This window comes from Paraburkholderia sp. WS6 (genome assembly GCF_030464835.1).
In the GTDB taxonomy this organism is placed as follows: domain Bacteria; phylum Pseudomonadota; class Gammaproteobacteria; order Burkholderiales; family Burkholderiaceae; genus Paraburkholderia; species Paraburkholderia madseniana.
Window position 1 is genome coordinate 1 of sequence record NZ_JALQCK010000038.1, and the last position, 57074, is coordinate 57074.

Here is a 57074-nt window from a genome sequence, read left to right on the forward strand (position 1 = left end):
CTTGTGACAAGGGCGTCATACTTCCGGCGGCGCTGCGCGCGCCGAAGAGTAGTTCTTAAATCCACTCGCTGTTTGGGCGGCGCCTGAAAGATCTACGTCCGATTTCGTTGCGCGCTCAAGCACTTACTCCGGATGTCCAGGTGTTATCAACATGCCTTTCAACAAAATCTGTGGATAAGGCGTCCCTCCGCAATACGCCCGCCGTCGCGAGGCGCGTAGTCGATCACCCCCTGCATCAGCCTGCACCCCAAGCAACAATCCGATCTGCATCAAGCACTTAAGCGTGAAGCCCCGTAGTTATCAACAGCCCTGTCAACATAAACTGGGGATAAGTCCGCAGCCATAACTACGGAATCCCAGGTTTAGTTCGATGCACCCACGTTCGCCGTGGAAACCCCTGGCACCGCCGAGGTCGCCGTGGACGTAGACGCAGACGCCGCTGTCGATTTAGTCTGCCCCGGCTCCAATGGCGGATTCCCCATCGCCTGGAACAGGGCCGCGGTGTCCGTCAGCCGCGCGCTGGTATAGCGGATCTCATCGAGCTGCGCGTTGCGAAACTGCTGCTCGCTCGAGCGCGTCGAGGCGATCGGTAACGCGCCCAGTCGGTAGCGTCCCGACGTTTCGTCGAAAATTCCTTGCGCCGAACGCGCTGCAATGTTCGCGGCGTCGAGCGCTTGCGCGTCGTGCTGCAGCGCTGCGAGCGTGTCGGCGACGTTCTGGAATGCGGTCAGTACGGTCTGCTTGTATTGCGAAACCGTGGCGTCATACGTGTCGACGGCCGCGCGGCGCTGCGCGAACAGGGCGCCGCCGTGAAACAGCGGTTGTGACAAGGAGGCGCCTATACTCCATATCGCTCCCGCGCCGGATAGCGCCACCGGCCAGCTAAAGCCGCCTTGTCCCATCGAGGCACTCAGCGAGAGACTCGGGAACATCTGCGCCGTCGCCACGCCGACATCGGCCGCCGCGGCCTTCAGGGCGGCGTCCGCGGCCTGAATGTCGGGGCGGGTGCGCAGCAGCTCGGACGGCACCACGACAGGCACCTGTTCAGGCACGTGCAGTTGCGCAAGATCGAGGTCGTCCGGGGCCGCGTCCGGTGTGCGGCCAAGTAGTACGGCCAACGCATGACGCGTCGTCAGCCATTGCTGCCTCAAGCCCGGCAAACTCGCCGACAGACTCGCGGCACTTTGTTGCGCGCTCAACTGGTCGGCGTGTGAGACCGCGCCCAGTACGTAGCGCCGCTGCGTGTCGCGGGCCTGATCGTTGGCAAGCGTCACGAGCCGTTCGGTTGTGTCGATCTGCGCGCGCAATGCGGCGCTCGTGATCGCCGCCGTCACGATGTTGGCGGCCAGCGCGCGGCGCGCGGCGTCGAACTGATAAGCCTGTACGTTGACGCGGGCGGCGAGCGCGGCATCGGCGAGACGCGCGGCGCCGAACAGGTCGAACGTGTAGTGCGCCTGCAATTGACCGACGAAGATGTTGTACAGGAACGTATTCGGACCGGCCTCGGGGATCGCCAGCGCACGATTGCGGGTCACCTGGCCGCCCGCGTCGATGGTCGGCAGCATCGAACTGCCGATCTGCGCGCGCAGTTGCTCGCGCGCGGCAGCCAGGCTCTTGTCGGTGGCGGCGAGCGTTGGGCTGTTGCGCAAGCCTTCGTCGACCAGCGCGTTCAGCGCCTCCGATTGATACAGCTTCCACCATTCGGGCACGGGCTTCGCGCCGACCACGAATTGCTGGGTGATGCCTTGTGCGGGTACGGTTTGTGTGGGTTGCGCTTCGGCGCCGTAGTGAGCCGGTTGCGGCATGGCGGGCGGCTCGCCGTTCGGGCCGAACGAGCAGGCGGCCAGCGTCAGCGCAGCACCGCCGAGAAGCGTGAGGCGCACGTGTCGAGGGAATGCAAGGATAGCCATGATCTCAGTTCCCCGAATGCGTCGTGGCGGACGGCGCCGGCGGCTCGCGCTCGTCGGTGCGTACTCTGAACGACATGGCGTACAGGGCCGGCAGATAGAACAGCGTGAGGATGGTCGCGCTCGTAATGCCGCCCATCAACGCGGTCGCCATCGGGCCGAAGAAGTTCGAGCGCAACAGCGGAATCAGCGCGAGGACGGCCGCGGCCGCGGTCAGCGTGATCGGCCGGAAACGCCGCACCGTCGCGCCGACGATCGCGTCGAAACGTTTGTGTCCCGCTGCAATGTCCTGCTCGATCTGATCGACGAGAATCACCGAGTTGCGCATGATGATGCCGAACATGGCGATCACCCCAAGCATTGCGACGAAGCCGAACGGCTGGCCGAACAGCAGCAGCGTCAACACCACGCCGATCAGGCCGAGCGGCGCGGTCAGCACCACCATCAGCACGCGCGCGAAACTCTGCAACTGGACCATCAGGAGCACCAGTACGGCGATGATCATGATCGGCATCTGGGCGTTGATCGACGTCTGCCCCTTGCCGCTTTCTTCGACCGACCCGCCGATCTCGATCCGGTAGCCGACCGGCAGCGTGCTGCGAATCTGGCTGAGGGATTTATCGACGGCATGCGTGACGTCGATCCCTTGCGCGCCAGGCGCGACGTCGGACTGCACGGTGATGGTAGGTTGCCGGTCGCGTTCCCAGATCACACCGTATTCGAGGTCGTTGCGCAGATGACCGAGCGTGCCGAGCGGCACCGGGCCATTCGGCGTCGGCATCGCCAGCGTGACGAGCTTCGCGGGGTCGACGCGTTCCGCTTTGGGGGCGCGCAGATCGACGCTGATCAGCTTGTCGCGCTCGCGATACTGCGTGACGGTGTAGCCGGAGAGTGTCATCGCGAGGAAGCTCGAGATGTCTTCGGAGGTCACGCCGAGTTCGCGGGCCTTCTTCTGATCGACTTCGAAGCGCACCGAGCGCTCGGCGGGTTCGTCCCAGTCGAACTGGACGTTGCTGGTACGGCGGTCGGCGCGCATGGTCGCGGCGACGCGCTCGGCGATCGAGCGCACGGTGGCGATATCGTCGCCGCTCACGCGGAACTGCACAGGGTAGCCGACCGGCGGACCATTCTCGAGGCGCGACAGGCGTGTGCGGATCGCCGGAAAGTTGTTGCGCAATTCCGATTCGAGCCATTGCGCGAGCTTCTCGCGATCTTTCACGGATTTCGCGGTGATCACGAACTGCGCGAAATTCGGCTGCGGCAATTGCTGATCGAGCGGCAAATAGAAACGCGGCGCACCGGTGCCGACAAAGTTCACCGTATGATCGATTTCCGGACGGCCCACCAGCGCCTTTTCGAGCCGCTCTGCCTGGCGCAATGTCGCTTCGAACGACGCGCCTTCGGGCAGGCGCACGTCCACCAGCAACTCGGGCCGGTCGGAGCTCGGGAAGAACTGTTGCGGCACCAGCGTGAAGCCTGCCATGGCCAGAATGAACAGCACGACGGTGATCGCCAGCACGACGAAACGCCGTTCGATGCACCAGCTGATCCAGCCACGCAGGCGCTTGTAAAACCGCGTGTCGTAGATGTCGTGCTCGTGATCTTCCGCTTCGTGTGCCTGGCGTTTGCGCTCCGGTAGCATGTGATAGCCGAGCAACGGAATCAGCACAACGGCGGCCAGCCACGACGCAATCAGCGCGATTGCCGACACCTCGAAAATCGAACGCGTGTATTCACCGGTGCTCGACTTGGCGAGCGCGATCGGCAGGAAGCCGGAGACGGTCACGAGCGTCCCGGTCAGCATCGGGAAAGCGGTGCTCGTGTATGCATAGGCAGCGGCGCGCGTGCGGGTCCAGCCTTGCTCCAGCTTCACCGACATCATCTCGACTGCGATGATCGCGTCGTCGACCAATAGCCCCAAAGCGAGCACCAGCGTGCCCAACGACACCTTGTGCAGTCCGATGTCAAACAGATACATGCACAGCGCCGTGACGGCGAGCACGACAGGTATCGAGATCACGACCACCATGCCGGTGCGCACACCCAACGACAGCAGGCTGACCACCAGCACGATCGCAATCGCCTCGGCGACGGCTTCGAGAAAATCGTCGACCGAACGCGCCACCGCGTTCGGCATGCTCGACACTTCGACCAGGTGCAAACCGGCGGGCAGGTAGGCCCGCAGCGTGACCATCTGCTGATCGAGCGCCTTGCCCAGACGGATCACATCGCCGCCCGCCTGCATCGTCACGCCGATGCCGAGCACTGCCTTGCCGCCGGAGCGCATTTGCGTGGCGACTGGATCGTCGTAACCGCGCTTGATGGTGGCGATGTCGCCGAGACGGAACGAGCGGTTGTTGATGCGGATCAGCGTGTCGGCAAGCGCGTTGACGTCCTTGAACTGGCCGGTGGGGCGCACGAATACGCGGTCGTCCGTGGTGGTCAGCGTGCCTGCCGGCGAGACGCTGTTCTGCGAATTGATCGCCTGGCCGAGTTGCTGCGGCGAGATGCCAAGACGCGTGAGTTGCGTGTTGGCGATCTCGATGTAGATGTGCTGGTCCGGATCGCCGAAATAATCGACCTTGCCGACGCCCGGCACACGCAGCAGCACCGTGCGCAACTGGTCCGCGTAATCGTGCAGTTGTGCGGCGGAAAAGCCGTCGCCTTCGAGCGTCCAGATGTTGGTGTAGACGTCGCCGAATTCGTCGTTGAAGAACGGGCCTTGAATGCCTGGCGGCAAGGTCGTGGCGATATCGCCGACTTTCTTGCGCACCTGATACCAGGTTTCGGGCACGTCCTTGACCGGCGCCGAGTCTTTCATCGAGAAGAACATCAACGATTCGCCGGGGCGCGAGTAGCTGCGCATGAAATCGATGGCGGGCGTTTCCTGCAATTTCCGGCCGATGCGGTCGGTGACCTGTTCCTGCACCTGGCGTGCGGTCGCGCCGGGCCAGAAGGTGCGGATCACCATCACGCGAAACGTGAAGGGCGGGTCTTCGGATTGGGCGAGGCGAGTGTAGGCGAGTACGCCGAATGCGGTAGCGAGCGCGATCAGGAAAACGACCAGCGCCTGATGGCGCAGCGCCCATGCGGACAGGTTGAAGCGTCCTTCTTCAGGCGTGGTGCTCATGAAGCGAAGTCCTCGGGATGCAGCGGCGGGATCACGTGGACTTTTTCGCCAGCGGTCATGGTATGCACGCCTTGCAGTACGACGCGCTCACCATCCTTGAGCCCCTGGCCGATCACAATCGTGCGCTCGTCATAGCGCGTGACCGTCACGCGGCGCAGTTCCAGCGCGTTGTCCGCGGCGCGCACGACCCACACGGCCGGCTGCGCGCCGTCGTGGAACAGGGCGGTGGCGGGCACAGTAAAGGAACCGTTCTGGCTCGCCGAGGCGTTGGCAGCTGAGTTGCCAGTTGCGTCGGCAGATGAGTCCGAGGGCGACGGCGCGGCGAGCGCGATGTCGGCGGTCATGCCGAGGCGTACGTCCGGACCGGGATTGTCGAGCGTGAGCTTGGCGCGGTAAGTGCGGCTTTGCGGATCTGCGGCGGGCGACAGTTCGCGCACGCGCGCCTTGAAGCTGCGGCCCGGCAGCGCGGCCAGGGTGACCTGCGCGGTCTGCCCGACCGAGAGCGCGGCAAGCGCACTTTCCGGCACGTCGCAGACGACGTCGATATCGCCGCTCCACGCGAGGTTATAGACGGCTTGCCCCGCGGACACATTCTGGCCGGTGTCGGCCTGTTCAGCAGTGATCACGCCGGCGTGATCGGCACTGAGCGTGGTGTACTGCAACTGGTCTTTCGACAGCGCCGCCTGCTGCGCGGCCTGGTCGCGCTGCGCGGCGGCTGACGCGTAGGCGTTGGTGGTCTGTTCGAGCTGAGCGGGCGCGATCAGGTTTTCTTTCGCCTGTGCCTGGTCGCGATCGAGTTGCTGCTTCGCATACACGAGACTGTGTTGCGCGGCTTCGAGTTGAGCTTGCGCGCTGGCGGCATTCTTTTGCGCATCCGCCGGATCGAGCCGGGCGACGATCTGCCCGTTCTTCACGACGTCGCCCAAACGTACGCGCCGCTCGATGATTTTGCCGCCGACGCGAAACGACAGCGGGGTGGAATAGCGCGCCTGCACTTCGCCGGGCAACGATGCCGCGGCCGCCCCGCTGCCGTCCGCATGCACGGCGACGGCGACTACCGGACGCGGCGCGGGCGCAGCCGCTTCCTTCTTCGAGCACGCGGCGAGCGTGACGATACCGGCGAGCGCGAGGGCAAATGCGGCGCGGCGCAAGCGCGCGGAACGGGCATACCGATGGGACTGCTGGCGCATCGCAGACGATGCGGGAGGACCGGGACGCTTCACAATTACCCCAACTGGAGACAGCGAACGAACACGGCAAGCCGCAGCGGCTCGCCAGCGAAGACACGTGGGCCAAAACATGCGATTGACATACGGGTCTGACTTCGAATGGATGGGTGCATTCTAATACACACCTGTATTTGAATGTTGTTGTGAATTGGAATTCTTTTCGGTGCTAGACTTGCGCCCATGAAACGGCAACGACTTACACGCGAGCAGAGCAAAGACCAGACGCGCCAGCGTCTGCTCGACGCTGGGCAAGCGATTTTTATGAAGAAAGGCTTTGTCGCGGCGAGTGTCGAAGACATCGCCGGGGCGGCGGGTTACACACGCGGTGCGTTCTATTCGAACTTCCGCAGCAAGAACGAGTTGTTTCTTGAACTACTGCGGCGCGACCACGAGGCCATGCAAGCGGGCTTGCAGACGATTTTCGAAAATGCGGCCACGCGAGAGGAGATGGAAGAGCGCGTGCTGCGCTACTACAGCAGCCTGCATCGCGAGAACAAGTGCTTCCTGCTGTGGGTGGAGGCGAAGCTACTCGCGGTACGTGACGGCCGCTTCCGGATACGCTTTAACGCGTTCATGCACGAGAAGCTTGAACAGATGAGCGAGTACATTCGCGAATTTTCGACGCGGGTCGGCACGCCGCTGCCGCTGCCGGCGGAGACGTTGGCGATGGGTTTGATGGGCTTGTGCGACGGCGTGCAGTTTTTCTACACGGTCGACCCGCAGAACGTGTCGTCGGAGATGGCTGAAACGGTGCTGGCGGGATTTTTCGCGCGCGTGGTGTTCGGGCGCGACGCGTAATCGGCGTGGATGCGCGATCAAATAGTGTGGCGAATGCCGGGGCGGATCAACTCGCCGGCAGCTGCGCGCAGGCGTTGGCAACCGGCGTGGCGCAGACGAACGAATACTGCCCGCTGTAGCGCAGGACTTCTTCACCGACGTGCAGGACAACCTTGATTTCCGGGCACCGCTCGTAAGCGATGAAGGCCGAACAGGCCGCGGCGGACCAGCAAACCAGTGAAAACGCGATTTTTTCGAAAAGCTGAAAACGATGTGGCATAGCGATGTGTTCCTTTCGGGCGCCATGTTACCAGCATCTAAGGGTTTATACCTACCAAATATCCGCAATAAACCTCGCAATAGCGTCGCGAGCGCCTCAGAAACCTGACCGGATTGTCATGTTCAGGTCAGGGTTGGGACATGATCGTGTCGATACAATCGAATCGTTGGGCAAATCCGCGCGCGCCTTGTCGCGCGGGTCGACACAGGCGGCAGCGTTGCGCCGGCCCGGCTTTATCGAGGCAGGAGTCGTCCCATGAATCAATTGCAGTCGATGCGCGTATTCGTCAAGGTGGCCGACCTTGGCAGTTTCGTCCGCGCGGCCGGCGCGCTGGATCTTTCCACTGCCGTCGTCACGCGCCACGTCGCGGATCTGGAAGCGCGCCTTGGTACCCGGTTGCTCAATCGCACGACGCGCCGTCTCTCGCTGACCGAATCCGGCACGACTTATCTGGAACGCGTGCGCCATATTCTCGACGACCTGGAAGGCGTCGAGCAGATGGTGGTGGCGCGTAATCACGAACCGGTCGGGACGCTGCGCATCGTCGCGCCAGTGGTGTTCGGGCTGCATAGCCTCGCGCCGGTGGTGCAGTCTTACGCCGAGCGTTATCCGGAAGTCATGCCTGACGTCACGCTGGCGGATCGTCATGTCGATCTGGTGGAAGAGGGTTTTGACGTCGGCATTATGGTCGCGCGGCACATGCGCAGCGCGAGCATTGTCACGCGGCGATTGACCACCGGCTATATGACGGTTTGCGCGACGCCCGCCTATCTGCAGCAGCACGGTACGCCGACCCGTCCCGAGGATCTGTTGAAGCATCCGTGTCTGAGCCGGCCTGCGGAGCAGGGCGGCGACGAAAAGGTGTTTACCGGACCGCAGGGTGAGGTCCGTGTGAGACCCACTAACGCGATCGCGGCGAACAACACCGAGATGCTGAGGCAGTTCGCTTTGCTGGGCATGGGCGTGGCGATTTTGCCGAGCTACCTGATTGGCCGCGATCTGGCGTCCGGGCGGCTTGTGCCGTTGCTCGGCGATTACCGCCTGCCGCAAATCGAAATCACGATCGCGTATCCAAGCCGCCTTCATTTGCCGGCGAAAGTACGCACCTTTATCGATCACCTTGTCGCGCATTTCCAGCGCACCGACGAGCACGCGCGCGATCCCCGTGCCAGGATGCCGCGGCGTGCCGTGGCCGGCTCGCCGGTTTATGCCGACGATCTGCCGGTGTCCGCTTTGCAGGGCGACGCGGCGCGGCCGACGCTCCCGGTTTCGCGCGCGCGGATCGTAGCATCGTCGTCGCTTTGACGAGCGCGCGGTAAACCTAGATCCACACGTCGTTCGCGGCGGTGCGTTCGTTGCTTTCTTCGCCGGTGTTCTTCACGCCGCGCGGTTCGATCAGCAGCAGCTTGACCTCGCGTTCGGCATACGGTTTGTGTTCCGTGCCTTTGGGCACCACGAACATTTCTCCGGCCGAGAGCAGCACGGAGCCATCGCGCATGTCGATGCGCAACTGTCCGTCGAGCACGATAAACGTTTCGTCCGTGTCGGCGTGTTCGTGCCAGATGAAGTCGCCTTCGATGCGGACCAGCTTGAACTGGTAGTCGTTCATTTCCGCGACCACGCGTGCTTGCCACTGGTCGCTGAAGAGCTCCAGCTTCTCAGCGAAATTGATGGCGCGGTAGGGCCGTTGAATCGTTTGATGGGTGGACATCGCGGTGCTCCCTCCTGAGGGGTAGGTGTGTGTGTCAGGCAGGAGCGTAGGGCGGGAGGCGCTAGCGGGTCTTGTACGTTTGTGCGCGGGGGCGGCGGGCGATGGACGGTGGGATATCCGTCGAGCTACCGTTAACGCGCGCCGCGGGTCGAAGGCCCCAGCATCTTGAGCCAATGCGCCGGCGCAACGCCCCACGCGCGCTTGAAGTGCCGCGTCATATGGCTCTGATCGGTAAAGCCGGCCGCCGCCGACGCGTCGGCGAGCGACACGCCCTGAATCGCGAGGCGGCGCACGAGATCGAGCCGGCGCATGGTCAGATAGCGATGCGGACTCGTGCCGAACAGCGCACGAAAATCCCGCGACAAACTCCAACGGTCGCGGCCGGCGGCTGCCGCCAGTTCGTCGAGTGTCACTGCGCTATCGAGCGAACCAAGCATATACTCGCGCGCCCGTTCGGCCGCGAGGTAATCCACCGGGCGGCGCGTCGCCGCGCCCCCTGCCACGGCGTCGAGCGCGATGGCCAGTTCGTAGAGCGCATCGTCCTGTTCGAGCGAATCGATCGCACAATCCATCGTGCGCAGCAGGCTCTCGGTCGCAGCAAACAGACGCGGGTCGTTCGAGAGTCCGCCTTCAATGAACGGCAACGGCTTGCCGCCGAGCGCCTGTTGAAACAGCGCCGGGTCGACATAGATCATCCGGTAGTGAAAGCCGTCGCGGGTGCCGGCCTGGCCGTCGTGCGGCTCATCGGGATGCAGCACCATCGTGCCGCCCGGCAAGCTGTTACGCGTGCTGCCGCGATAGCGGAAGCTCTGCACGCCAGCAAGCGTGCGGCCGATCGCATAGGTATCGTGCCGGTGCATCGCATAGCCGGCATGATGAAAGAAGGCTTCGATTCGCTCGATGCCGCTCGTGCCGCCCGAATGCGGCGAGCGATGGATCCAGTCGGCAGCGGGCTTCGGATCGGACGAAAGTGAACTCAGCGTCAAGACCTGCTTTCCGCTCATGCCCCCAGACCCGGCCCATAGTTGCCGCCGACGAGGCGCGTGACCGACGCCACGTCGGCATAGTCCTGCTCCGGCAAACCGTCGAGCATCGACACGACTTCGTTGCTCGCGCCGGCTTCGCGCGCGGCGTCGACTAGCGCGTCCTTGTAGGTCGGGAAACGGACTTCGCGCAGAACGTCGGCGATCTGCAGATCAATCGATTCGCCGGGAATAGCCGATGCGGTCATGCAAGCGCTCCAAAGGGGATGCGTTTTTCAGGTTTTCAGGTCTGCAGGTGCTCGTTCTGGCCCGTGAAGCTTCGCTCCAGATGCCGCGACTTGGGCAGCGCGATGTGTTGCCATTGTTGCGGACGAGTGTCGTCCGTGGCAGCGACGTCCGGCGCCGCGGGAGCGACCGGTGCGGCGTTGGCGCGTTCGGCAAGACTATTGGCGGCCGTGCTGTCCGGCGCGGTATGAACTGGCGCGGCAAAACACGAGGCTGACAGCGTCACCATGGTCAACAGTGTCGAGGTTTTCATCGCCCGACCTCCTAAGCTCATGCGGCGCTGACAGTTGAGCAAGCGTTACGCTGTCCCCGCGTCGTAAGGACGGCGCAACCTACACGCGGCGTTGATACAGGCGGGCGGCGTGCATCTACCATCTTAGATGGCAAACGGCTACGACGCGCGCGCAAATGAGACAAAACCTAATTGTAGATTTCACATGATGGCAGGAAAAAGGCAGAGCAGTCGCGAACGGTCGTGCTGCGTCTATGTTGCGAGGAAGCGGCTGATGCCCGAATCGCGTGCGAACCTCAATCTGCCTGGTAACAGCCTGGGCGAACAACGGTTCAGCGACCGCTAAGAGCGAGCTTCTAACGCAGCACGTCGAACCGCGTCCACGGCCACGACGGCCGGTCGCGCATATAGCCGTTGAGCCAGTTCCACTGCGGGTGGCGCTTCATGAACGCCTGGGCGTCGAACGGCCGGCCGCACGGGTGGCCCCAGCGCGCGGTGAACGCCATCTTGCGCGCCATCTCGCTGTCGACCACCTTGCCGTCGTTGGCGCCCCACGGATTGAACGGCCCTTGATCGGAACCGCCGAAGCGCGCGTCGTCCAGTTCAAGATGCCCGCAGATGGTGCGCGAGCAGGGATTGTCGTTGCGGTCGAGATAGACGTCGTGATGGTCGGCGATCATCTCTTTGGCGAGTTCGACGTCGATCTTGCCGTGATGCATTTCTTCGAGCTGCATGAAGCGCAAGCGGCGCGCGCCGTTCTTGCGCACGTCCGTATAGTCTTCGCCTTCGCCGATGCATTCCTGGTTGCGGATCTTCAGATCGGTCGCGGTGTTGTAACCGCTATAGAAGCCGTCTTTCGTACTCTCGAAGCCGGAATAGTGCAGCCCCAGTTCGTAGCGCGCGATCTCGCCGGTCTTGGTGTCGCCGAGCAGCCAACTGTTCGCATAGCCGCCGTTGTTGGCGACCGCGAACATCTCGCACCATTCGCCGATGTTGTTGGCGTACTGCGACGCGCGCCGCGAGCGATAGAACTCCGGCGCACCCGCTGCGTTGTAGCCGATAAAGTTGGAGATGGTGGTTTCGGTGACCATCAGGCCGGCTTCGGTGACCCAGAAATCGGTGAGGCTGGAGATGCAGCCCGGCAGGCCCTGCATCAGGATGCGGTTGCCGCGATCGGGCACGATGTCGAACACGACGTTGAACGCGTCGCCCGCGGCGTAGCGGTCCCACGAGTTATGTGCCATGACGATGCGGCCGTCGCGGGTGGCGTTGCCGGTGGCGATGAACGCGCTGCAGTGATGGCCGCGGCGTCCGCGCCAGGGTTTCAGGCCGAGTTGCGGTTTCTGGGCCGCCGCGTGGCTCGGCCACCAGCTTTGCAGCAGATCCATGTAGCCGTTCCAGGCTAGCACTTCGGCGAACGGCAGCTTCGCGCCGTCGGCGATGCCCTGGATTTCGTCGGCGAATTCGGTGTCGAGTTTGTTGGCGAACTGGGACACGGCGGCGTCGACAAAGGTGTCGAAGTCTTCACCGGTATCCCATTTCGCCAGGTAGCGGGCGGTGCGGATCGCGTTCTGGATTTCGGTGGCGAGCAACTGGCCATGCTGCTCGCCGCGATCGTACGGCTCGCCTTCGATATGCAGAAAAATCCAGCCAGCCTGATCACGGCGGACGGCATCGAGGGACGGTTCGCTCATCTTCGCTCCGATCGAAGGGCGGGCGTCTCGGTGCGCCCGTCTTGGCGTAACGCGCGCTGCTCGCAAGCGCTGCAGCGGTTTCCTCATTGTAGAGAATCTGCCGCGCTTTGCACGGGCTGAGAAGGCGGCGTGGGTGAGGCGCCGCGCATTGCCGCGCGGGTTCGGCCAATGACTCGGCAATCGACCGAGCGACTTCGCACCCGATAGCCCGATAGCCCGATAGCCCGATAGCCGGAGTGCCGGAGTGCCCGAAAGCCCGAATGCCCGAAAGCCCGAATGCCCGAATGCCCGAATGCCCGACCCCCGGCCTCAGCGCGTCGGATTCATTCGGAAGTACGCATCGAGCAGCGAAGTCTTGTACACCACCCCGGCCAGCTTAGGGTCCGCGGTGCTTTCGACGACCGGCAAGCGCTCCCCCTGGAACGCCATAAAGTGCTGCAACGCAACGCCGAGCGGCATATCCGGCGTGAGCACATCGAAATGCGGCTGCAGGTAATCCGCGGCGGTTTTTGCGGAGGTGTCGCGCTTGTCGAGCAGATCGGAGGTGATGTCCTTGAGCGCGACCACGCCGAGAAACGCACCGGACTCGTTGGCAACGTACAGATACTTCACCGGATATTCGAGGAACACGCGCGTCATATCCTGCACGGTCGCGTTCGGGGGCACGACGGTTTCGGCGGGACGGATCAGTTCGCGCATCTGCGTCGCGCGTAGACGCGTGCGTTCCTGTTCCTCCTGATTGCGGCGTAGCGTGATTTCGTACATCGACGTCTTGCCGATCGCGCGCGACACGAAATACGCGACCACGCATGAAAGCATCAGCGGCAGCACGACCTGATAGCTGAGCGTCATTTCGAAGATCATCAGGATCGCCATCAGCGGCGCCTGTGTGGCGCCGGCCAGAAACGCGCCCATGCCGACCATTGCGTAAGCGAACGGCGCCGAGGTGCCGTGAGGCCACAACGCATGCATGCCGAGGCCGAACAGCGAGCCAACCACCGCGCCGACGAAGAGCGTCGGCGTGAACACCCCGCCGATCGCGCCTGAACCCACAGTCGCCGACGTCGCGACGATCTTGAACACCAGCACGAGGACGAGCGCGCTCCACGTCCACGGCGAATGCAGAATGGAATTAACGACGCTGTAGCCGTTGCCCCACACCTCGGGCGTCCACACCGACAGAATGCCGACGATCAGACCGCCCAGCGCGAGCCGGATGGGCAACGGCACGGGCAGTTTGCGAAAGTTTGCCTTCGAGAAGTCCATCAGCCGCAGAAACTGCGGCGCGGCCGCACCGCACAGCAGCCCGAGCCCAACGAACAACAGGACTTCGGCGCCCGCCACCGGCGGAAACACCGGCATTTCGTACGGCGGCTTGTAGCTGGTGAACTCGCGCATGGTGATGTTGGCGACCACCGCTGAAACGACCACGGGGCCGAAGCTTTCCATCACGATCGAGCCGAGCACGATTTCAGTGACGAAAAACGCGCCGGCAATCGGCGCACTGTACGCGGAGGTAATCCCGGCCGCCGCGCCGCAGGCGACGAGCAGGCGCAGACGCGGCGGGTCGAAATGCACCCAGCGGCCGATCAACGACGCGGCCAGCGCCGCCAGTTGCACCATCGGACCTTCGCGGCCGATCGAGCCGCCGCTCGAAATCGTGAACAGCGAGGACACGCTGCGCCAGAAGCTCAACTTCACCGGCACCACGCCGTCGCCGATCGCGACGGCTTCCATGTAGTCGATGTGATTGCACTTGTCGACGTGACGTTGCGCGATCAGCAGAAAGAAGCCGGCGATCAGGCCGCCCGCGGCGGGCAGCCACACACGCACCGTCCACGGCAAGCTGCGCGCCATTTCGACGAAACTGCCGGACTTGCCGACCGTCGCCAGTTGCAGCAACGCGATGCCTTCGCGAAAGGCAATCGTCGCGAACGCGCCCGCGACGCCGACCACCACCGACCAGACCAGCATCGTATGGGCGTCGGAGAGACGGAACAGGGTTTGGGCGCGGGTGCGCAGCTTCAGCAGGAATGAAAGCACGTCGGCAGGAGAGGGCGTGATGGGTGGATGGAATGCGCGTACGGTAACAGCATCGCGCCCGCTGGCGGAAGCGGGTGCGATGCGGAAGGGTCGCGAAGGAGCGCGGCGCGGATCAAGTCGCCGCCTTGTCGAGTTCCGGGTAGTGCCGGAAGATGCAGGCCTCGTTGTGCGCGATGCGCCGGTCGGACTGGAGATAAGCGGCGATGTTCGGCCGCTCGATCACCGCGTCGTGCAAGGCCGCAAGACGCGGATAGTGTTCGGCGAAACGCTTGAGCGCGCGCGGAAACGCGTACAGCAGACCGTCGATCAACTGGAACATCGACAGGTCGACGTAAGTGAGCGCGTCGCCCACCATGAACGTGTCGCCGGCAGGGTTCTGTTTCAGCACGCGCTCGAAGTACTTCATGAACTTCGGAATCCGGTGGTCGATGAAGTCGTGCGCGCGCACTTTGGCCGCGTCTTTCTGGTCTTCGTAATACAACGCACTGGCGAGCGGATGATGCGTGTCGTGCGCTTCGGTCACCATGTCGGCGATCGTCAGTTGCAGTCCGTTGGCGACATAGCGCAGGCTTTCAACCGATGGCGCGAGATTGAGCTTCGGGCCGAGGTAGAACAGGATGTTGGCGGTCTGCGCGATCACCAGATCGCCGTCCTTCAGAAACGGCGGCGCGAACGGTGGATAGGGCGCGTCCTTGCTCTTCATCAGCGTCATCATCGCGTTTGTGCCGAGGCCATCGGATGGTTCGCCGCGCGCCACTTCCACGTAGTCTGCGCCGGCTTCTTCCAGGGCCAGCCGCACGAATTCGCCACGACCTTGCAGGCCGTCCCAATAGTAAAGTTCCAGGCTCATCGATCAGTCCTCATTCCAGTTGCATGAACAGGTTTGCGTGAACGGATAACGTCAGCAACCAGTATGCCGCGCATGAGTGACGGCTGGTTCTCCTGAACGCACAAAACCCCGCACGCGGCGGGGTTGGCGACGAGGCGGGGACGGCTTAGCCGAACAGGTGCTGGACAGTCCATGTGATACCCAGTCCGCCGACGATCAACCACACATACAGGATGAAGCCGGTGGTCAACGCACGGGGGCCGGCCTGACGGATCTGCGCGATACGGGTTTCGATACCGAGCGCGGTCATGGCCATGGTGAGCGCGAAGGTGTCGAGCATGTTCAGCGTGCTGGTCGCGCTTTCCGGCAGAACGTGCAGCGAGTTGATCACGACGAAGGCGAGGAATCCGAGCGCGAACCACGGAATTGCCAGCTTGCGCGGGGCGTGTTGCTTGCCGTCTTCGGCTGTTGCGGAGGCGGCCGCGTTGCGTGCCGAGCGGTTCACCCACATGCCGACGACCAGCAGCACCGGCACCAGCAGCATCACACGGGTCATCTTGACGATGGTCGCGATGTGGGTCGCTTCCGGGCTCACGTTGCTGGCCGCGCCGACCACCTGCGCCACTTCGTGAATCGTGCCGCCGAAGAACAGGCCCGCGCCAACCGTGTCGAGATGCAACCAACCTGCCTTGAACAGCACCGGGTAGAGAAACATCGAGAGGGTACCGAACAGCACGACGCTGCCTACCGCCATCGCACTCTTATGCGGCTTGGATTGCAGCGTCGACTCGAACGCGAGCACGGCCGCCGCGCCGCAGATCGCGCTGCCTGCAGCTGTCAGCAGCGCCGTGTCGCGGTCGAGTTTCATGATCTTCATCCCGGCCCACGTGCCGATCACCAGCGTACTCACGACGATCAGTACCGATTCAGCAAGACCGGGCAAGCCGACCTGGGCGATTTCCTGCAGGCTGACACGCAGCCCGAAAAACGCCACGGCGATGCGCAGGAGTTTGCGCGCCGAGAAGTTGACTCCGGCCGCCCAGCTTTCGGGCATGCCGTCACGCAGCGCGTTGCCGTAAATGGCGCCGGCCACGATGCCGACGATCAGCGGGCTCAGGCCCAGGCCGGCGATGGCCGGGATCGAGGCGATGCGGGTCACGGCCGCGGCGAACAGCGCAACGAACAGAATGCCGTTGAGTTGGCCGCGGGTGGATGACCCCGAGGGTGCGGCGGAAGCGGTGAGATGAGCGGTGGACATGGCGTAGCGCCTTCCTATGACTGTCTTGATTCGATAGGCCCAATCCTAAATTAGATATATCGATATGAAAAATCGTGATTTAGAATGTGAAGTATCAGTTCAACGGATATTTAGCCCGCCATGACCCCGGATCAACTTATAACGTTTGCCGCTGTCGCAGAGCATCGCAACATCAGCCGCGCGGCGGTGGCGTTGCATCTATCGCAGCCGGCGGTATCCGGCCAATTGCGCCAGTTGCAGGACGAATTCGGCGAGCCGCTTTACCTGCGCGATGGGCGCGGCGTGCGCCTGACGCCCGCCGGCGAGCAACTCGCCAGCTATGCGACCCGGCTGCGCGATACGTGGCGGCAGGCGCATGCGTATCGCGATGCGCTGCGCGGCCTCGAGCAGGGCACCTTGCGCATCGGCGCAAGCACCACGCCGGCGAGCTATCTGCTGCCGTACCTGATCGCGGATTTTCATCGCCACTACCCCGACGTGACGCTGCATACCGCCGATGGCAACACCACGGAGATCGTCGGTGCGCTGGGCTCGGTGGATATCGCGATGATCGAAGGTCCGGTCGGCTCGGATCTGCCACCGGATACCGCGGTGCACGCGTGGCGTGAGGATGAGATCGTCGCGATCATGCCGCGCACGCATCCGCTGGCGGTGGCGTTGGCGCAGGCGGATGGCTCGGGTAGCGCTGTCGCGGCAGTTGGGCGGGATGGGGGCGGAGTGTCAGGAGCGGTAGAAAGTGGAATGGCAGGAGCGCTAGAAGGCGCAGCGCCGGGGGCGGTAGAAAAACGAGCGGATATCAACGGGGGCCGGGCGGAGCTGGCGGCGTTCGGCCCGCATCCGCTGGTGCTGCGCGAAGCCGGGTCGGGCGTGCGGCAGATCGTTGAGCGAGCCTTTGCCCGGGCGGGCGTGCCGATGCGCGTGGCGCTGGAGATTGCCGGGGTCGAAGGCGTCAAGGAGGCGGTGCGGGCAGGCATGGGCATCGGTTTCGTCTCGGCGATGTCGATGCGGCATGAGGACGGCGCGCTGTGCCTGTTCTCGTTGAGCCCGGAGCCGCTGACACGGCGGCTGTCGATTCTGGTGCCTCATGCGAGTGCGCCGTCGCGAGTGGTCGAACAGTTCCTCGCGCTGTGCCTGGCAGATGGACCCTGATCGAGGTTTCCTGGGGATTTCCACTATGGTGCATGACACCCCGCCCGGCGCACTATTCGGGCATCGCAAGCGCCTGGGCGCTTTTTTTCGAAACGTGTTTGGAACCGGTTCCAGATGCCGATCATGAGACAGGTTTGAGTAAATTCGACATGACTGACGCGGTGGACGTGGTGATTGTCGCAAGCGCATTCGGGATGGACGCGGTTCGTGCGCACGGTCATCTGAAGTGGGCCGACGCGAGCAAACAGGCCGGCGCCACGGGCTTCGAAGTGCGTCGCGAACTATTCGCGGACGAAGCCGACGCCGCGCCGCAGGCGTTACGCGCGCTCGGCAAGGAGATTGCGGCCCTCGGGCTGTGGTCGGTCTACTCGACGCCCGCGTCGCTGTACACGCCGGACGGCGGACTCGACGCCGACGCACTGCGCGCCTCGATTGAAGAAGCGATCGCGCTGGGCGCGCGCTTCGTGAAGCTGCAACTCGGCGGGTTTGGCGCCGAGGCTAACGCCGCGGTGATTGCTGACTATATGCGCTGCGCGGACGTGCGACTGGTTGTCGAAAACGGTCAACTGGCTGAAGGCGGTTCGCTCGCGCAATTCACCGGCCTGTTCGATGCGTTGGAGCGTGAAGGCCACGCCGGTCTGCTCGGCATGACCTTCGACATCGGCAACTGGGCCTGGCGCGATGTCGCGCCGCTCGATGCCGCCGGGCCACTGGCTGCGCATGTCGAATACATCCATTGCAAGACGACGGTGGGCGAGGGCGCACGACGCTTTCCCGCCGCGCCCGCCGCCGGTGACACGCAGTTCGCCGCGGTGCTCGACAAGCTGCCGCGCCACGTGCCGCGCGGCATTGAATTTCCATTCGATGCGAACCGTTTCGATGCGGACGCGGCGCACTACGTCGCATGGCTGGCCGCTGCGTAAGCGGCGCGTAGGACCTGAGAGAGCGGTACCCAAAAAACGTCCGGCAAAAAGCGCGTGTGGAGAAGTGCACGCGGTACGGGCGGAAGCATGCAGAGAAGCACACGCAACGCGGCACACGCAAAAAACAGGCAGCAAACAGGAACACGCAGAAACACGCAGGAGCGAAGGATGAGCAACACAAACGCAGCACTCGACGTCATCACCTACGGCGAAGCGATGGCCATGTTCGTGGCCGCCGAAACAGGCGCGCTCGCCGGTGTCGGGCAATTTACCAAGCGCGTCGCGGGCGCCGATCTGAACGTGGCGATCGGCCTGTCGCGCCTTGGTTTCAAGGTGGGCTGGATGAGCCGCGTCGGCAACGATTCGTTCGGCCAGTACGTGCGCGACACGCTGACGAAAGAAGGCATCGACCAGCGCTGCGTGACCACCGACGATCGCTACCCGACCGGTTTCCAGTTGAAGTCGAAGAACGACGACGGCAGTGATCCGGCCATCGAGTATTTCCGCAAAGGGTCGGCGGCGAGCCATCTGTCCTTGGCTGACTACGTGGCTGATTACGTGCTGTCCGCGCGTCACTTGCATCTGACAGGTGTGGCGCCGGCCATCTCAGCCAGTTCGTGCGAACTCGCGTTCCATCTGGCGCGTGAAATGCGTGCCGCTGGCAAGACGATCTCGTTCGACCCGAATCTGCGCCCGACGCTGTGGCCCTCGCGCGCCGCGATGGTCGAAGGTTTGAATGCGCTCGCCGCACTGGCCGACTGGGTGCTGCCGGGCATCGGCGAAGGCGAGATTCTGACCGGTTACACACAGCCGGATGACATCGCCAGGTTTTATCTCGACCAGGGCGCGCTTGGCGTGATCATCAAGCTCGGCGCAGAAGGCGCGTACTTCCGCACCGCCGACGATGCCGCCGTGATCGCCGGTCAGCCGGTTGCGAAGGTGGTGGACACGGTCGGCGCGGGCGATGGTTTCGCCGTCGGCGTGGTCAGTGCGTTGCTCGAAGGCAGGACATTGCCGCAAGCAGTCGCGCGCGGCAACCGCATTGGCGCCCTGGCGATTCAGGTGATCGGTGATTCGGAAGGCCTGCCGAGCCGCGCCGAACTCGACGCGCTCGAACGTGCTGACGTACCTGACATCGCAACTGCGGCCTGAGTGCGGGTGCGCCACGCATTGCTCCGCATCCGGTGCACTCAGCCCTATGCAGCACTAGCTGGCTCGATAACAGCAAGAGCGCTCGAACAGCGCCCCATGACCGCCCATCATTGCTTCGGGAAGCCGTTAGCAACTTTCTTGCATGGGACCAGAGTAAGCGCTAAAGCGCCAACTCTGGTCGACAAAGGAGACTCCCATGACTTCATCGCTTGCGATTCGCCGTTGGTGGACGATCATGCCGATCGTATTCATCACGTACAGCTTGGCTTATCTCGACCGCGCGAACTACGGTTTCGCATCGGCCGCCGGCATCAACCAGGATCTCGGCATCAGTAAGGGCTTGTCGTCGCTAATCGGCGCGTTGTTCTTCCTCGGGTATTTCTTCTTCCAGATTCCCGGCGCGATATACGCGGAACGCCGCAGCGTGAAAAAGCTCGTGTTCTGGAGCCTGATCCTGTGGGGCGGTTGCGCGGCGCTGACCGGTATGGTCAGCAATATTCCCTCACTGATGGTGATCCGCTTCGTGCTCGGTGTGGTCGAGGCCGCGGTGATGCCGGCGATGCTGATTTTCATCAGCAACTGGTTCACGAAGAGCGAGCGTTCCCGCGCCAACACCTTCCTGATTCTCGGCAATCCGGTGACGGTGCTGTGGATGTCGGTGGTATCCGGCTATCTGGTGCACTCGTTCGGCTGGCGGCACATGTTCATCGCCGAAGGCGCGCCCGCGATTCTCTGGGCGGTGTGCTGGTGGTTCATCGTGCAGGACAAGCCGCAGCAGGTATCGTGGCTCACGCAGCAACAGAAGGACGACCTCGCGGAAACCTTGCGCGCCGAACAGGCCGCCATCAAACCGATGCGCAATTACAGCGAAGCGTTCCGCACGCCAGCCGTGATCAAACTGTGCGCGCAATATTTTTGCTGGAGCATCGGCGTGTATGGTTTCGTGTTGTGGCTGCCGTCGATTCTGAAGAACGGTTCGACGCTCGGCATGGTCGAAACCGGCTGGCTTTCGGCGCTGCCGTATCTGGCGGCAACGATCGCCATGCTTGCGGCTTCGTGGGCATCGGATAAACTCAACCGCCGCAAAGTGTTCGTGTGGCCGTTCCTGCTGGTCGGCGCGATCGCGTTCGCCGCGTCGTACGCGCTCGGCTCCACGCACTTCTGGACGTCGTACGCGTTGCTGGTGATTGCCGGCGGCGCAATGTATGCGCCGTATGGGCCGTTCTTCGCGATCGTGCCGGAGTTGCTGCCGAAGAATGTCGCGGGCGGTGCGATGGCGCTGATCAACAGCATGGGTGCGCTCGGTTCGTTCGTCGGTTCGTACGTAGTCGGCTATTTGAACGGCGCGACCGGAACGCCTGCGGCATCCTATGCGTTCATGAGCGTGGCCTTGATCGCCGCGGTGATTCTGACGTTGATCGTCAAACCGCAGGCACAAGCACAGCCGCTGAGCAAGGGCGCCACGCTCGCTACACCGTTGCAAGGAAAATAAGCTGATGAAGAAGATCGTCGCCTGGAAGTCACTGCCCGAGGATGTGCTCGCGTATCTGCAACAGCATGCGGAAGTCGTGCAGGTCGATCCCGCGCAGCACGACACGTTCGTCGCCGCATTGAAGGGCGCGGACGGCGGCATCGGTTCGAGCGTGAAAATTACGCCGGCGATGCTCGAAGGCGCAAGCCGGCTGAAGGCTTTGTCGACCATCTCGGTGGGCTTCGACCAGTTCGATGTTGCCGATCTCACGCGCCGCGGCATCGTGCTCGCGCACACGCCGGACGTGCTGACCGAGTCCACGGCGGATACGGTGTTCTCGCTGATCCTCGCGTCGGCGCGGCGCGTGGTCGAGCTCGCGGATTGGGTGAAGGCGGGCGAGTGGAAGCAAAGCATCGGACCCGCGCATTTCGGCGTCGACGTGCAGGGCAAGACGCTCGGCATTGTCGGGCTGGGACGGATCGGCGGCGCGGTCGCGCGGCGTGCGGCGCTCGGTTTCAACATGAAGGTGCTCTACACGAACCGCAGTGCGAACGCGCAGGCGGAACAGGCATACGGCGCGCGCCGCGTCGAGTTGGCGGAGTTGCTCGCCACCGCTGACTTCGTCTGCCTGCAAGTGCCGCTCACGCCCGAGACGAAGCACATGATCGGCGCGGCCGAATTCAAGTCGATGAAGAGGAGCGCGATCCTGATCAACGCGTCGCGCGGCGCCACGGTCGATGAACAGGCGCTGATCGAGGCCCTGCAAAACGGCACGATTCACGGTGCGGGTCTGGACGTGTTCGAGACCGAGCCGCTGCCGGCCGATTCGCCGCTTCTGAAAATGGCCAACGTGGTCGCGCTGCCGCATATCGGCTCAGCGACGCACGAGACTCGTCATGCGATGGCGCTCAACGCGGCGGAAAACCTCGTAGCCGCGCTCGACGGAACGCTCGCGACCAACATCGTCAACCGCGAAGTGTTGAAGAAATGAGCACGACGCCGCTTGCCGCCCCGCGCCGCGCGACGATTACCGACGTCGCGCGCGAAGCCGGTACGGGCAAGACCAGTATCTCGCGCTATCTGAACGGCGAGATGAGTGTGCTGTCGCCGGAATTGCGCGCGCGCATCGAGGCGGCCATCGAGCGCCTCAACTATCAGCCGAACCAGATGGCGCGCGGCCTCAAGCGTGGCCGCAATCGCCTGATCGGCATGTTGCTCGCCGATCTGACCAACCCGTATTCCGTCGAAGTGCTGCAAGGCGTGGAAGCCGCTTGCCATGCGCTCGGGTTGATGCCGCTCATCTGTCACGCTGCCAACGAAGTCGAAATGGAGCGGCGCTATCTGCAACTGCTGACCACGTATCGCGTGGAAGGCGTGATCGTCAACGCGCTCGGCGTGCGCGAGGAAACGCTGCGGCCGGTGGGCGGTGGGGGGATTCCGGCGGTGCTGGTCGACCGCTTGGTGGATGGGCTCGTCGCCGACATGGTTGGGCTGGACAACCGGGCGGCTGCCGAACTCGGCACGCGGCATCTGCTCGACAACGGTTTCGACGATATCTGGTTTGTCGTGCAGCCCTTCGAGCAAGTCAGTTCGCGGCAACTGCGCGAGGCGGCGTTTCGCGAGGTGATGAGCGGCGTGGGCGGCGCGAGTGGCGCGCACGGCCCTAGCGGCAAAGACGAAGGCGGCAAGGGCGGCGCGCGCGGGCATACGCTGGTACTGAATCTTGCAGAGCCGGCAGCCGTCGAGCGCGCTCTCGCCGAACTGGACCGCGCAATTGACGCGTCTGGCGACCTTGGCGGCGCCGCGGCCAGCGTGACAGATAACGCAACACGCAGCGCCATAGATCGCACCGGCGGCAAAGGCAGGCGCATCGCCTTGTTCGCGGCCAACGCCCCCGTCGCGCTGTGTCTCGCCCTGCATCTGAAAGCGCGCTACGGTGCGGATTGGCAGGCGCGCGTCGCGCTGCTGTCGATCGACGATCCCGAATGGGCCGAATTGACGGGCATCACCGCGATCCGCCAGCCGACCTACGAGATCGGCTACCGCGCGGTCGAGTTCCTCCATGAGCGCATCGAAGGGATCCAGACCACCGCGCGCGACTGCCTCTTGCCAGGCGAATTGATCGTCCGCGCGTCAACTTCGCGCTGATCTGCGATCATTCGGGCTGCGGCGCGCAGCGGGTGCGCGCCGGTCTTCGCAAGGAAACCCATGGTTGTTGCACCGCTTACCCTTTCGAGCCTCGCCGTCGCGACGCTGTTCATCGCCGCCTTACCGTTCCTGATCTACCGCCGTCTGCGCCGGCCGCTCGCGCTGAACCCCCGCGACGCGATCACCGGCATCGCCGTGTTCGCGCTGTTCGCGATGGTGATCGAGCGCGCGCTGAACGACTACGTGCTGCATCGGAACGAAGCGACCGCGACCTTCCTGTCCAATCCACTGGCCTTCGTGGTGTATGGCGCGCTGGCGGCGGGGATCTGCGAGGAAGTGGGGCGGTTCATCGGAATGCGGCTGCTGCTCAAGCGTGCAGCGGCGAAGTCCGCGTCAGCTGCGGGCACGGGCGACGGCACGGCGCTGACCTATGGCCTCGGCCACGGCGGCGCGGAAGCCTGGCTGGTCGGCGTGCTGGTGCAGATTCAATGGATCCTGTTCGCCATCTTCGAAAACCGCGGCGAGCTGGATGGCTATCTGCGCAATCTGCCGACCGACTCGGTGATGCGCATCCACCTGATCCTCGCCAGCCTGACGCCGCAGACGGCCGGCATTTTCGCGCTCGAACGGGTGGCCGCGCTGGTGTTCCAGATCGGCTTGTCGGTGCTGATGTGGCGTGGGCTGCGCGCGGGCTGGCGCGGAATCCTGCCGCTCGCGATTGTGTTGCATGCGCTGGTCGACGTGCCGGCTGCGTTGTTCCAGGCGCAGCTCGTGCCGCTCGCTGCCGTGGACGGCGTGTATGCGCTGGGGGCGGTGATCGTCGCGGGCCTGTTGTTCAGAGCGTTCCGTCGCCCGGCGCTTGCCGCGTGAGCCGCTTGTGGGTCGCTTGTTACACCGGCCATCCGTGATTCTCTAACTTTCGGCGTACCCTTGCGGTACGCCGTTCAGGCTCATCCTTTCGGCACATTTCATGGAAGAAGCTTACCAATACGACTGCGCGAATCCCGAGTTCGAGGAATTGGCGCGCGTTATCAGCGATCTGTTTCCCGAGCAGACGCAGTTCATCCAGCGTGCGGGCGAAGACAGCACGCCTGCGCTGGCGATTCACTGGGTGGCCATGCGTTTCGGTGCAACCGCGCGCCGTATCGTGATGACCGTGGTGATTGCGCCGACGGCGTTGGCGCGTTATCGCGCGTTGCCGGCGCGGCTGCGAGGCCGGAGTTTCGCCGTGCTGCGGGCCTATGTCGAAGCGAGCATTGGCTCGCTTGAAGAACAGTATGCGAACGGCGAGACGGTGCCACGCGATGTGACGGTGGATCTCGGCGACGAGTTTGCCTGAAGCGATTGACTCAAGACCCTGGGTAGAAGGCGGGCTTGAGTGCCGCTGGGCTTAGCGCGCCCAGCCGGCCACGACCCACCGGCAGTGGGTCACAGGCTGTAAATCACAGGCTGTGAGTCACCAGGCCGTGACTCAGTCCGCGAGCCGATAAACCTTCGCGAAGCGGGCGGCCTGCACCACGCCGTAGTCGCCGGGGGCGTACTGCATGATCCAGTCGCCGGCCGCGCCGTGCAGCACGTCGCCGCCACTCGCCGAGCGGGCCAGTGAAAACGCTTCATTCATCTGTTTGGCCAGCACGACGGCGGGACGGTTGCGGTATGCGCCCGGTTCGCCGTGAGCGAGGGCGGTGTCTTCCGGCAGGTATTTGGCATCGAAACGTTCACGCGAGACGACCCAGCGGTCGCCGGTCGAGCCGGTGATCAGCGCGTCGCCGCGGGCATAGCGGTTCGGGCCTTCCAGGCTCATCAGTTCGCCTTCGGCAGCGGCGAATTCAACGCGCACGGTTTCGTTTTTGACGACGCGCTGGGCGTCGGCATCGTGACTCAGATCGAGATTTTTGAGTTCGGTCATGAAGCGAGTGGGTGTGGAGATATGGACAGCCTGGCCGGGACCTTGCGCCCCGACGCTGCGTACTCGCAATCATGCCAGATGCATTTGAAGATCGGTTCTTTTGCCAAAGGCAAAAGAACCGCGCGCGCAGCGCGGAAACCCGCGCCGCGCGCCACCAACCGCGTAACTAATCTCTTACGGCTTCAGAGTCGCATCACTCGGCAGCGGCCGGTGCCTTCTTGGCGTCGCCCTTGCCATGGTGACGATGACCGCCTTCAGGGCCGCCCTGATGGAACGTCACGTCGGCCAGTTTCTTCTGCTCGGGCGAGAAGCTGCTGTACAGCGGATCGAACGCATCGACCAGTTTCTTCATGCCGTCCGCATGCGCTTGCGCGATCGTCGCGTATTGCTTCATGTCGTCGATCGCCGACAAGTTCGTGTTGGCCTTGCGCTGCTGGAACAACTGCCCCATCGTCTCGCCATTGTTGCGCATGACGTCGGCGAACGCGTTCCATTGCGATTCCTGCGCCGACGTGATCTTCAACTGCGTGTGCAGGTAGGCGATGCGGTCTTCGACATTGCGCTCGTGGCCTGCTTTGGCGGCCGGCGCCGAAGCCGGGGCGCCCATCGGTGCCGAGGCCGGTGCGGAAGTTTGTGCGAACGCGCCGCTCATGGCGACTGCAGTGGCCAGCATTACGAGTGCTTTTTTCATCGAAACTCCTGATGTCTGTTCGAATTATGACAAGGCGAGCATGGCGAGCGGCCCAACGCGCGTTCGCATAGCGACGCAAGGCGGCCGGCTGCCCACTTCGCCGTCGCCGCTATTAGTATCACGATATCCCTACAATGCGGCTCTTGTGCGACAAACGCTTACAACCGAAACGAACAGGAAATAGCGGGTGGACAAATTCGTCAGCATGGAAATTTTCGTTGCGGTGGTCGAGGCGGGCAGTCTCACGGCGGCCGCCGAGCGCTTTGACATTTCGTCGGCGATGGTGGGCAAACACATCCGCTCGCTTGAAACGCGGCTCGCGACGCGGCTTCTGACGCGCACCACGCGCCGTCAGAGCCTGACTGAAATCGGCCGGCAATACTACGAGCAGTGCCGGCGCATTCTGGCCGACGTCAAGGCGGCAGAGTCGCTCGCCGAGGCCATGGCGGCCGCGCCGCGCGGGGTGCTGAAGGTGACGGTGCCGCTGACCTACGGCGTCGAAGTCTTTGCCCCGGCGATGACCGACTACCTGAGTGCGTGGCCGGACGTGAGCCTCGAACTGGATCTGTCGAATCGCGTGATCGATCTCGTGGAGGAAGGCTTCGATGCGTCGGTGCGCATCGGTCGCTTGCCGGATTCCAGTTTCGTCGCGCGGCCGTTGAAGCCTTACCGGATGCGCGCATGCGCGTCGCCGGCCTATCTGGAGCGGGCCGGCATACCGCGCACGCCGGCCGATCTCATGCAGCACGAATGCCTCGGCTTTCTGCATTGGGGTCGCGAGGGCTTGTGGCGGCTAGGCGGCGAGGGCGCGGACGAAAACCAGTTGCGCGCCGGACGGTTCCGGGCGAACAACGGCCAGGCGCTCAAGGTTGCGGCATTGCGCGGCTTCGGGCTGGTGTTGCAGCCGGAGGCGCTGCTTGCGAGAGAGATCGCCAGTGGCGAACTGGTGTCGGTGCTGGAGGACTATCTGCCCGAAGGCGCGCCCGTCCATCTGCTCTACTCACGCGACCGCCGCGCCACACCCAAGCTCACCAGCTTCATCGATTTCGTGATCGAGCGGTTCGGGGCGTGATCTTGGCGCTTGCCTTGTTACGCCGCATTTCCTGCTTCCTGCGTGCCGCTTCCCGCTCGCTGTTAGCCGCTCGTCATCGCGTTGCCATGGTTCGGGGTTCCTCTGCCTGCCGCCCGATGCCCAGGACGCGCGATAATCCTTCACTACCGACCAACTTCTTTCGCCCTCGATGAGACCTCCGCGCCTCGACCAACTCGACGACCTCGACCGCAACCTCGTTGCGCTGCTGCAAGCCAACGCCCGTGAGAGCGTCGCCAACCTCGCACGTCAACTGGATGTGGCGCGTACCACCGTGATCGCCCGGATCGCCCGGCTTGAGCGCAGCAACGTGATTGGCGGCTATAGCGTGCGGCTCGGCCAGGATGTGCTCGACTCGAGCATCCAGGCGTACGTCGGCATCATCATTGCGCCGAAGTACGGCCCGGCGGTGCAGAAACGTCTCGGCAAGATGCCCGAGGTGCAACTGCTATGCGCGGTCAGCGGCGAGTTCGACTATGTCGCGTGGCTGCGCGCCGATTCGCCCGACCGCCTCAACGATCTGCTCGACGAGATCGGCGGCCTGGAAGGGGTGGAGCGAACCACCACGTCGATCATTCTTGCGCGCAAGATCGACCGCGGCATGGCGTGATCCCGCTGCCCAATTTTTACGCCGTTTTGACATGTTTTCGACATATCGACTAATTGTGTCGTCATAACGTCGAAGTTCATGGTCATAGCGCAGCACTTTGCGCGTATGAACTGTTTTTGCTTCTCCCTAAACTGTGTCTCAAGGGTTCAGCCCGCCGGGCGCAGCGCCTAAGCGCAGCGCACTTCCAAAGCTGGAGACAGCATACACAGAACAAGGAGAAGCGCATGAAAGTAGCCATCGTTGGCGCAGGTTTGATCGGGCACACCATCGCCCATATGTTGCGCGAAACTGGCGACTACGACGTCGTCGCGTTCGACCGCGACCAGAACGCGCTCGACAAGCTCGCCGCCCAGGGTATCCCGACCCGCCGTGTCGATTCCGCCGATGCCGCCGCGCTGCGTGCCGCCATTCAAGGCTTCGACGCGCTCATCAACGCGCTGCCGTATTACCTGGCGGTGAACGTGGCCTCGGCCGCCAAGGGTGCGGGCGTTCATTACTTCGACCTGACTGAAGACGTGCGCGCCACCAGCGCGATTCGTGCAATCGCCGACGACGCCGATCACGCCTTCATGCCGCAGTGCGGTCTCGCACCGGGCTTCATCGGCATCGCCGCGCATGAACTGGCGAACCGCTTCACCGAAATCCGCGACGTGAAAATGCGCGTCGGTGCGCTGCCGGAGTTCCCGACCAACGCGCTGAAGTACAACCTGACGTGGAGCGTCGACGGTCTGATCAACGAGTACTGCCAGCCGTGCGAAGCGATCCGCGACAGCCGCACGCAGTGGGTGCAGCCGCTGGAAGGCCTCGAACACTTCTCGCTCGACGGTACGGAATACGAAGCCTTCAATACGTCCGGCGGGCTGGGTACGCTGTGCGAAACGTTGGCGGGCCGCGTCGAATCGCTCGACTACAAGTCGGTGCGCTATCCGGGCCACCGCAACCTGATGCAGTTCCTGCTGGAAGACCTGCGTCTTTCGAGCGACCGCGATACGCTCAAGACCATCATGCGCCGCTCGGTGCCTGCGACCGCGCAAGACGTCGTGCTGGTGTTCATCACCGTGAGCGGTATGCGTGACGGTCAACTGGTGCAGGAAGTCTTCACCCGCAAGATCTTCGCGAAGACGGTGTGCGGCGTGCCGATGAGCGCCATTCAGATCACCACGGCCGGCGCGATGTGCGCGGTGCTTGATCTGTTCCGTGAGCAGAAGCTGCCGCAAAGCGGTTTCGTGCGTCAGGAGCAGGTGTCGCTGCGCGACTTCCTCGCGAACCGCTTTGGCCAGTTGTACGAAGGGCAGTCGCTGGATGCGATGGCAACGGTGTAAGCCGAGACGGTCGCGTTGAGGTTGCAAATGAGGCTCAATACCGAGGGCCGTGTGACGACGCGGTAGTGATTGCCGCGAGCAACGAAGCAGGCCTCGCAGAAGGCCGCTTGATGAACGCCCCGCCATGCGGGGCGTTTTGCGTTTGAAACGCCGCTGCTAGTTTGCAGCGCCCGAGTTATACAGGCAGAGGCACTGGCTGTGAGATAGGCTGCTACACAGGCAGCGGCGGCAGCATCGCAGGCGATGCAGGCGGCTCGCCTACGAGGCGTGCGAGCAACGCTTCGTAATCCGCGCGGGTTGGCGCGGTGTTGTCGAACATCAACAAGTCTTCGCAAATATCGCCGCTCGGCACGAAGCGGCGCTGCCGATACTCGTCCCAATGCGCGAGTTTGTAGGCATCGTTCGGATTGCCACGCGCGACGATACGCTGATGTGCCATCTCTTCGGACGTGTAGACCCATACGACCCGCAGCGTCACGTCCGCGCCGATACCAAGCCAGGCGCGATCGAAGAGGCGCCGCTCGCGCACTTCGCGCGAGAGCGGCCCGACCACCAGCGCGCTGACGCCGAGCTCGAGATTGTCGCGGGCGGTATCGAGCAGGCCGCGATACTCGGGATCGCGCAGATGTTGCAGAAAGAGCGGACTGTCGCGGTCGTTCGGATCGCCGGTCAGCATGGCCATGGCGGCCGCACTGTAGCCGCCGAACAGCGTATCTTTGTCGAGCAGGCAGAAGGGCGTCGCGCTCGCCTGCATCAGCGGGCCGATCAGCTTCTTCGCCAGGGTGGTTTTGCCGGTGCCGGCGTGACCGCAGAAGAAAACCAGGTGGGTCACGAAGACGTGTCCTCGGGCGCGGCGGCCGGGCTGCCGGCGTGCTGCGGGTCACGCGCGAATTTGCCGCTGGCCTCCAGCCACATCACATTGATGATGCCGAAGCCCAATGCCACGCCGATGCCGAGAATCCAGGTGAAATACCACATCGCGGTCTCCTTGATCGTATGTCCGGCGAGGTAGCCGGTGAGGCAATACGCATAGTCGGTACAGAGAAGCAAACATGCAGGCGGATAAAGATAGTGCGCGGCGGATCCGAGGGTAAATCCGCAGCGCGCGGCGCCCACAGCGCAGCGCTTTGCAGCGATCATGAAGAAGAACGCGGCAGCGCGCAAGAGGGCGCAAAGACGGTTGGCCGTTCGGCCAGGATCTCGCAATGCGCCTATAACAGGAGCAACACCACCAACAACACGGGAGACCCAGCATGCCGATGCGTCCGCACTTCCGCTGCAAAGCCGCGCTGCTTGCGCTGGCCATCGCGTTGCTCGCCGGTTGCGCCTCGACACCTGCCGAGCCCGTCCCGTTCAAGGAGGTGCCACAAGCGCGCATCGTCCAGCCCGGTTACACGGAGCCGGGAACCGGACTGGTCGCCGTGGACGTGCGGCGCGAGCGTTCCCGCGACGTTATCGTCCGGTTCCGCGATGCGCTGGTGTATATCGACGGCGAGCAGGTCACCGATCTGATGAACGGCGAACATGTGGTCTTCTATCTGAGCCCGGGGGTGCATCGCATCGGTGTCTCCACGCAATTCGATCCGGTCGTGGAAATGCGCTTTACGGTCACAGCGGATACGCGCTATACGAACCGCGCGTCGGTCACCTTCGGCGACGATCACGGCATCGCTTTGCGCAGGGTTGCGCAATAGCGCAGGGCCGGGTCTGACAACGCGGGATTGCGGCGGGCGCGTGTTGAACAGTGTCGAACAGTGCCCGCTGCCGCAAGCAAGCTTTAGCTATGTTTCCAGTCTGACCGTTTAACAATTGGATACATGACAGTCACGCAGAGCCCTTAACATGGCGGGCATCGTGTATCCGTTTATGCAGACCTGGTGTGAGGCTTACGCATAGTGCGAAGCCGGCCGATCTGTTCCGTTTTCAAGGTAATCCAACATGCTAATCAATTGCGCCGCCTATCAGGACGGCCGGAAGCTGGCCGATATCGATATCGATAGCATCAGCGACTACGTGGCGCGGCCCGAGTGCTTCGTCTGGGTTGCGCTCAAAGACCCGGGGCCCGAAGAACTGGCCGTGATGCAGCACGAGTTCGGCCTGCACGAACTCGCGATCGAAGATGCGCAAAACGGCCATCAGCGTCCGAAAATCGAGGAGTACGGCGAGTCGCTATTCGCCGTCATGCATACCGTGGAAATGGACGAAGAGGGCGAGCTGCTGATCGGCGAGGTCGACGTGTTCGTGGGGCACAACTATGTGTTGTCGGTGCGCCGCGGTACGCGCGCCGGGTTCCAGAACGTTCGCGCCCGTTGCGAGCGCGAGCCGCAATTGCTCAAGGAGGGCTCGGCGTTCGTGCTGTACGCGCTGGCGGACGACATCGTCGATCGTTATTTTCCGATCGTCGAGGCGATGAACACCGAGATCGAGGCGCTCGAAGACCGCATCTTCGAGCGCAACAATTCGGTGGCGTCGCGGGCAATCATCGAGGATCTGTATTCGCTGAAACGTCGTCTCGTGATCCTGCAGCACCACATCGCGCCGCTTCAGGAAGCGATCGGCAAATTGACGGGCGGCCGGATTCCGAGCGTCTGCGAAGGCATGCAAGCCTATTTCCGCGACGTTTACGACCATCTCGAGCGGATCGTCAGAATCATCGATGGCCGGCGCGAACTGGTTGTGACCGCGGTGCAGGTCAATCTGGGGATGATCTCGCTTGTCGAAAACGAGGTGACCAAGCGGCTCGGCTCGTTTGCCGCATTGTTCGCGGTGCCGACCATGATCGCCGGTATCTACGGGATGAACTTCCAGACGATCCCCGAGTTGCACTACAAGTTCGGCTATCCAGTCTGTCTTGCCGTGATGGCGACCGTGGATCTGATCCTGTACTGGCGCTTTCGCAAGTCCGGCTGGCTTTGACACACCGTTAGCCCATCGCTGCGCTTAATTCCCGCTTGCACCGTACGCAATAAAAGTCCAGCATAGGCGGCCCGCCGGCCGCTAAGCTTGCAGCCGGCGGTAAATCTGCCACGCACAGACTGAGCGAGGAACCGTTGCCAGAACACAGCCTGCCGGTGCACCTATTCGCGACACCACGCCGAAGCCATCGAGCGCATCGCATCGACGCACTTTCTGCGGGCCGGTGCCCCGCAACACTGCGAATCGTTGACATTCCGAGAAGGGCACGCTGAGAATAGGCCTCGCAAACGTTTGCGCGTCACTAAAAATACGGCTCGCCCGCGAGCCCGACAAACCCTGGAGATAAGCATGAGCCATCGCATTCGCCGCCGCATGCTGGCGGCCGCTGTTCTCGTCACCGCCACCGCCGCCTTGCCGTTTTCCTCCGCTTACGCGCAAACCACGCCGGCCCATAAGCCGAAGGTCGCGCTGGTGATGAAGTCGCTCGCCAACGAGTTCTTCCTGACCATGGAAACCGGCGCGAAGGACTACCAGAAACACAATGCCTCGCAGTTCGACCTGATCACCAACGGTATCAAGGACGAGACGGATACGGCGAACCAGATCCGCATCGTCGAACAGATGATCGTCTCGAAGGTCGATGCGATCGTGCTGGCCCCGGCTGATTCGAAGGCGCTGGTGCCGGTCGTCAAGAAGGCCATCGACGCGGGCATCATCGTCGTGAATATCGACAACCGGCTCGACCCGGACGTGCTCAAGTCGAAAGACCTGAACGTGCCGTTTGTCGGCCCGGATAACCGCAAGGGCGCGCAGAAGGTCGGCGACTATCTGGCCAAAAAGCTGAAGGCGGGCGATGAAGTCGGCATTATCGAAGGCGTGTCGACCACCACCAACGCGCAGCAACGCACCGCGGGTTTCAAGGACGCCATGCAGACCGTCGGCGCGAAGGTCGTGTCGGTGCAATCGGGCGAATGGGAAATCGACAAGGGCAACGCGGTGGCGTCGGCCATGCTCAATGAGTATCCCAACCTGAAGGCGCTCCTCGCCGGCAACGACAACATGGCGATCGGCGCGGTCTCGGCCGTACGCGCGGCCGGCAAGCAGGGCAAGGTGCTGGTGGTCGGCTACGACAACATCAACGCGATCAAGCCGATGCTCAAGGACGGTCGCGTGCTCGCCACCGCGGACCAGTACGCCGCCAAGCAGGCCGTGTTCGGTATCGACACCGCACTGAAGGCGATCAGCGAGCGCAAGAAGCAGTCGCAGTTGTCCGGCGTGGTGGAAACGCCGTGCGACCTCGTGACAAAGTAAGCGTCGGGCAGTCAGTACCGAAATACGCTTCGCAAGAAGCACCGCAACACGCCGAGGCACGCGGGCTCGCGCTCACGCCGCTGCATGCTGAATGCATGGCACAAGACAGGCGAATCCGCGTCAATTCAATAACCGCTCAAGAAACCTGCTGAGCCGCCGTTAAATCCAGAGGTAAGCGACAAGGCGACCGGCACGCGGCTCGGCTTTTCGAATTACCTGAGCCTCGCCGGCGGACTGCTGGCGATGATCGTGCTGTTCTCGCTGCCGGATCGCCTTTCTGACGTACGAGACGTTCGGCGCGATCGCCAATCAGTGCGGTAAGGCAAGTATTCATGGGTGTGGTCTGTCTTCGAGGAAGACGTCCGGTGGGTTGCCAGATGGCGTGGCCGGCGGGAACAACAGGCAGGAGAGCAACAGGTTATGGCGACGATCAAGGATGTAGCGGCCGTGGCAGGCGTGTCGTTCACGACGGTATCGCACGTGGTGAACAACTCACGGCCGGTGTCGGCCGACGTGCGCGCGAAGGTCGAACACGCGATCCGTCAGCTTCACTATGTACCGTCGGCGGTGGCCCGCTCGCTCAAGGCGCGGGCGACGGCGACGATCGGTCTGGTGGTGCCGAACAGTACGAACCCGTATTTCGCGGAGATGGCGCGTGGTATCGAGGATGGTTGCTCGCGCAACGGCTACTGCCTGTTCTTCTGCAATTCCGACGACGATCCGGCCAAGCAGCGTAACTATCTGCGCGTACTGCAGGAAAAGCGTATCGACGGACTGATCGTCGCCTCCGCGGGCGACGACGCGGTGCTGGCGCAGACGCTTGCCGACGCCCGCGAGCCGCTGGTCGTCGTGGACCGCAATATCGAGGGTGTGAACGCGGATCTGGTGCAGATCGACCACGAGAAGGGCGGCTATCTTGCGACGCGTCATCTGCTGGAGCTGGGGCACGTGCGGATCGGCTGCATCACCGGTCCGGTGAAGACGGCGGTGAGCGCCATGCGGGTACACGGCTTCATCCGCGCCATGACCGAGCGCGGTATCGAGATTCCGGCCGGTGCGATTGTCGAAAGCGATTTTTCGGGGATGGGCGGCCATCGCGCGGCGGGACAACTGTTCGACACGGTGAAGCCGTCGGCGATTTTTGCCGGCAACGACATGATGGGCATCGGCGCGCTGCGCGCCGCGGCGGAGCGCAATATCAGCGTGCCGCGCGATTGCTCGATCATCGGTTTCGACGATATCGAACTGGGACGATTCACCTATCCGGCGCTCTCGACGGTCGGCCAGTCGGTCCGCGCGCTTGGCGATATGGCCGCGCAGACGCTGATCGAACGCATTGCCGGGACGTCGTCGGGCAGTCCGCGCGCGCTGGGGCGCCGGCGCGTCGTGTCGCCGCGCCTGATCGTGCGCGAATCGACCTCGACATGGGCCGGCGTGGCGAGGCGCGATCTGGCGGCCTGATATCGATGATTGCGTTGCCGGGCGCGAGCCGAAAAGCCTCGCGTTCGGTTTTGATGCCGCTTTTACGCCATGCATGGATCGTGCGCGAGTGCTTCGTGCCCGCCTTCAAGCGCACCGTTGCTCCCCTTGGTGGAGGGTTCCGTTTTGAACCCCGTTTGAACCCCGCCTGAATCCGTCTCGCCTATCCGCGTTCGGTCTCCCGAGCCGTCTGAATTCAATTCCCTGAATGTCAACAGCGCTGCGTGACATCCGCATGAGCGCGGTCTGTCAGTGCTTTGTAATTTCTTCTAATTGCTTACAACGTCTTTCTTCATACCATATAAATCCTTCAAGTATGCAGATCAGATGCCGTAAACATGACTATTAGAGCGCGGCCTCAAATCGGCGCCATGTACGCAGAGCCACACGCTACCCCGCGCTGCGCACGCAGCTTCTCATTTGTTAAGTACAGGAACGAGCATGTTGAACAAAGGCATCACGATCAAGGCGCGGATTGGCCTCACGATGGCTTTTCTCGCCGCGCTGCTAGTCGCCATCGGCGTTTTCGGTTTGTTCGGCATGAGCCGTTCGAATGACGCTTACAAGGACACGTTCACCAACGCAATGCCGAGCGCGGTCGATATCGGCAACGCTGAACTCTATGCGGCGCGCGAACGGCTGGCGCTCGACCGGGCCGCGTTCATGCTCGGCACGCCGGAGGTGGCGGCGACGATGGAGCGCGCGCGTGCGATGCGCGTGGAGTCCGACATGTGGTGGAAAAAGTATATGGATCTGCCGCGCGACACCGAGGAAGACCGTCTTGCGCAGGACGTCGTCTCCAAACGCGACGCGCTGCATCAGCAATTGGACTCGTTTGCGGCAATCGTCACGGCGAACGACCAGAGCAAGATCGTCGACGGCGCCAAGCGCTTGCAGGCGGCATACAACGACCTCTCCACCGCGGATGACGCGCTGCGCAAGTTCCAGTTCGTCTCGGCCAGGCAAGGTTTCGACTCCGCGCAAAGCAGTTTCGAGGTGTTCCGTATGGTGAGCGCCGGTGCGCTGCTGGTCGGCGTGCTTGCCGCCGTGCTGTCCTACCTGACGCTCAGCCGCGCGATTGGCCGCCCGCTCGACGCAGCCCTCGGCCATTTCGACGCGATCTCCGCTGGCGATCTGCGCCGCCCGGTCGTGGTCACCTCGCGCGACGAAATGGGGCAGTTGCTCGAAGGCATCGCCAAAATGCAGCGCAGCCTCACCGAAACGGTGCGTACGGTGCGCAGCGGCAGTGAATCGATTGCGACGGCCACGCGCCAGATCGCGGCCGGCAATATCGACCTGTCCTCGCGAACGGAAGAGCAGGCGTCGGCGCTGCAGGAAACCGCGTCGAGCATGGAAGAGCTGACCGGCACGGTCAAGCAGAACGCCGACAACGCTCGCCAGGCGAGCTCGCTGGCGGCCAATGCGTCCGAGATTGCCAACAAGGGCAGCGCGGTGGTCGGCCAGGTGGTCGGCACGATGGGCGACATCAATCAGAGTTCGGCGAAGATCGCCGACATCATCTCGATCATCGAAGGGATTGCGTTCCAGACCAACATCCTGGCCCTGAATGCGGCAGTGGAAGCGGCGCGGGCCGGCGAAGAAGGGCGCGGATTCGCCGTGGTGGCAGGCGAAGTGCGCAGCCTCGCGCAGCGCTCGTCGGCGGCGGCCAAGGAAATCAAGGAACTGATCGACACCTCGGTGGAACGTGTGCAGTCCGGCTCGGCGCTGGTCGACGAAGCCGGCCGCACCATGACCGAGATCATCGGTGCGGTGCAGCGCGTGACCGACATCATGGGTGAGATCGCGGCGGCCTCGGAAGAGCAAAGCAGCGGCATCGACCAGGTGGCGCGCGCCGTCACGCAGATGGACGAGGTGACACAGCAGAACGCCGCGCTGGTCGAGGAAGCCGCTGCAGCAGCGTCTTCGCTCGAAGATCAGGCCGGCAAGCTGCGTACTGCGGTCGCGGTGTTCCAGCTCGAAGAAAGTGGCTTCAAGGCGCCGGTGAGCGCGGCGCCGAAGCGCGTGACTGCGCCGGTTCGCCCGGCGGCGGCACGGAAGGTGTCACATTCCGCCTCACAAGCCACCCCGGTAGCCAGGACACCTGCTGCGCCCGCAGCGACACCGGCACCGGCTGCCGCCGCGCCGACGAAGACACCGGCCCGGGCAACGGCGAGCGCCGGAGGCGATCAGGATTGGGAAACCTTCTGAGCGTTGCAACATTCGTTCCCGATGATGCATCAGACGGAACGACGCTTGTGCGGATCGGCCGCATGACGACAAAGACCGCGATTGCGCCTGCAACCGCGGTCTTTTTTCATGGTCTGCGGACTAAGTAACGTTCACAAGCGTTGTCTACACCCTGGCAAGCGTCGTGATCCGGTACATTGACGGGCGCGACTACCGCTTGTACCGGCAACCTTGCCGCGACAGGCAGTCAGCGCGCGGACCGTGAGCCCGCTTTTCCCAACTGCTGCAACTCAGCGCGGCAACCCAACGCTCAACGCGCCAGCCATAAAGGACCGACATGACGCCATACGACCTCGCGCACCGCCTCGTCGAAGCCCGCCGGCAGCATCGCCCGATCGATGCGCCCCCACCCGACAGCCTGCCGCCTGACGCGGCAACCGCGTACGCGATCCAGCAGGCCGTCATCGTGGGCCTCGGCGACTCGACGGGCGCGTGGAAGATCGGCGCCAGAGCGCCGGGCGGGGCCGCCGCGGGCGCGCCGATTCCGGCTTCGCTGGTGCTGCCGTCGCCCGGACGGGTGGCCCATACCGGCTTTTTCCGGGTGCTGGTGGAGCTGGAGGTCGCCTTTCGTTTCGCCGAGGCGATCGAGCCGCGCGGCCGGGCTTATGCGCGCGACGAGGTGCTGTCGAAGGTCGGCGTCGTGCTGCCGACCATCGAGATCGTCGATAGCCGCTTTGCCGAGTGGCCCAATGTCGCGCCGCTCGCGCAACTGGCCGACGCACAGAACAACGGCGCATTGATCACCGGTCATCCGGTTGCCTATGCGGGCCTGGCGCGCAGCTTCGACTTCGTATCGCCCGAGCTCGAGCTGAGTTTCGACGGCAACTCGCTGGTGCCCGAAGCCACGGGTAATCCGGCCGGCGACCCGCGTGAACTGCTGGTGTGGTTCGTCAACCATTGCGCCGCCATGGGCATCACCATCGAGCCGGAATGGACGCTCACCACCGGTTCATACGTCGGTGCGCACAATGTGGACAAACCGGGCATCGTGCGTGGCCACATCGACGGCCTTGGGGAAGTGGAGATTGAACTGACCTGAGCGTGTCGTCGTGTACTTGTAACGGCGCGCTTGTGAGGGTCCGCTTGTAACCGCTGATTACGAAGCATCAGGTAAACGGCTGCCCACGGGCGGCCGTTTTACATTTGCCGCAGCATCCGCACTGCGCGCTTAGCCGTATACACCTATGAAGCGACCCGATGCGCTGCCGTGATCCAGTTATACATGCGGCTAACCATATCGCCGACGCGGTTACTACGCGAGGCAGGCATGGGCAGCAAGCGGGCGGCAACACACCCTGCTTCAAGCGAAATAGTGCGGAACAATACCGCCAGCGCGTTGACGAACTGCTTGCAGATGCGTCGGTGAACAGCGTCTCAGGTCAGCGCGGCGAACGAACATGTAACACAGCGCATGTCGCTGTAGACCAAACGGCGATGCCGCGCGTTGATGAAAAAAGGTTCCGGGCATAGAAAACGCATGACGTCCGCGCTCAATGCAAGAAAGTGTGCGCGTGCAGACAGGCCGTCCGGTAGAGCAGTGAGATCGTTCGATGAACGAGACGATTCGTGTAACGGAGCATGACGAGCCATGCTGAGCAGTATGGCGAGCAGATGGCGCTGGAGAGGCAGCAACGTGGGCCGGCAATCGCTGCACATTCGCTGTGATGTGAGCGGAAGATTGTAGGTGAGCGAATCTGTGTTTCCAAGTGAGGAATGTTGGGAGGCGGGTACGGCGCGATTTTCGCAACGTAGTTCGTGAAAAAAAATTTAAAAGGGTTTAGGATGAATTCGAGCGATGTCGTTTCCGAATAGCGCGCCGCGCACGACATCGGTCTAGACTTCGGCGAGGAGGTAGCATGGATATCTACAGCAGTTTCGCGACCCGCTTCGAGAAAACGCGAGAAGATGAACTCTCGCTCGAGGAGTATCTCGCGCTCTGCAAAGACAATCCCGCCGCGTACGCTACGGCTGGCGAACGCATGTTGACGGCAATCGGTGAACCAGAACAGATCGACACTCGCAACGATCCGCGCATGTCGCGTATCTTCGCGAACAAGGTCATCAAGGTATACCCCGCATTCCGTGAGTTCTACGGAATGGAAGAAGTGATCGAGCAGGTGGTCGCCTACTTCCGGCACTCGGCCCAGGGGCTCGAAGAAAAGAAACAGATTCTGTATCTGCTGGGACCGGTCGGCGGCGGTAAATCGTCGATCGCGGAACGTCTGAAGCAACTCATGGAACGCGTGCCGTTCTACTCGATCAAGGGCTCGCCCGTGAACGAGTCGCCTCTCGGTCTGTTCGATTACGACGAGGACGGTCCGATCCTCGAAGAGCAATACGGTATTCCACGCCGCTACCTGAAAAACATTCTGAGCCCGTGGGCGGTGAAGCGCCTGCACGAATACAACGGCGACATCCGCAAATTCCGCGTGGTGCGCCGCTACCCGTCGATCCTTCGTCAGATCGGTATCGCCAAGACCGAGCCGGGTGACGAAAACAATCAGGACATTTCGTCGCTGGTCGGTAAGGTCGACATTCGCAAGCTCGAACAGTACGCGCAGGACGATGCGGACGCATATAGCTACTCCGGTGGCCTGTGCCTTGCGAACCAGGGCTTGCTCGAGTTCGTCGAAATGTTCAAGGCACCGATCAAGGTCTTGCACCCGCTGCTCACCGCGACTCAGGAAGGCAACTTCAAGGGCACGGAGGGCTTCGGCGCGATCCCGTTCGATGGCATCATCCTCGCCCACTCGAACGAGTCGGAATGGAAGGCGTTCCGAAATAACCGCAACAACGAAGCACTACTCGACCGGATCTTCGTTGTGAAGGTGCCGTACTGCCTGCGCTACGGTGAAGAGGTCAAGATCTACGAGAAGCTGCTGCGCAATTCGTCGCTGGCCAGTGCGATATGCGCGCCGGGTACGTTGAAGATGATGGCGCAGATGTCGGTGCTCACGCGCTTGCAGGAGCCGGAAAATTCCAGCCTGTTCTCGAAGATGCAGGTGTACGACGGCGAGAATCTCAAGGACACAGATCCGAAGGCCAAGTCGTATCAGGAGTATCGTGATTTCGCGGGCGTGGATGAAGGGATGACCGGCGTGTCGACCCGCTTCGCGTTCAAGATCCTGTCACGCGTATTCAACTTCGATTCGACGGAAGTCGCAGCGAACCCGGTGCATTTGATGTACGTGCTCGAACAGCAGATCGAGCGCGAGCAGTTCCCACCGGAAACTGAGCAGAAGTATCTGTCGTTCATCAAGGACGTGCTGGCGTCGCGCTATGCCGAGTTCATCGGCAAGGAGATTCAGACTGCGTATCTGGAGTCGTATTCCGAGTATGGTCAGAATATTTTCGATCGCTACGTGACGTATGCGGACTTCTGGATTCAGGATCAGGAGTTCCGCGACCACGACACCGGCGAGAGTTTCGACCGCGCGGCGCTGAACGCCGAACTGGAGAAGATCGAGAAACCTGCGGGCATCAGCAACCCGAAGGACTTCCGCAATGAGATCGTGAACTTCGTGCTGCGTGCGCGGGCTGCGAATGCGGGGAAGAATCCCGCGTGGATCAGCTACGAGAAGCTGCGCGTCGTGATCGAAAAGAAGATGTTCTCGAACACGGAAGAGCTGTTGCCGGTGATTTCGTTCAACGCCAAGGGTTCGGCGGAAGAGCAACGCAAGCACGAAGACTTCGTCAATCGCATGGTGACGAAGGGCTATACGCCGAAGCAGGTGCGCTTGCTGTGTGATTGGTATCTGCGCGTGCGCAAGTCGTCATGATACGCACTGCGTGCCGCCCGCGCGGTCCGACCGCGCGGGCACCTTGCGAAGCGCAAGTTGCATGGACATAGCGTTGTGTTTGCGGACATGCCTATTGCAACGTGCGTCTCGCGCAGCGGAAATTGCGACTGCATAGGATCGGAGTAAGCGCTGAAGCGCCAACTCCGGTCGATACTGGAGACCGGGCGTGCTTCATCAAATCATCGACCGCAGGTTAGCTGGTAAGAACAAGAGCATTGCAAACCGCGAGCGTTTTTTACGTCGCGTTAAAAACTACATTCGTCGCGCCGTCTCGGAAGCGGTTCGCGATCGCAGCATCAAGGATATTCAGAACACCCAGAGCATCACCATCCCGCGCAAGGACATCGCGGAACCGTCGTTCCGGCATGGTCCCGGCGGCAAGCGGGAAATGGTGCATCCGGGCAATTCCGACTACATCCGCGGCGACAAGATCCAGCGCCCGCAAGGGGGCGGCGGCGGAGGCGGGGGCAACCAGGCGAGCAACGAGGGCGAGGGTCAGGACGACTTCGTGTTCGAGCTGAGCCGCGAAGAATTCATGCAGTATTTCTTCGACGACCTCGAATTGCCGCGTCTCGTCAAAACCCATCTGATGGCCGTGCCCACGTGGAAAAGTATCCGCGCCGGCTGGGCGGCCGAAGGCACGCCAAACAATATCGACGTGGTCCGTTCGCTGCGCAGCGCACTCGGCCGCCGGATTGCGCTCGGCGCGCCGCTCGTCAATCAGTTGCACGAGATGGAACGGCAACTCGAAGTGATGAAGGCCGATCCGGACGACCGTCGCGAGGAGATCAAACTGCTCGAAGAGGAAATTCACCATTTGCGCGGGCGCATCTGGCGCATTCCGTTTATCGATCCGTTCGATCTGCGCTACGTGAACCGGGTGAAGCAGCCTACGCCGTCCAGCCAGGCGGTGATGTTCTGTCTGATGGATGTGTCCGGGTCCATGGACGAGCAGCGCAAGGATCTCGCCAAGCGTTTTTTCATCCTGCTGTATCTGTTCCTCAAGCGTAACTACGAAAAGATCGAAGTGGTGTTCATTCGCCACCACACCCGCGCCGAAGAGGTCGACGAAGACACGTTCTTTCATTCGACGGAAAGCGGCGGCACGGTGGTGTCGAGCGCGCTGGAGCTGATGCAGAAGGTGATGGACGAGCGTTATTCGCCGACTGAATGGAATATTTACGGCGCTCAGGCTTCTGACGGCGACAATTGGACCGACGATTCGCCCAAGTGCCGCAAGATACTTTCGGATGACATCCTGGAGAAGGTGCGCTATTTTGCGTATATCCAGGTTACGCCGGAAGAGCAGAACTTGTGGCTCGAATATGCACAGTTGGCGCTGAGCCAGCCGCACATGGCGATGAAGAAGGTCGAGACCGCGGCTGACATTTATCCGGTGTTTCGGGAGTTGTTTGAAAAGCAGGTGGCGTCTTCATGACGGCAAAGCACTTGCACAACGAAGCGCGCGGCGATCAGCCGGCGCGCGGGAAAGGCGTGCCGCAGCAGCAACAGTCGGGGCATGCCGAGGCGAAGGCGGACGATACGGGAGCCGCCGCAGCCGGAGCAGTCGACGCCGCTGCAGCACGGGGACACACCGGAACGCCCACTGAGGGGCAAAGGGAAGTCCGTATGAACGTAGCCGATAGACGGCCTCTGCCGTGCCCGTCCGACTGGACCTTCGAATTGATCGAAGAGTACGACTCGCATATTGCCCGTGTTGCAGAGCAATATGAACTCGACGTGTATCCGATCCAGCTCGAACTCATCAGCGCCGAACAGATGATGGACGCTTACGCGTCCGTCGGCATGCCGGTGAACTACCGTCACTGGTCGTTCGGCAAACACTTTCTCTCCACCGAAAAGAGCTACCGTCGCGGGCAGATGGGGCTGGCGTACGAGATCGTCATCAATTCGAACCCCTGCATCGCCTACCTGATGGAAGAGAACACGATGACGATGCAGGCGCTCGTCATCGCGCACGCGGCCTATGGCCACAATTCGTTCTTCAAGGGTAACTATCTGTTCAAGCTGTGGACGGATGCACACGCGATCATCGATTACCTCGTCTACGCGAAGAATTACATCGCGGAGTGCGAGGAGCGCTTCGGGCTCGACCGGGTGGAGGAGCTGCTCGATTCGTGCCATGCGTTGATGAATTACGGCGTGGACCGTTACAAACGTCCGCAGAAACTGTCGCTGGAAAAGGAGTTTGCGGCCCGCCGCGAACGTGAGGCTTATCTGCAATCGCAGGTCAACGAACTGTGGCGCACCTTGCCGACGCGGCATACGCCGTTGCCGGAGGAAATCGAGGAGCGTTATCCGCCGGAGCCGCAGGAAAACCTGCTGTATTTCGCGGAGAAGAATGCGCCGTTGCTCGAGCCGTGGGAGCGGGAAGTGATCCGCATCGTGCGCAAGGTCGGCCAGTATTTCTATCCGCAGCGGCAAACCCAGGTCATGAACGAAGGCTGGGCGACGTTCTGGCATTACACCTTGCTCAACACGATGTATGCCCAGGGCAAGCTGGAAGACGGCTTCATGATGGAGTTTCTCCATTCGCACAGCAACGTGGTCTACCAGCCGCCGGTCACGAAACCGTACTACAGCGGCATTAACCCGTATGCGCTCGGCTTTTCGATGATGAGCGATATCCGCCGGATCTGCGAATCGCCGACGGAGGAGGACCGCAAGTGGTTCCCCGAACTGGCGGGCAGCCCATGGCTGCAGGCAATGCACTATGCGATGCGCAACTTCAAGGACGAGAGTTTCGTCGCGCAGTATCTGTCGCCGCATCTGATCCGTGAGATGCGTCTGTTCTCTGTGCTCGACGACGACATGCGCGATGCGCTCGAAGTGTCCGCGATTCATGACGACAGCGGGTATCAGTACGTGCGTCAGGCGTTGTCGCGGCAGTACGACATGCATCATCGGGAGCCGAATATCCAGGTGTGGGCGGTGAATACGCGGGGCGACCGGAGTCTGACGCTGCGGCATTTCATGAGCGACAACCGGCATCTGTCCGGCGATAGCGATGAAGTGCTCAAGCACATGGCGCGCTTGTGGCAGTTCGACGTCTACCTGGAAAGCGTCGATGAGAATGGCACGGTGAGGAAGCGGTATGAGTGTAAGTATGTGCCGCCGGCGATAAGGGTTTGAGTTCGCTCGGCCTTGTCGCGTGGAGGCTGGTTTTCTGATGTGTCCGAAGCCCCTGTTTGTCTATGACGAACAGGGGCTTTCGTCATTCGGAGTCTGGCTGGTCGCCTGGCCTCCGTTTTTCAGTAATTCGTGAAAAAGTACTGAAAAAACCACGGGCGGGCATTTTTCAGTAAAATATAAAAAATTACTGAAAGATCCCATGCCGTCTTTTCCTCTCTACGAGCAGCAAGAGCAAGCCTACTGCTCCCAGTTCGCCAACATCGAACAGGCCGCGGCCACTCAGGACAAGGTCCTGATGGGCGCGCCCGGAACGGTTATCGAACATAAACGGGGCGAGGCTGTCTACTACGCCCGTCAGTACATGGGGCCGGAAGGCAAGAAGCAGGAGGAGAGCCTTGGCGGTCCAAAGGGCGATCCAGAGGTGGATAGCCGGGTAGAGGAGGTGCGGCAACGCATCGACCTGAGCAAGGATCTCATCTCGCGAATCCGCGACCTCGACAAGCTGGGTTTTCAACTGGCCGACAACAAAACCTACGCTACCGTCGGCGTTCTTTACAATTACGGCCTGTTCGAGGCCGGGGCTGTGCTGGTCGGCTCGCACGCTTACGCCGTGATTCTCAACTCGCTCGGCATCAAGGCCGTCTCATACGAGACCGAGGATATCGATATCGCGCGCCGGCATCAGCTCGCGCTCGTCAACCTTCCCGAAGGCGGACTGCTTGCGATGCTCAAGGAGACTGGAATTAACTTCGTGCCGGTCCCTGCCATGAAACGCGGCGAGGCGTCCACATCGTTTACAGAAGCAGGGAAGTCGCGCTTTCATGTCGACTTGCTGGTTCCCTCGCATGACGACTCGTTTCCCACCGTGCCTGTGGCCGAGCTCAATGCGCATGCCACGGGCTTGCCGTATCTGGCCTACCTGCTAGGCCGGTCCCAGACCGGAACGCTCGTGTCGCGGCATGGCGCGGTGCCCGTGCGCGTGCCTGACGCGGCCCGCTTTGCCATTCACAAACTACTCGTGTCGCGGCTGCGAACGAACACGCTCGTCAAGTCGCAAAAGGACGTGCGTCAGGCGTCGGTATTGCTGGCCATGCTCGGTGAACATCGCACTGGCGACATTGAAGACGCCTGCGCCGAACTTCCGCGATCGGCGCGCGCACTTGTGCGCCGCACCTTGCCTGAAGTCGAAGCGTTAATGCGCGACGCTCACGAAGCCGGGCTCGAAGAGCTTGCAACGAGCCTCTCGGGATGAGCGACATCCGCCGCATCTGATCCGCGAGATGCGTCTGTTCTCGGTGCTCGATGACAACATGCGCGATGCCGCCGTCGCATTGCGTCTTTTACCGGAAAACGGTACTATTTTACCGGTTTCCGGTATTTAATTTCAAATACCGATTTCCGGTAACAAAGTACCGAAAAAGGGTATTTGATGCTCGCGGACTTTCTTCTCACACCTAAACAGCAGCGCATTCTGGGCGCGTTTGTTCTGAACCCGGAACGCGCTTATTCGCTTTCTGAATTGTTCGAGTTGAGCGGCGGCGGCCGAAGCTCCACTCAGGACTTCGTCGCGAAATTGCTTGCAGGTGACGTGGTCCTTCAGCAGTCCGGCGGACGTGCGCTTTACCAGGCGAACACTCAGCATCCGCTTTACCCGGAGCTGCGACAAATCGCGGTCAAGAGCTTTGGCCTGAAGGAGCCGATCGAGCGCGCGCTGGCCATGATCAGCGACAAAATAAAGTACGCGTTCATCTTCGGCTCGATGGCCGCTGGAACGGCTGGGTCCGCTAGTGACATCGACGTCATGGTGATCGGCGACGCGCGTCTCGGCCGCGTGCAACGCGAACTCGACGTGGCAGGTGAGGCGCTTGGCAGGGAAATCCACGTGAGCGTGTACCCGGAGCATGAGTGGGAGCAAAAGCGCCGCTCGGATCCCGTGCTAGAGTCAATCGATCAAGGCCCGAAAATCATGCTCGATGTTTCCACTTCAACTGACTGAAAAGCTAACCGGCATGCTCAACGCCGCGTACGTCCGTAAGACGCCGTTCACCGCGGCGAACGCCGTGCAGTTTCGCCGCAACGCCGCGTCGTTTTTCCAGGCGGCAAAGGACGACAGACATTCGCACATCGTGCGCTATGCCAATGCCTATGAAGCGGTGCACGCGTTGGCGGTTGGATTTATTTACATCCATGGCCTGGCGCCAGGCGGCGGGGATGGCCACCGTATTAAGGTAATCGGAACCTTGCTCGATCACGTCAAACCGGACCTCGATCTCGACGACCGTTCGGAGATTGAATACGCCGCGCGGCAACGCAACGAGAAAATCTATGAATCGCCTGCGCCGCCGCCGTCGGTTAAGGCTGTCGAAGACCTGATCGCGAGTGTGGGCAACGTCAAGGCACTGATCAGGCAGCAATGGCCAAGCTGGTACGCGCTGAAAGCCGACAAGCCATAACTGATGCCGCGCTGCAGCATCATGCCGCCCAGTGCCCCGTTGCCCCTAACAACCCCCCATCTTTCCCTTGCCATTCTGTAAAATTCGCGCACGCGCGCTATAGGTGCCATCGCGGCACCTCGATGCGCGTGTTGTGAAGGCGGCGCCACGACCGCTACCTCCGTTAAAAGACAAGGAAGACAACAGCATGACCGACCTATCCGACCAAACCGTGGCCAGGACTTACGACGCACACGACACCCGCCGCCGCATCTTCGCGATCGTTGGCGCTTCATCGGGCAATCTAGTCGAGTGGTTCGACTTCTACGTGTACTCGTTCTGCGCGCTGTATTTCGCGCCGGCCTTCTTCCCGAGCGGCAACACCACCACGCAGTTGCTCAACACCGCCGGCGTCTTCGCCGCGGGCTTCCTGATGCGCCCGATCGGCGGCTGGTTCTTCGGCCGGCTCGCCGACAAGCACGGACGCAAGACCGCGATGATGGTGTCGGTGTTCATGATGTGCGGTGGCTCGCTCGTAATCGCCGTGTTGCCCACGTATGCGCAGATCGGCGCATTGGCGCCGGCGCTGCTGCTGGTCGCGCGCCTGTTCCAGGGCCTGTCGGTGGGCGGTGAGTACGGCACCAGCGCCACCTATATGAGTGAAGTCGCGCTCAAGGGCCGTCGCGGGTTCTTCGCGTCGTTCCAGTACGTCACGCTCATCGGCGGCCAGTTGTGCGCGCTGCTGGTGCTGGTGGTCCTGCAACAAACCCTCTCCACCGAAGAACTGAAAGCGTGGGGCTGGCGCGTGCCGTTCGTGATCGGTGCGTTGGCGGCGCTGGTCGCGCTGTATCTGCGTAAATCGCTCGAAGAAACGACCACGGCTGAAACGCGCCAACGCAAGGAAGCCGGCACGCTGCGCGGCTTGTGGCAGCACAAGGGTGCGTTCGCGACGGTGCTCGGCTTTACGGCCGGCGGCTCGCTGATTTTTTACACGTTCACGACGTACATGCAGAAGTACCTGGTCAACACGGCCGGTATGCACGCCAAGACGGCCAGCAACGTGATGACCGCGGCGCTGTTCGTCTACATGATCATGCAACCGGCGTTCGGCGCGTTGTCGGATCGCATCGGCCGCCGTCGTTCGATGCTGTTCTTCGGCTTCTTTGCGACCATCGGCACGGTGCCGCTGCTGCACGCGTTGAAAGACGTGACGAGCCCGTATGCGGCCTTCGGCCTTGTCGTCGTGGCACTGGCGATCGTCAGCTTCTATACGTCGATCAGCGGCCTGATCAAGGCTGAAATGTTCCCGCCGGAAGTGCGCGCGCTCGGCGTGGGTCTGTCGTATGCGGTGGCCAATGCGATCTTCGGCGGTTCGGCGGAATACGTCGCGCTGTGGCTGAAATCGGTGGGCAGCGAGTCCACGTTCTACTGGTATGTGACCGCGCTGTGCGCGATCGCAGGTCTCGTGTCGCTGCGCATGCGCGATCCTTCGAAAGAAGGCTATCTGCGTCACGAGCCTTGAGCTTGAAATTCAGCTTCAGCGATACGCTCGAACAGCGCGCATGAGCGCTCTTTGAGAACGGCGGCTCGGAACAACCCGGCCGCCGTTTTTTTATCCCGCCCGCAAGCACGGCGCGAAGCACACGCTCAAGCCACCACAATCTCCGTTCCCAGCGCATGAAGCAGGTCGCGCAGCGACTCGGCTTGCGCCATCTTCGCATCGCTGCGCAGATGAATCTGCACGGCGCGCCCTGCGATCCCATCGACGGGATGCGCAAGCCACAACTCCACGGCAAGCCCCAATCCTTCCGGCTGATTGACGACGACCGGCTCGATCACACGCGGCTTGAAACAGGCACTGTCGGACATGGCGATTAACCTCCGGGCTGATGACGCTTCGAGGCCCATCCTAATCAGTCGCGCGTGCAAGCCCAAGCGACAAATACACGTTTGCTAATGAGTGGATGCTTAGCAGAAAACGCGCTTATTACAGGAGCATTTCTTGGTTCGGAGCGCGCTGCGTCGCTGCTAATGTGACGCCGATGCGTGGCTATCGGTTGCACCTCGCGCTTGCGACAGATTTACGACGGATATCGCCAACACGCATCCGTTTCTGAAACATCGCACGCATATTGAACAAGCATCACGCACAAACCAAGAGATCCATAAAAATGAAATCGAAAATACTCGCTGCCTGGTTAATGACACTGACGGGACTCTCGCTGACGGTACCGGGGCTCGCCTATGCCGACCGTCTCGACGACATCAGGAAGACCGGCGTACTGCGCGTCGCGATCTTCGACAGCAATCCGCCGTTCGGTTACGTCGACGCAACCAGCAACCATATTGTCGGCCTCGACGTCGACTACGCGAAGGCGCTTGCCGACAAGCTCGGCGTGAAACTCGAACTGCAACCGACCAATCCGGCCAACCGCATTCCGTTCCTGACGTCGAAGAAAGTGGACCTGGTGCTCGCCAACTTCACGATCACCGACGAGCGCGCCAAACAGGTCGATTTCAGCATTCCGTATTTCTCGTCGGGCCAGCAGTTCCTGGCGAAGAAGGGCGTGCTGAAGTCGACGGATCAGATCAACAGCCTGCGAGTGGGTGCCGACAAGGGCACCACCAACGAGATCACGCTGCGCGAGAAATTCCCGCAAGCCACGATCGTCGCATACGACGACACGCCGTTCGCGTTCGCGGCTTTGCGAGCCGGCAACGTGCAGGCGATCACGCAAGATGGGCCGAAGCTGGTCGGCCTGCTCGCGAACGTGCCGGACAAGCAGAACTACGAGATTCCGGCGTTCACGATTTCGAACGACTACATGGGCGTCGGCATCCCGAAGGGCGAGACGCGCCTTGTCGGCTTCGTGAACGACACGCAGAAGGGACTGGAAGCCGACGGCTCGGCCGCGACAATCTACAACCGCTGGTTCGGTCCGCAAACGAAGACGCCGCTCGCGCGCATCTTCAAGATCGGCGACAAGACCTGATCGTCGTGTCGCTGTAGCACCCAGGCACCCAGCAATGAACGGGCACGTTGGCAACGTGCCCGTCGGCGTTTTCGAAAGAAGCAGGTTTCAGGAAGCAGGTTCAAAGATGCAAGCGTGGTTCGCTCCAAAGTATCTGATGTGGCTGTGGCAAGGCTTCGGTGTCACCGTCGGTCTCGCGTTGACGGTGGCGCTCGCGGCCACCGTATCCGGCTTCGCGCTGGCGATCGCCCGTCATGCGCGGTATGGCTGGCTGCGCCGCGCAACGGCCGCGTATGTGCTGGTGTTTCGCAACACGCCGTTGCTGGTGCAACTGTTCTTCTGGTACTTCGGCGCGGCCACGCTGATGCCTGACGCGGTGATGCAATGGCTGAACACGCCGCATGGCGTGCACCTCGGCGAGTACGCGCTGCGCTGGCCGTCGTTCGAGTTTGTCGCCGGGTGGCTCGGGCTTACGTGCTACACGGCGGCTTTCATCGCTGAGGAGTTCCAGGCGGGTTTGCGCGGCGTGCCGGTTGGTCAGCATGCCGCGGCCGCGGCTCTTGGTCTTACGCCATTGCAGGCGTTCCGCTACATCGTTTTGCCGCAAGCCGTGCGCATTTCGCTGCCGCCGCTCTTCGGCCAATACATGAACCTCGTGAAAAATTCATCGCTGACCATGGCGATCGGTCTTGCCGAACTGTCGTACGCGTCGCGTCAGGTCGAGACGGAGAGCTTTAAAACGTTCGAAGCGTTCGGTGTGGCCACCGTGTTGTATATCGTCGCTATCGCGTTGATCGAAGCCGTCTCGCATACGGTGGCGCATGCGCGTGACCGTTCATTCGCGAGGCGCTGAGCATGACGTGGACACTGTTTGCTCATAACCTGCCGTATCTGCTGGTCGGCGCATTTCCGCAGGGACCGCTCGGCGGCGCGGCGCTCACGCTGGTGCTGGCATTGTGTTCGGCGCTTGCGTCGGCCGTGTTCGGCCTTGCAGGTGGCATTGCATTGGCGTTGGCGGGGCGCATCGCCCGTGTGCCATTGCTGCTCGTGATCGGATTCTTCCGCGCGATTCCGGTGCTGATGCTGATTTTCTGGACGTATTTCCTGTTGCCGATGGTCTTCCATGTCGATGTGCCCGGACTCGCAACGGTCGTCTGCGCGCTCTCGCTGATCGGTGGTGCGTACCTCGCGCACTCGGTGCACGCGGGCATTCGTGCGGTCGGCGACGGCCAGTGGCAAGCCGGGCTGTCGCTCGGTCTCACGCGGATGCAAACACTGCGCTATGTGTCGCTGCCGCAGGCGATGCGCATCATGGCGCCTTCGTTCGTGAATCAATGGGTGTCGCTGGTGAAGGACACCTCGCTTGCGTATATCGTCGGCGTCGGCGAGTTGTCGTTCGTCGCGACGCAGGTCAGCAATCGGCTGATGGTCTATCCCGCGCAGATCTTTTTGTTCGTCGGCTTCATCTATCTGGTGTTGTGCACGGCGCTTGACCGCATCGCCACTTATGCATTGACGCGGCGCAAGCGCATCGTGCGGCCACGCGCACCGGCCGCCACCCAGGCGTTGTCTGGCGACTAAGCGGCTAGCCGTAAAGCCTTATAACCGCAGCGATGTTGTCCGGCGATTGGGCCGATAGAACACGCTGCGGCGAAGGAACGGACAGCCGCTTCCAGCTACGGCAGCGTCAGACCAGTTCGGATTGATCGGTCACGAGGTCCGTGACGAGCTCCGTCACAGCGGCGGCTGGTTCGGTGACGACAGCCGGTGCTGCCGCGACCACCGCAGCCACCGTTGCGCGCTGCCGTACGCTCACAGCCGCACGCGAGAGCATGAGCAGGTGGTAATAGAGCCGCGTGCTGAAGCCATAGTTGTAGGCGAAGAGATGCGTGAACGCGATCTTCAACCCGGGCATGACCTGGCGATTGTTCGCATGAACCGAGACGACGATCGGCGCGAGACGGCGCAACGCCAGCTTGCGTGACGGTTCCAGTTGCGGCGGCAGTTTCAGCGCCTTGACGAACGCATACGCACTGACGGTCGCGGCAACCGTCGTGCCGCGCGTGCTATGCGAGATCGACGTCGCGGTCTTCCGATACACCGACACGTATTCGTGCAGATAAAACACCTCGCGCGCCGCGAGACAGAGTTCGGTGCCGAACACGAAATCGCAGCACATGCCGTGCTGGTCGCTGTAGCCGATCCGTTTGACAAGGTCCGCGTTCGCCATCCAGCCGTTGTTCGGGAACATCTGGATCAGGCCGGTTCTGCCCGGCAAAGCTTGCAAGCCTTCAGCGTCCCGAGTGCGTCGAAACGCGGTGTTCAGGCGTGCACTGCCTTCGAAGTCGACGGCGCCGGTGTGATCGGCCTCGTACTGATCGGCGAAGGCCACTTCGAGCTGCGGATGAAGCTTCCACAGCGACACCAGCTTTTCGACGCCGTCGGTGGTGAGCAGGTCGTCGTCGTGAATCAGCAGGATCTTGTCGCCGCGTGCGCGCGCGAACAGACTCGCAACGTTGCGAGCCTGGCCGAGTGCCGGCTGGTTCTTCGCATAGCGCACGCGTGGCTCGTTCGCGTAGCGTTGCGCGATCAACTGCTGGGTGCGTGCGTCCTTTGAATCGTCGCCGATCACAATCTCCAGATTGCCATACGTCTGCGCGAGGCACGAATCGATGCACTCGACGATCAACTCAGGCCGATTGTAGGTGGGCAGGCAAATGGAAACCTTGGGAGAGGTGCGGGACGTAGGAGTGGAGAAGGTGAACACAGGCGTCTCCGTTCTTATCTGTTAAGGGGCGGCAGCCGGTTCGCTTTGCGCACACATTGCTGCATGCAGCAAAATAGTCCATTGCGGGAAAAAAATAATCCGTAATAAATCGGAAGAAATGTCCGCGCTGTGAAAGGGGTTCGAAGGGGAAAATTTGTGCGGCTTTGATGCCAAAACGCATCAAAGCCGCTTGGGCTAGCGGTTGGGTCAGCGGTTAATAAATCAACTCACTGACGGTTCGCCTTCGTCGGGTTTTTTCCGGAACGGTCTGCCGGCGGCTGATCGCGCCCTTCGTCGTGGCATTCGGGCAGCTTGCCCGACTAACACCCACACTTACAAACAACACCTTGACCGCGCCCCATATTCAGCGCACCGTGGAGAAGGAAAACACCACGGGAGCGTGAAATGTCCCTCAACTTCCCGAACCCAAGCCGCAGCTATGACGCCTTCCGTCATTGTGTCAATTTCTGGGGCTATGACAATGCGCGCGAAATCGCCTTCACTGTCAACAATTCGGTCATTTCGAATCTGAGCCCGAGCGCAGGCTCCGACGAGCCGGCAGTGCTGGCAGCCTTCGACCGTCATCGCGAGCAAATCCTCACGCTCGCTCGCGGTCTGTATGTCGGCGGTCCGCAAAACCGCTACACGATTTCTTGATACAGCGAGCGCGGCGCGGTAGGTCCAACCGGACCTGCCGTGCGCCGCCTTGTTCCACAGCCGAAGCAGCGCGGCGCCTACCGGCGTATCGCCTTGCTTTGTCGCGGGAGTTCCAGCATGGATGATGACCAGGTCAACCTAGAAGAAATTGCCGACAGCAAACGGCGGCGCGAAGCAGCACGCCTCGCCGAAAGCGAAAAAACGGCCGCACCGGCGGCAAACGAGCCGCAGCAGGGGCAGGGCAATGAAGCCGCGCCCAAGCAATGGGTCAAGCACGTGACGAAGTGGCTGGGTGCGAAACGCACGCTGATGCAAACGCGCCGACCCCTGATGCTCAAAAAGAAACCCGTCGCTCTGTAGGCATTCGGAACGAAAATAACCGGCGTCAAGCCGGTTTTTCTGTTTGTGCCGTGCCCGTTGAAGCTCACGGCAGCAGCGAAGCGGGCGCTTTACCCGATTCCGCGCGTCCGGCGCGCGGTTCATAATCACCGCTGCAGCGGAACGCGTGCTTGCGCCGTTTCCGCAGATCAATGCGTAGCCGCGCCGCTGGCGCGTCCGGAACCCAGCAAGGAGCCACCGATGCTCAAGGGTGACCCCAAAGCGAATCACCTGTTGGCGGTGTTGCCCGAAATGGAGTGGGCGCGCATCGAGTCGCATCTGGTTGAAGTCGATTTGCCGTTAGGTCAGGTGATCTACGAATCCGGCGGTCAACTCGAACACGTCTTTTTCCCCACCACGTCGATTATTTCGTTGCTCTATGTGATGGAAGACGGCGCCTCGGCAGAGATCGCCATCGTGGGACATGAAGGCATCGTCGGCGTGTCGCTGTTCATGGGCGGTGAGACTACGCCGAGCCGTGCGCTCGTGCAAAGCGCGGGCCGCGCCTGGCGCTTGAATGCCCGCATGCTGAAAGACGAATTCAATCGCGGGGGGCCCATGCAGCGCCTTCTGTTGCGCTACACGCAGGCACTCATTACCCAGATGGCGCAGACCGCGGTATGCAACCGCCATCATTCGATCGATCAACAATTGTGCCGCTGGCTACTGCTCAGCATCGACCGCCTGCCGTCGAACGAGTTGCGCATGACTCAGGAGCTCATTGCCAATATGCTCGGCGTGCGCCGCTCTGGTGTTACTGCGGCGGCGCTCAAACTGCAGAACGCCGGCTTGATCCGCTATAGCCACGGCCATATCACCGTGCTGGACCGGCCCGGTCTGGAGGCCCACGTGTGTGAATGCTACGCGGTGGTCAAACGCGAATTCGACCGGCTGTTACCGGCATTGCAGGCGATCTAGCGAACGCCCCCTGGCGAAGTGAGGGCGAGCACTGCTTGCTGATCCGGCTCGCCGTCCAGCGCGCTAGCGTGTCGTTGTCCTTGCTGTGGACGCCGCGTCCGGTGAAGCCTTGCGTTCGATTTCCTCGAATACGTCCATTAACCTGCCGATACGTTGGACACTGCCAACCGGTAGACGTCCTTCAGGCGGCGACAAGGCGAGAATCCGGCGTCGCCAATAGGGCAGGCCCAACGGCGGAGCAGGCACGAGAAAGGGAATAATCTGTTCGAGATGGGCGAGCTCGCTCTCAAATGGGTAGTTCGACATAGTTTTTCCGTACGTGCTGTGAGTGCCTTCACTTAGCCTGCGCGCACCGCGAGATTGTGTCTGCACGCTAGCGTACAAGATGCGAAGTCGCGCTTTCTACGCCGACAAATTCCAGCTGATAAACGCACGGATGCCGCTCGATGGCTGTCAGCGAGGCGTCACACTCGCCCAGCCGCCATTCAAGCGGCCGTTTCGCGTGTCGGGCCGCCAGTGAGCGAAACGATGAAGTCGAAGAATGCCCGCACCTTGGCCGGCGGATGATGCCGCGAAGGATAGAGCGCATACAGCGGATAAACCTCGTCGCTCCAGTCGGGAAACAGTTCGACCAGTTTGCCACTGGCGAGCAACGACTCGGCGCCGAAGGCGAGAATCTGCGCGACGCCCTGACCGGCAGCGCATACGCTATGCAAGGTGCCGACGTCGTTCACGGTCAGGCGGCCTTGCGGCGTAATCGTCGTCTTCTTGCGTCCGCGATGAAACTCCCAACTGAACGGGTAACCCGTTAGCGGATCACGAAACTTGATGCATGCGTGCTTGCCGCTTTCGAGTTCGGCCGGGCTTGCCGGATGACCGTGTTTCTTCAGATACGAGGGCGCGGCGACGGTCAGAACCCGTGTGTCGAGCAGCTTGCGCGCAATGAGCGACGAAACCGGCGGGTCGCCGAAACGGATCGCAAGATCGAAACCGTCGGCCACCATATCGCCTAACTGGTCTCGTGTGATCAACTCGAGATGCAGATCGGCATGCTTGTCGACGAAGCCGCCGAGCCTCGGCCCCAGCACGAGACGCGAAAAGAACGGGTCCATGTTCACACGCAAACGTCCACGAACCGCCGTGGCGCCCTGCGCTGCCGAAGCCGCTGCTTCTTCGAGTCCGCCGAGCAGCGGCACGATCTGTTCGTAGAAACGCCGGCCTTCGTCAGTCAGCGTAACCGAGCGGGTGGTGCGGTCGAATAGCCGGATGCCGAGGCGTGCTTCGAGCCGTGCAACCGAACGGCTGACGCCGGATTGCGACATGTCGAGTGCTTCGCCTGCCGCCGCAAAACTGCCGCAGTCGACAATTGCCGTCAGCACGCCCATACCGTTCAGCATGCGCTCGTCAAATGGCATGTGATATTCCCTTGTTATGCATTAATGCATGACATGCTATCGCGAAACACAGTTTGAATTCATGCGAGGACGCCGGGAAATGCCACCTGTCCCAGCTAATCAATGACACCGCATCATGAGTGGAATGACAGCCGCGCTATCGCGTCAGGCACTCGTTTGGCACTAATCTGCACGGGTTCGCCTGCTGCACGATGGAACGCGGTTCTCACCATGCGTCAGGCATATATGACTGATCAACGGAGCGCGCCATCATGTCGCGAGTTTTTATTCGAGCGAAGCGTGCGAGGGATTGTCCGGCATCCGTTTGCCGGACTGAGGGTAGCGGCGGCAGTGCGCTGAGTCGGCCTCGGTCAGGTCCGACTCAGCGTAGCCAGGGCCCGGCGCGTACGCGAATCCGCCACGCCGGCAGTCAGCGCCCCGCGCCCTGGGTCGCCTGGCCACGCACGTTGCGTGTGACGGGCGCTTCGTCGAGATGGCGAAACACCCATGCGGACACCAGCGTGATGACGCCCACGCACACGAAGCTCAGGCGGAACCCGAGCGCCGCCGATCCCCATTGCGCGGAGAACAGATTCACCAGCCCGCCGCCGATCGAGACACCCAAGCCGATCGCCAGCATCTGCACCATCGAAAAGAGGCTGTTGCCGCTGCCGGCATCTTCATGCGAGAGGCCTTTGAGCGTGACGCTGTTCATCGCCGCGAATTGCATGGAGTTGGCGCCGCCGAACACCGCCAGAATCACGATCTCGACGATGAGCGGCGTACCACGCGTAATCAATGCGAACGCAACGATCGCCGACCCCACGATTATCGTGTTGACGAGCAGGAACGTGTCATAGCCGTAGCGGCGCACGAGCGGCGCAATCCAGCGTTTGGTGAGGGTGCCGGCAAGTGCGGCAGGCAGCATCATCAGGCCGGAATGCAGCGGTGTGTAGCCGAGTTGCAATTGCAGCAGCAACGGCACGAGAAACGGTACGGCGCTCGAGCCGATGCGGCACACCAGGTTGCCGATCAGACCCACGCTGAAATTCGGTTCGCTAAAGAGCGAGAGTTTGAAGAGTGGATTATTGCGGCGCTTTGCGTGCGGAATGTAGGCGAGCGCGCTGACTACCGCGAGCGCGAAGAGACCCGCCGACCATGCCGCGCGATACGTCTCGACCGGCACCTCGACGGCCAGCGAAAACGCGATCATGCACAGCGACAGCAGCCCACAACCAACGAAGTCGAACGGCGGCGCCTGGGTTTCGCCATGCGCCGGCAAAAACCGCTGCACCGCGTAGAGCCCCAACGCACCGATCGGCACATTGATCAGAAAGATCCAGTGCCACGTGATGGCCTCAACGAACCAGCCGCCGAGTGTCGGGCCGGCGATCGGCCCCAACTGGCCGGCAATCGAAATGAACGCGAGCGCCGACACGTATTGCTCGCTCGAGACGCTCCGCAGGACGGCGAGCCGGCCGATCGGCAGCAGCATCGAGCCACCCAGGCCTTGCAGGACCCGCGCCATCACCAGTTGACCGAGCGTATGCGCGCTCGCGCAGCAGATCGATCCGAGCACGAATATCAGAATCGCCACGAAATAGACGCGCCGCGTGCCGAAGCGGTCGGCGAGCCAGCCCGACGCAGGGGTGAGCATCGCCATGGTCAGCGTGTAGGCAACCACGATCGGCTGCATCGCGAGGGGTGCGACGTGCAGGCTGTTCGCAATCGACGGCAACGCGGTGTTGACGATCGTCGTGTCGAGCGACTGCATGAAAAAGCCGGCGGCGACGATCCAGAGTAGCGCGGTCTGGGCGGAATCCTTGT

Annotated in this window: 52 protein-coding genes and 2 pseudogenes (1 of these 54 running past the window's edge); 33 read left to right on the forward strand and 21 right to left on the reverse strand. The window is 62.2% G+C overall.

The genetic code is table 11. From position 1 onward, the window contains the following. Positions 1 to 362: 362 nt before the first annotated feature. From M0D64_RS33290 to M0D64_RS33300, 3 genes are read right to left on the reverse strand one after another with little or no spacing between them, the layout of a single operon-like run. Complete coding sequence (locus M0D64_RS33290) at positions 363 to 1910, reverse strand: efflux transporter outer membrane subunit (RefSeq protein ID WP_266260940.1); 1548 nt, start codon at positions 1908 to 1910, stop codon at positions 363 to 365. 4 nt (positions 1911 to 1914) lie between these two features. Next, the gene (locus M0D64_RS33295; protein WP_266260941.1) at positions 1915 to 5037 is read right to left on the reverse strand and encodes an efflux RND transporter permease subunit; all 3123 of its coding nucleotides are present in this window, start codon (positions 5035 to 5037) and stop codon (positions 1915 to 1917) included. Then, positions 5034 to 6227: an efflux RND transporter periplasmic adaptor subunit gene (locus M0D64_RS33300; RefSeq protein WP_266260942.1), complete on the reverse strand. Its 1194-nt coding sequence runs from the start codon at positions 6225 to 6227 to the stop codon at positions 5034 to 5036. The genes M0D64_RS33295 and M0D64_RS33300 overlap by 4 nt, the downstream gene beginning before the upstream one ends. A 219-nt stretch (positions 6228 to 6446) precedes the next feature. Here M0D64_RS33300 and M0D64_RS33305 point away from each other — a divergent pair, with 219 nt between their 5' ends. Then, the gene (locus M0D64_RS33305; RefSeq protein ID WP_266260943.1) at positions 6447 to 7064 is read left to right on the forward strand and encodes a TetR/AcrR family transcriptional regulator; all 618 of its coding nucleotides are present in this window, start codon (positions 6447 to 6449) and stop codon (positions 7062 to 7064) included. A gap of 46 nt (positions 7065 to 7110) precedes the next feature. On the opposite strand, the gene M0D64_RS33310 is transcribed toward M0D64_RS33305, so the two are convergent. Next, the gene (locus M0D64_RS33310; protein ID WP_154563755.1) at positions 7111 to 7323 is read right to left on the reverse strand and encodes a hypothetical protein; all 213 of its coding nucleotides are present in this window, start codon (positions 7321 to 7323) and stop codon (positions 7111 to 7113) included. Positions 7324 to 7578: 255 nt separating this feature from the next. Here M0D64_RS33310 and M0D64_RS33315 point away from each other — a divergent pair, with 255 nt between their 5' ends. After that, complete coding sequence (locus M0D64_RS33315) at positions 7579 to 8628, forward strand: LysR family transcriptional regulator (RefSeq protein WP_266260944.1); 1050 nt, start codon at positions 7579 to 7581, stop codon at positions 8626 to 8628. A 16-nt stretch (positions 8629 to 8644) separates the two neighbouring features. On the opposite strand, the gene M0D64_RS33320 is transcribed toward M0D64_RS33315, so the two are convergent. The 8 genes from M0D64_RS33320 to M0D64_RS33355 all read right to left on the reverse strand — a co-directional run bounded on the left by M0D64_RS33320 (position 8645) and on the right by M0D64_RS33355 (position 16358). Beyond that, positions 8645 to 9034 carry a cupin domain-containing protein gene (locus M0D64_RS33320; RefSeq protein WP_093645002.1) on the reverse strand — a complete coding sequence of 130 codons (390 nt, stop codon included), beginning with the start codon at positions 9032 to 9034 and terminating at the stop codon, positions 8645 to 8647. 131 nt (positions 9035 to 9165) lie between these two features. Further along, positions 9166 to 9972 (reverse strand): AraC family transcriptional regulator, encoded by an 807-nt coding sequence (locus tag M0D64_RS33325; protein WP_266240650.1) that lies wholly within the window; start codon positions 9970 to 9972, stop codon positions 9166 to 9168. 62 nt (positions 9973 to 10034) lie between these two features. Continuing rightward, positions 10035 to 10265 (reverse strand): DUF2795 domain-containing protein, encoded by a 231-nt coding sequence (locus M0D64_RS33330; RefSeq protein ID WP_093644998.1) that lies wholly within the window; start codon positions 10263 to 10265, stop codon positions 10035 to 10037. Positions 10266 to 10300: 35 nt separating this feature from the next. Next, the gene (locus M0D64_RS33335; protein ID WP_115780011.1) at positions 10301 to 10555 is read right to left on the reverse strand and encodes a hypothetical protein; all 255 of its coding nucleotides are present in this window, start codon (positions 10553 to 10555) and stop codon (positions 10301 to 10303) included. 335 nt (positions 10556 to 10890) lie between these two features. Further along, positions 10891 to 12228: a C45 family peptidase gene (locus M0D64_RS33340; RefSeq protein ID WP_266260945.1), complete on the reverse strand. Its 1338-nt coding sequence runs from the start codon at positions 12226 to 12228 to the stop codon at positions 10891 to 10893. Between the two features lie 309 nt (positions 12229 to 12537). Next, the gene (locus tag M0D64_RS33345; protein ID WP_168435842.1) at positions 12538 to 14271 is read right to left on the reverse strand and encodes a ClcB-like voltage-gated chloride channel protein; all 1734 of its coding nucleotides are present in this window, start codon (positions 14269 to 14271) and stop codon (positions 12538 to 12540) included. Between the two features lie 112 nt (positions 14272 to 14383). Continuing rightward, positions 14384 to 15121 carry a glutathione S-transferase gene (locus tag M0D64_RS33350; RefSeq protein WP_266260946.1) on the reverse strand — a complete coding sequence of 246 codons (738 nt, stop codon included), beginning with the start codon at positions 15119 to 15121 and terminating at the stop codon, positions 14384 to 14386. 145 nt (positions 15122 to 15266) lie between these two features. Further along, positions 15267 to 16358 (reverse strand): YeiH family protein, encoded by a 1092-nt coding sequence (locus M0D64_RS33355; protein ID WP_266260947.1) that lies wholly within the window; start codon positions 16356 to 16358, stop codon positions 15267 to 15269. Between the two features lie 120 nt (positions 16359 to 16478). Between M0D64_RS33355 and M0D64_RS33360 the strand changes: the two genes are divergently transcribed. The 8 genes from M0D64_RS33360 (at position 16479) to M0D64_RS33395 (ending at position 24540) form a co-directional block, all read left to right on the forward strand. After that, positions 16479 to 17507 (forward strand): LysR family transcriptional regulator, encoded by a 1029-nt coding sequence (locus M0D64_RS33360; RefSeq protein WP_266260948.1) that lies wholly within the window; start codon positions 16479 to 16481, stop codon positions 17505 to 17507. Between the two features lie 149 nt (positions 17508 to 17656). Continuing rightward, the gene (locus tag M0D64_RS33365) at positions 17657 to 18430 is read left to right on the forward strand and encodes a sugar phosphate isomerase/epimerase (protein ID WP_266260997.1); all 774 of its coding nucleotides are present in this window, start codon (positions 17657 to 17659) and stop codon (positions 18428 to 18430) included. Positions 18431 to 18598: 168 nt separating this feature from the next. After that, positions 18599 to 19582: a sugar kinase gene (locus M0D64_RS33370; RefSeq protein ID WP_266260949.1), complete on the forward strand. Its 984-nt coding sequence runs from the start codon at positions 18599 to 18601 to the stop codon at positions 19580 to 19582. 196 nt (positions 19583 to 19778) lie between these two features. Beyond that, positions 19779 to 21074, forward strand: coding sequence for an MFS transporter (locus M0D64_RS33375; protein WP_266260950.1), 1296 nt, complete (start codon positions 19779 to 19781; stop codon positions 21072 to 21074). Between the two features lie 4 nt (positions 21075 to 21078). Further along, entirely contained in the window at positions 21079 to 22044 is a 966-nt protein-coding gene (locus M0D64_RS33380; protein ID WP_266260951.1) for a D-glycerate dehydrogenase, read from the forward strand. After that, a complete protein-coding gene (locus tag M0D64_RS33385) occupies positions 22041 to 23201 on the forward strand; it encodes a LacI family DNA-binding transcriptional regulator (protein ID WP_266260952.1) in 1161 nt (386 codons plus the stop codon). Before M0D64_RS33380 ends, M0D64_RS33385 begins: the two co-directional genes overlap by 4 nt. Before the next feature lie 60 nt (positions 23202 to 23261). After that, entirely contained in the window at positions 23262 to 24071 is an 810-nt protein-coding gene (locus tag M0D64_RS33390) for a YhfC family intramembrane metalloprotease (RefSeq protein WP_266260953.1), read from the forward strand. A 100-nt stretch (positions 24072 to 24171) separates the two neighbouring features. Next, a complete protein-coding gene (locus M0D64_RS33395) occupies positions 24172 to 24540 on the forward strand; it encodes a DUF3022 domain-containing protein (RefSeq protein WP_266260954.1) in 369 nt (122 codons plus the stop codon). 132 nt (positions 24541 to 24672) lie between these two features. Here M0D64_RS33395 and M0D64_RS33400 read toward each other — a convergent pair whose 3' ends face one another. Both M0D64_RS33400 and M0D64_RS33405 read right to left on the reverse strand, forming a co-directional pair. Continuing rightward, entirely contained in the window at positions 24673 to 25110 is a 438-nt protein-coding gene (locus M0D64_RS33400) for a PGDYG domain-containing protein (protein ID WP_266260955.1), read from the reverse strand. A gap of 174 nt (positions 25111 to 25284) precedes the next feature. Then, positions 25285 to 25801: pseudogene (locus M0D64_RS33405) on the reverse strand (Spy/CpxP family protein refolding chaperone). A 187-nt stretch (positions 25802 to 25988) separates the two neighbouring features. On the opposite strand from M0D64_RS33405, the gene M0D64_RS33410 reads away from it, so the two are divergent. The 3 genes from M0D64_RS33410 (at position 25989) to M0D64_RS33420 (ending at position 28823) form a co-directional block, all read left to right on the forward strand. Continuing rightward, on the forward strand, positions 25989 to 26873 hold the full coding sequence (locus M0D64_RS33410) for a LysR substrate-binding domain-containing protein (RefSeq protein ID WP_266260956.1): 885 nt from the start codon (positions 25989 to 25991) through the stop codon (positions 26871 to 26873). Positions 26874 to 27042: 169 nt separating this feature from the next. Then, complete coding sequence (locus M0D64_RS33415; protein WP_201081900.1) at positions 27043 to 27501, forward strand: Lrp/AsnC family transcriptional regulator; 459 nt, start codon at positions 27043 to 27045, stop codon at positions 27499 to 27501. A 224-nt stretch (positions 27502 to 27725) separates the two neighbouring features. Further along, positions 27726 to 28823, forward strand: coding sequence for a saccharopine dehydrogenase family protein (locus tag M0D64_RS33420; protein WP_154563783.1), 1098 nt, complete (start codon positions 27726 to 27728; stop codon positions 28821 to 28823). A gap of 211 nt (positions 28824 to 29034) precedes the next feature. On the opposite strand, the gene M0D64_RS33425 is transcribed toward M0D64_RS33420, so the two are convergent. Together M0D64_RS33425 and cydX are read right to left on the reverse strand one after the other, a co-directional pair. Next, complete coding sequence (locus M0D64_RS33425; protein WP_171927573.1) at positions 29035 to 29655, reverse strand: ATP-binding protein; 621 nt, start codon at positions 29653 to 29655, stop codon at positions 29035 to 29037. Further along, positions 29652 to 29801 carry a cytochrome bd-I oxidase subunit CydX gene (gene cydX / locus M0D64_RS33430; RefSeq protein ID WP_154563835.1) on the reverse strand — a complete coding sequence of 50 codons (150 nt, stop codon included), beginning with the start codon at positions 29799 to 29801 and terminating at the stop codon, positions 29652 to 29654. The genes M0D64_RS33425 and cydX overlap by 4 nt, the downstream gene beginning before the upstream one ends. A gap of 275 nt (positions 29802 to 30076) precedes the next feature. Between cydX and M0D64_RS33440 the strand changes: the two genes are divergently transcribed. The 14 genes and pseudogenes from M0D64_RS33440 to M0D64_RS33505 all read left to right on the forward strand — a co-directional run bounded on the left by M0D64_RS33440 (position 30077) and on the right by M0D64_RS33505 (position 47683). Then, on the forward strand, positions 30077 to 30517 hold the full coding sequence (locus tag M0D64_RS33440) for a hypothetical protein (RefSeq protein WP_154563785.1): 441 nt from the start codon (positions 30077 to 30079) through the stop codon (positions 30515 to 30517). Positions 30518 to 30761: 244 nt separating this feature from the next. Continuing rightward, a complete protein-coding gene (gene corA, locus M0D64_RS33445; RefSeq protein WP_154563787.1) occupies positions 30762 to 31739 on the forward strand; it encodes a magnesium/cobalt transporter CorA in 978 nt (325 codons plus the stop codon). A gap of 348 nt (positions 31740 to 32087) precedes the next feature. Further along, on the forward strand, positions 32088 to 33050 hold the full coding sequence (locus M0D64_RS33450) for a sugar ABC transporter substrate-binding protein (protein WP_154563789.1): 963 nt from the start codon (positions 32088 to 32090) through the stop codon (positions 33048 to 33050). Positions 33051 to 33239: 189 nt separating this feature from the next. Then, a pseudogene (locus tag M0D64_RS33455) lies at positions 33240 to 33363 on the forward strand (ABC transporter permease); the annotation flags it as partial. A 107-nt stretch (positions 33364 to 33470) separates the two neighbouring features. Next, positions 33471 to 34511, forward strand: coding sequence for a LacI family DNA-binding transcriptional regulator (locus M0D64_RS33460; RefSeq protein WP_154563791.1), 1041 nt, complete (start codon positions 33471 to 33473; stop codon positions 34509 to 34511). A gap of 459 nt (positions 34512 to 34970) precedes the next feature. Beyond that, entirely contained in the window at positions 34971 to 36737 is a 1767-nt protein-coding gene (locus tag M0D64_RS33465; protein WP_266260957.1) for a methyl-accepting chemotaxis protein, read from the forward strand. Between the two features lie 316 nt (positions 36738 to 37053). Beyond that, positions 37054 to 37815, forward strand: coding sequence for a hydratase (locus M0D64_RS33470; protein ID WP_171927570.1), 762 nt, complete (start codon positions 37054 to 37056; stop codon positions 37813 to 37815). A gap of 817 nt (positions 37816 to 38632) precedes the next feature. Beyond that, positions 38633 to 40555 (forward strand): PrkA family serine protein kinase, encoded by a 1923-nt coding sequence (locus M0D64_RS33475; RefSeq protein ID WP_154563799.1) that lies wholly within the window; start codon positions 38633 to 38635, stop codon positions 40553 to 40555. 187 nt (positions 40556 to 40742) lie between these two features. Then, positions 40743 to 42014 carry a YeaH/YhbH family protein gene (locus tag M0D64_RS33480; protein WP_168435845.1) on the forward strand — a complete coding sequence of 424 codons (1272 nt, stop codon included), beginning with the start codon at positions 40743 to 40745 and terminating at the stop codon, positions 42012 to 42014. Continuing rightward, complete coding sequence (locus tag M0D64_RS33485; protein ID WP_266260958.1) at positions 42011 to 43729, forward strand: SpoVR family protein; 1719 nt, start codon at positions 42011 to 42013, stop codon at positions 43727 to 43729. The genes M0D64_RS33480 and M0D64_RS33485 overlap by 4 nt, the downstream gene beginning before the upstream one ends. Before the next feature lie 199 nt (positions 43730 to 43928). Then, positions 43929 to 44981, forward strand: coding sequence for a GSU2403 family nucleotidyltransferase fold protein (locus M0D64_RS33490; RefSeq protein WP_266260959.1), 1053 nt, complete (start codon positions 43929 to 43931; stop codon positions 44979 to 44981). A gap of 276 nt (positions 44982 to 45257) precedes the next feature. Continuing rightward, on the forward strand, positions 45258 to 45725 hold the full coding sequence (locus M0D64_RS33495; protein ID WP_266260960.1) for a nucleotidyltransferase domain-containing protein: 468 nt from the start codon (positions 45258 to 45260) through the stop codon (positions 45723 to 45725). Beyond that, positions 45703 to 46182 carry a hypothetical protein gene (locus M0D64_RS33500; RefSeq protein WP_266260961.1) on the forward strand — a complete coding sequence of 160 codons (480 nt, stop codon included), beginning with the start codon at positions 45703 to 45705 and terminating at the stop codon, positions 46180 to 46182. Before M0D64_RS33495 ends, M0D64_RS33500 begins: the two co-directional genes overlap by 23 nt. 187 nt (positions 46183 to 46369) lie before the next feature. Further along, complete coding sequence (locus M0D64_RS33505) at positions 46370 to 47683, forward strand: MFS family transporter (RefSeq protein WP_266260962.1); 1314 nt, start codon at positions 46370 to 46372, stop codon at positions 47681 to 47683. A 125-nt stretch (positions 47684 to 47808) separates the two neighbouring features. Here M0D64_RS33505 and M0D64_RS33510 read toward each other — a convergent pair whose 3' ends face one another. Continuing rightward, positions 47809 to 48030: a hypothetical protein gene (locus tag M0D64_RS33510; protein WP_054039606.1), complete on the reverse strand. Its 222-nt coding sequence runs from the start codon at positions 48028 to 48030 to the stop codon at positions 47809 to 47811. A gap of 302 nt (positions 48031 to 48332) precedes the next feature. On the opposite strand from M0D64_RS33510, the gene M0D64_RS33515 reads away from it, so the two are divergent. From M0D64_RS33515 to M0D64_RS33525, 3 genes are all read left to right on the forward strand, one after another. Beyond that, positions 48333 to 49154, forward strand: a complete 822-nt coding sequence (locus tag M0D64_RS33515; RefSeq protein WP_266260963.1) for an ABC transporter substrate-binding protein — start codon at positions 48333 to 48335, stop codon at positions 49152 to 49154. A 106-nt stretch (positions 49155 to 49260) separates the two neighbouring features. Beyond that, complete coding sequence (locus M0D64_RS33520; RefSeq protein ID WP_266260964.1) at positions 49261 to 49986, forward strand: amino acid ABC transporter permease; 726 nt, start codon at positions 49261 to 49263, stop codon at positions 49984 to 49986. A gap of 2 nt (positions 49987 to 49988) precedes the next feature. Beyond that, positions 49989 to 50714 carry an amino acid ABC transporter permease gene (locus M0D64_RS33525; RefSeq protein WP_266260965.1) on the forward strand — a complete coding sequence of 242 codons (726 nt, stop codon included), beginning with the start codon at positions 49989 to 49991 and terminating at the stop codon, positions 50712 to 50714. Between the two features lie 106 nt (positions 50715 to 50820). Here the strand turns inward: M0D64_RS33525 and M0D64_RS33530 are convergent, their stop codons facing one another. Beyond that, positions 50821 to 51900 carry a glycosyltransferase family 2 protein gene (locus M0D64_RS33530; protein WP_266260966.1) on the reverse strand — a complete coding sequence of 360 codons (1080 nt, stop codon included), beginning with the start codon at positions 51898 to 51900 and terminating at the stop codon, positions 50821 to 50823. Between the two features lie 405 nt (positions 51901 to 52305). Here M0D64_RS33530 and M0D64_RS33535 point away from each other — a divergent pair, with 405 nt between their 5' ends. The 3 genes from M0D64_RS33535 to M0D64_RS33545 all read left to right on the forward strand — a co-directional run bounded on the left by M0D64_RS33535 (position 52306) and on the right by M0D64_RS33545 (position 53853). Further along, positions 52306 to 52557 (forward strand): DUF1488 domain-containing protein, encoded by a 252-nt coding sequence (locus tag M0D64_RS33535; RefSeq protein ID WP_093644935.1) that lies wholly within the window; start codon positions 52306 to 52308, stop codon positions 52555 to 52557. 117 nt (positions 52558 to 52674) lie between these two features. Beyond that, positions 52675 to 52917 carry a hypothetical protein gene (locus M0D64_RS33540; RefSeq protein WP_171927565.1) on the forward strand — a complete coding sequence of 81 codons (243 nt, stop codon included), beginning with the start codon at positions 52675 to 52677 and terminating at the stop codon, positions 52915 to 52917. Positions 52918 to 53136: 219 nt separating this feature from the next. Continuing rightward, complete coding sequence (locus M0D64_RS33545) at positions 53137 to 53853, forward strand: Crp/Fnr family transcriptional regulator (protein ID WP_266260967.1); 717 nt, start codon at positions 53137 to 53139, stop codon at positions 53851 to 53853. Positions 53854 to 53916: 63 nt separating this feature from the next. On the opposite strand, the gene M0D64_RS33550 is transcribed toward M0D64_RS33545, so the two are convergent. The 3 genes from M0D64_RS33550 to M0D64_RS33560 all read right to left on the reverse strand — a co-directional run. Then, on the reverse strand, positions 53917 to 54159 hold the full coding sequence (locus tag M0D64_RS33550) for a hypothetical protein (protein WP_266240625.1): 243 nt from the start codon (positions 54157 to 54159) through the stop codon (positions 53917 to 53919). A gap of 179 nt (positions 54160 to 54338) precedes the next feature. Then, on the reverse strand, positions 54339 to 55268 hold the full coding sequence (locus M0D64_RS33555) for a LysR family transcriptional regulator (RefSeq protein ID WP_266260968.1): 930 nt from the start codon (positions 55266 to 55268) through the stop codon (positions 54339 to 54341). A gap of 409 nt (positions 55269 to 55677) precedes the next feature. After that, positions 55678 to 57074: the 3' portion of a DHA2 family efflux MFS transporter permease subunit gene (locus tag M0D64_RS33560; RefSeq protein ID WP_266260969.1), read on the reverse strand. It continues 4 nt past the right edge of the window; 1397 of the gene's 1401 nt are visible here — the last part of the coding sequence; its start codon lies beyond the right edge, outside the window; its stop codon occupies positions 55678 to 55680.

Bases quoted from the DNA above. Each gene is read 5' to 3' on its own strand.
- M0D64_RS33290 (WP_266260940.1), bottom strand. From the start codon at position 1,910: ATGGCTATCCTTGCATTCCCTCGACACGTGCGCCTCACGCTTCTCGGC.
- M0D64_RS33295 (WP_266260941.1), bottom strand. From the start codon at position 5,037: ATGAGCACCACGCCTGAAGAAGGACGCTTCAACCTGTCCGCATGGGCG.
- M0D64_RS33300 (WP_266260942.1), bottom strand. From the start codon at position 6,227: ATGCGCCAGCAGTCCCATCGGTATGCCCGTTCCGCGCGCTTGCGCCGC.
- M0D64_RS33305 (WP_266260943.1), top strand. From the start codon at position 6,447: ATGAAACGGCAACGACTTACACGCGAGCAGAGCAAAGACCAGACGCGC.
- M0D64_RS33310 (WP_154563755.1), bottom strand. From the start codon at position 7,323: ATGCCACATCGTTTTCAGCTTTTCGAAAAAATCGCGTTTTCACTGGTT.
- M0D64_RS33315 (WP_266260944.1), top strand. From the start codon at position 7,579: ATGAATCAATTGCAGTCGATGCGCGTATTCGTCAAGGTGGCCGACCTT.
- M0D64_RS33320 (WP_093645002.1), bottom strand. From the start codon at position 9,034: ATGTCCACCCATCAAACGATTCAACGGCCCTACCGCGCCATCAATTTC.
- M0D64_RS33330 (WP_093644998.1), bottom strand. From the start codon at position 10,265: ATGACCGCATCGGCTATTCCCGGCGAATCGATTGATCTGCAGATCGCC.
- M0D64_RS33335 (WP_115780011.1), bottom strand. From the start codon at position 10,555: ATGAAAACCTCGACACTGTTGACCATGGTGACGCTGTCAGCCTCGTGT.
- M0D64_RS33340 (WP_266260945.1), bottom strand. From the start codon at position 12,228: ATGAGCGAACCGTCCCTCGATGCCGTCCGCCGTGATCAGGCTGGCTGG.
- M0D64_RS33350 (WP_266260946.1), bottom strand. From the start codon at position 15,121: ATGAGCCTGGAACTTTACTATTGGGACGGCCTGCAAGGTCGTGGCGAA.
- M0D64_RS33355 (WP_266260947.1), bottom strand. From the start codon at position 16,358: ATGTCCACCGCTCATCTCACCGCTTCCGCCGCACCCTCGGGGTCATCC.
- M0D64_RS33360 (WP_266260948.1), top strand. From the start codon at position 16,479: ATGACCCCGGATCAACTTATAACGTTTGCCGCTGTCGCAGAGCATCGC.
- M0D64_RS33365 (WP_266260997.1), top strand. From the start codon at position 17,657: ATGACTGACGCGGTGGACGTGGTGATTGTCGCAAGCGCATTCGGGATG.
- M0D64_RS33370 (WP_266260949.1), top strand. From the start codon at position 18,599: ATGAGCAACACAAACGCAGCACTCGACGTCATCACCTACGGCGAAGCG.
- M0D64_RS33375 (WP_266260950.1), top strand. From the start codon at position 19,779: ATGACTTCATCGCTTGCGATTCGCCGTTGGTGGACGATCATGCCGATC.
- M0D64_RS33380 (WP_266260951.1), top strand. From the start codon at position 21,079: ATGAAGAAGATCGTCGCCTGGAAGTCACTGCCCGAGGATGTGCTCGCG.
- M0D64_RS33385 (WP_266260952.1), top strand. From the start codon at position 22,041: ATGAGCACGACGCCGCTTGCCGCCCCGCGCCGCGCGACGATTACCGAC.
- M0D64_RS33390 (WP_266260953.1), top strand. From the start codon at position 23,262: ATGGTTGTTGCACCGCTTACCCTTTCGAGCCTCGCCGTCGCGACGCTG.
- M0D64_RS33395 (WP_266260954.1), top strand. From the start codon at position 24,172: ATGGAAGAAGCTTACCAATACGACTGCGCGAATCCCGAGTTCGAGGAA.
- M0D64_RS33400 (WP_266260955.1), bottom strand. From the start codon at position 25,110: ATGACCGAACTCAAAAATCTCGATCTGAGTCACGATGCCGACGCCCAG.
- M0D64_RS33415 (WP_201081900.1), top strand. From the start codon at position 27,043: ATGAGACCTCCGCGCCTCGACCAACTCGACGACCTCGACCGCAACCTC.
- M0D64_RS33420 (WP_154563783.1), top strand. From the start codon at position 27,726: ATGAAAGTAGCCATCGTTGGCGCAGGTTTGATCGGGCACACCATCGCC.
- cydX (WP_154563835.1), bottom strand. From the start codon at position 29,801: ATGTGGTATTTCACCTGGATTCTCGGCATCGGCGTGGCATTGGGCTTC.
- M0D64_RS33440 (WP_154563785.1), top strand. From the start codon at position 30,077: ATGCCGATGCGTCCGCACTTCCGCTGCAAAGCCGCGCTGCTTGCGCTG.
- corA (WP_154563787.1), top strand. From the start codon at position 30,762: ATGCTAATCAATTGCGCCGCCTATCAGGACGGCCGGAAGCTGGCCGAT.
- M0D64_RS33450 (WP_154563789.1), top strand. From the start codon at position 32,088: ATGAGCCATCGCATTCGCCGCCGCATGCTGGCGGCCGCTGTTCTCGTC.
- M0D64_RS33460 (WP_154563791.1), top strand. From the start codon at position 33,471: ATGGCGACGATCAAGGATGTAGCGGCCGTGGCAGGCGTGTCGTTCACG.
- M0D64_RS33465 (WP_266260957.1), top strand. From the start codon at position 34,971: ATGTTGAACAAAGGCATCACGATCAAGGCGCGGATTGGCCTCACGATG.
- M0D64_RS33470 (WP_171927570.1), top strand. From the start codon at position 37,054: ATGACGCCATACGACCTCGCGCACCGCCTCGTCGAAGCCCGCCGGCAG.
- M0D64_RS33475 (WP_154563799.1), top strand. From the start codon at position 38,633: ATGGATATCTACAGCAGTTTCGCGACCCGCTTCGAGAAAACGCGAGAA.
- M0D64_RS33485 (WP_266260958.1), top strand. From the start codon at position 42,011: ATGACGGCAAAGCACTTGCACAACGAAGCGCGCGGCGATCAGCCGGCG.
- M0D64_RS33490 (WP_266260959.1), top strand. From the start codon at position 43,929: ATGCCGTCTTTTCCTCTCTACGAGCAGCAAGAGCAAGCCTACTGCTCC.
- M0D64_RS33500 (WP_266260961.1), top strand. From the start codon at position 45,703: ATGTTTCCACTTCAACTGACTGAAAAGCTAACCGGCATGCTCAACGCC.
- M0D64_RS33505 (WP_266260962.1), top strand. From the start codon at position 46,370: ATGACCGACCTATCCGACCAAACCGTGGCCAGGACTTACGACGCACAC.
- M0D64_RS33510 (WP_054039606.1), bottom strand. From the start codon at position 48,030: ATGTCCGACAGTGCCTGTTTCAAGCCGCGTGTGATCGAGCCGGTCGTC.
- M0D64_RS33515 (WP_266260963.1), top strand. From the start codon at position 48,333: ATGAAATCGAAAATACTCGCTGCCTGGTTAATGACACTGACGGGACTC.
- M0D64_RS33520 (WP_266260964.1), top strand. From the start codon at position 49,261: ATGCAAGCGTGGTTCGCTCCAAAGTATCTGATGTGGCTGTGGCAAGGC.
- M0D64_RS33525 (WP_266260965.1), top strand. From the start codon at position 49,989: ATGACGTGGACACTGTTTGCTCATAACCTGCCGTATCTGCTGGTCGGC.
- M0D64_RS33535 (WP_093644935.1), top strand. From the start codon at position 52,306: ATGTCCCTCAACTTCCCGAACCCAAGCCGCAGCTATGACGCCTTCCGT.
- M0D64_RS33540 (WP_171927565.1), top strand. From the start codon at position 52,675: ATGGATGATGACCAGGTCAACCTAGAAGAAATTGCCGACAGCAAACGG.
- M0D64_RS33545 (WP_266260967.1), top strand. From the start codon at position 53,137: ATGCTCAAGGGTGACCCCAAAGCGAATCACCTGTTGGCGGTGTTGCCC.
- M0D64_RS33550 (WP_266240625.1), bottom strand. From the start codon at position 54,159: ATGTCGAACTACCCATTTGAGAGCGAGCTCGCCCATCTCGAACAGATT.
- M0D64_RS33555 (WP_266260968.1), bottom strand. From the start codon at position 55,268: ATGCCATTTGACGAGCGCATGCTGAACGGTATGGGCGTGCTGACGGCA.